Source organism: Actinocatenispora comari (genome assembly GCF_017312725.1).
Lineage (GTDB): Bacteria > Actinomycetota > Actinomycetes > Mycobacteriales > Micromonosporaceae > Actinocatenispora > Actinocatenispora comari.
Genome location: NZ_BOPO01000133.1, coordinates 1 through 55,668, shown reverse-complemented (window position 1 = coordinate 55,668; position 55,668 = coordinate 1). Strand labels below are relative to the sequence as shown.

Below are 55,668 nucleotides of genomic sequence, written 5' to 3'. Positions count from 1 at the left end.
CGACGCCGAGCACCGGCTCGCCGGACTGCGCGGCGACGATCCGGACAACGTCCTGTTCAAGCTGCACGACGATCCGCGCGTCACCCGGGCCGGCCGGGTGCTGCGGGCGCTGTCCGTCGACGAGCTGCCGCAGCTGTTCAACGTGCTGGCCGGGCACATGTCGCTGGTCGGCCCCCGCCCACCGCTGCCGGACGAGGTCGCCCGCTACCCCGCCGACATGGGCCGGCGGCTGGTCGTACGGCCCGGCATCACCGGGCTGTGGCAGGTCTCCGGCCGGGCCGACCTGTCGTTCGACGACGCGGTGCGGCTCGACCTGCGGTACGTGGACAACTGGTCGCTGTCGCTGGACCTGGTGATCCTGCTGCGCACGGTGACCGCGGTGCTCCGCCGTTCCGGCGCCTACTGATGGATCGTCGGCGCCGGCCGGGTTCGGGCTCAGGATCCCTGGCGTGCCATCGGGCGCTCGGCGGCCGGGACGGCCAGCGGGCGGGAGCCACGCCGTACCACGTGGTAGAGGAAGCGCGGGTTGCCCAGCACGTAGCGGGCGAACAGCCGGCGCGGCTCCTGCGCCAGCCGGTACGCCCACTCCAGGCCGAACCGGTACACCAGCGGCGGGCACGGGCGGCGCTCGCCGGCGGTCCAGTCCAGCCAGCCGCCGCAGGTCAGCGCGACCGGCGGTACGAGCGCGTCGCGGTGCTCGGCGAGCCACAGTTCCTGGCGCGGGTTGCCCAACCCCACCAGCAGGATCCGGGCGCCGCTGGCGTTGATCTCGGCGAGCAGACCCGGCTCGTCGGCCGGGCCGAAGTAGCCGTGCCGGGCGCCGGCGATCCGCACGCCGTGCTCGGCGCGCAGCCGCTGCCCGGCGCGTTCGGCGACGCCCGGCTTGCCGCCGAGCAGGAACACCGGCAGCCCGGCCGCGGCCCAGGCGCCGCACAGCGGCGCCGTCACGTGCGTGAGCGGTACCCGGCCCTTCGGCCGGTTGCCGAGCAGCCGGGCCGCCCACACGATGGACTGGCCGTCCGGGAAGTTCAGGTCCGCGGCGGCGATCGCGGTCGCGAACGCCGGCTGCCGGGCGCAGAGGTTGACGACGTGGGCGTTGACCCCGACGACCGTCGCCCGGCGTCCGGTCGCGGCCCACTGGGTGGTCAGGCCGACGAGATCGTCGGTGTCGCACAGGTCGACCGGGGTACCGCCGACGTGGACGCGCTGCGGTGCGTACATGGCGTGCTCCGAGGGGCGAAAGGGATGGGTGGATGAGCGATCCGCGCGCTGGGACGGGCGGGCTGGGGTGGGTGTGCCGGGCGCTGTTCGCCGGCGAAGACGTGCGGGTGTCGGTACCGGGTGAGCCACCCGCCGACGGCTGGCGCACGGTGGGCCGGTTCGCGGTGGTGCCGGACGCGGCGCGGGCCCGGTTCCTGTTGCCGGTGACCTCGGCCCGGGTGACCGCGGCGTCGCTGCTGTGCTTCAACGCGCTGCGCGAGCCGCGCACCCGGGCGCTGCGCTGGGCGCTGGGCACCGCGGCCCGCACCGGCGCCGCCCGCGTGCTGCCGTCGCTGACCGTGTCCATTCCGTCCGATGTGGACGGTCGGGACCGGTACGTGGTGCACCATCTCGCCGAGCGTCTCGGCGGTGGCGAGCTGCACGCGGCGATCGGGGTACGGCCGCCGGACCCGCACCACAAGCCGACGGTGCAGCTGTTCGACCCGACCGGCGCACCCCGCGGGTACGCGAAGATCGGCTGGAACGGTGCCACCCGCGCGCTGGTCCGGGCCGAGGCGGCGACCCTGGCCGGGCTGCCGTCCGGCGCCGGGTTCCCGTTCGTACCGCGGCTGCGGTACGCCGGGGAGTGGCGGGACCGCAGCATCGCGGTGATCGAGCCGCTGCCGGCCGACGTGCGGGCGGTGCCGCGGCCCGACGACCCGTACCCGACCGAGTTGCTCGCGGTGGCCCGCAACGGCGGTGCGGCAACGCGGCCCCGACCGCTGCGCGGTTCGGAGTTCTTCATCGGACTCGCCGACGGCGCCACCGGCGCGGTGGCGGCCGGTGGCGACGGGGCCGGTCGGGCGGTCCGGACCGCCGCGGCGCTGCGGGAACGGTACGGCGAGGTGGCGGTGGAGTTCGGGCACTGGCACGGCGACTGGGTGCCGTGGAACCTCGGCACCCACGGCGGCCGGCTGGTCGCCTGGGACTGGGAGCACCACGCCGCCGACGTACCGGTCGGGTTCGACCTGGCGCACCACGGTTTCCAGCGCGCGCTGACCCTCGACGGGGTACCGGCGGCCGCCGCCACCGAGGCCGCCGCGGCGGCGCTGGCCCGGTACGGGCCGATGCTCGGCCTGGACGCCGGGGCGCAGCGCGCGGTGCTGGACTGCTACCTGCTGGAGCTGTGGCTGCGGACCTGGCGCATCGCCGACGCCGGCGCCGGCTGGAACACCCTGCTGCATCCCCACCTCCTCGACGTGCTGGCGAACCGCCTGGCCCAGCCGTGACACCCGCGGCCCGGTTCCGGGCCGGCCGAAGCCGTGCCGGTTCCGGGGTCGGTGCCGGCGCGGTGCTCAGTCCGCCCAGTCGAACCGCATGCCGAGCCGTTCGGACAGCGCCCGGTTGTACGGCCGGAAGTAGTCGGTGAGCTCGGCGCGCACCGCCGGGTCCATCGGCGCCGAGCGGCGGTCGTTGTACACCCGGAACTCGCCCGGGTCGTAGGGCGGCAGCCCGACGAACTCCAGCACCCGGCGGTAGGTCGCGGCGGGATCCCGGTACAGCGACTCGCTGGGCAGGAACAGCAGCTGGCCCCGGTCGAACCGGTCCAGCCACGGCTCAAGGTGCTCCAGGTACCGGCCGCGGGCCCGGTAGGTGTGCCAGTCGTACGGCTCGCTGAAGTGGTTCTCCTCGGCGATCAGCCGGTCCCGCTCCCCGGTGGTACGGGCCGGCTCGGCGGCGAGTGCGGCGGCGAAGTCGAGCGGTTCGTGGCCCTCGGTGCGGCGCTCCTTCCAGTGCGAGTACGCCCGCTCCACCGGATCGCGCAGCAGCACGATCAGCCGCACCTGCGGCATCAGCTCGTGCACCCGTTGCGGCGCAAGGGGATGGAACATGTACAGCGGGGCCGCCTCGCCAGCACGGACCGGCCCGCCGTAGCGGGCCGACTGCGCCGCGCGCTGCCGTTCGGTCGGGAAGTGCGACCGGTACCAGTCGACGCCGCGGTGCCAGTTCTCCTCGAAGTAGTGCGAGGTCTTGGTGTTCCAGGCCGGGAACAGGTGCGGCACACCGGGATGGCGCAGCAGGTAGTTCCACAGCGAGGTGGTGCCGCCGCGCTTGGTACCGATGATCAGGAAGTCCGGCAGTGGCCGGCGCGACGCGGTGGCCTGGCCGTACCGCACCAGGGCCCGCTTGACTCCGCCGGTCACCGGCGCCGGGGTGAGCTCCTTGACCCGGTCCTTGATCGTCGCCACCTGGCTACCGCCCTTCCCTGTTCTCCGACACCGCACCGGGCCGGGGCCGCAACGTCGCGACGACCCCCGTGACCCGGCGGCGCACTCCCGGTACGGCCAGCGCCCCGCCGGCGCCCAGCGCCAGCACCCCGACCGCGACCAGCAGCGGCAGGACGCCGCGACCGGCCGGTACCGCGACGGCCGCGCCGACCGCGCAGACCGCGGCGCCGACGCCGAGCGCGGTACGGACCAGCGCCGCGGACAGCAACGGCTCGCCGATCACGCGGCGGGCGGCCAGCGCCGCGGACACGTTCTCCACCACGATCCCGCCGGCCCAGGCGAGCGCCGCGCCGAGCGCCCCGTACCGCGGGATCAGCGCGATGCCGCCGCCGAGGGTGACGGCGAGGCCGGCCGCCGCCGCGGCCAGATGGATCCGGCTCGCGCCGCTCATCAGCAGCAGCGTCTGCACGTTGCCGAGCCCGACGTTGACCAGCATCGCCACCGCCAGCACGGTCAGCGCGCCGGTGCCCGCGGTGAACCCGGAGCCGAACAGCCGCAGGAAACCCGGCGCGAAGAACGCCAGGAGCAGGTAGACCGGCCAGGACAGCACGATCACCCAGGTCGTCGTCTGCCGGTGCACCGCCGCGGCGTCGGCCCGGCGGCCGGCGCCCAGCAGCGCGGAAAGCTGCGGCGCCACCGCCACCCGCAGCCCCTGCATCGCGAGCTGACCGGCCAGCACGTACCGGCCGACCGCGCCGAACACGCCGGCCTCGGACTGCCCGGCGAGGGCCGCGGTGAGCAGCACACCCACCCACATGCTCGCCGCGTCGATCGCCGCCGACGCCGCCCGTGCGGACGCGAAGCCCCAGAACCGGCGCCAGTCGGTACCGTCCGGTCGAGCGCCGCCGGCCCCGCGCAGCGCCGGCACCAGCATCGCGGCGCAGACCAGCACCGCGACCGCGACCGGTACCAGCCAACCGATCGCGGCGGCGACCAGTCCGGCGCCGGCCAGCGCGACGGCACCGACCAGCACCGGCCGGCTGATCGGCAGCAGCAGGAACTGGACCGCGACGTAGTGCCGGATCGGCCGTACCGCCCGGACCGCGGCCAGCAGCAGGGTCATGGCCACCGCCACCGGCAGCGCCGCGGCGACCAGCCGCAGCAGCACCACGCCGTCGCCGCCCGCGTCCGGCAGAAGCCGCGGCGCGAGCGCACCCGCCGCGGCGGCGACCGCGCCGGCGAGCAGCACCGATGCCAGCAACGGCGGGACCAGCGCCACCATCAGGATCCGCACCCCGCGGTCGCGCCAGCGGGGCAGCGCCCAGATCAGCCCGGTGTCGGCGCCGAGGCAGCACAGCGCGCCGGCGACGGTGATCACGCCGACCAGGGCGAAGAACGCGCCGGACCCGGCGGTACCGAAGCCGCGGGTGACCACGACGGTCAGCAGGAACCCGAACAGCCCGCTCACCGCGGCACCGGCGAGACCGAGCGCGCCGCTGCGCGCGCTGCGCCGGACGCTCTCCCCGCCGTCCGTACCGCCGCCACCCGCCGGGGTCGCGCCGCTGCCGCCCGCCGGCCGCGTACCGTTGCGGCCCCGGGGATCCGGGACGAGGCGGGCCGCGGTGGCGCGGTGCCGGCCGGCCGGCGCGGTCACCGGGACCCCACCGGTACCGGCGGGCGCACCGCGGCGCGCTCGATCGCGGCGCGGCGCACCCGGGGCGTGGCCGCGGCGGCGATCGCGCCGGCGACCAGGAACAGCACGGACAGGTTCTGGTAGTTCAGGCCGTAGAACGGCAGCTGCACCAGCGCGATCAGCGGCACCGCGGACAGCCACAGCCCGGCCGGGCGCCTCAGCCGCAACCCGGCGCGTACCGTCACCAGGAACCAGCCCAGGAACACCGCGAGCGCCGGGATCCCGTTGCTGTACAACACCATCCACAACTGCCCCTGGGTACCCACCGGGGCCGGCGCGCTGGTGGTGTCGACGGTGGTGGGGGCGCCGAACCCGAGCAGCGGCGAGTCGACGATGCGGTGCAGCACCTCGCCGTACAGGCTGAGCCGGTCGGCGGTGCTGTCGCTGGTCTCGGTGCGCGCGGCGATCAGCGTGTCGATCGGGATGAACCAGGTCAGCGCGACCGCGACGACGCCCAGCACGGCGATGGTGGCGAGCAGCCGCGGCCGGCCCCGCCGGACCGCCCGCAGCGCGACGAACACCAGCCCGATGCCGAGGCTGACGAGCATGCCCCGGTTGAGGGTCAGGAACGCCGGCGGCAGCGCCAGCGGTACCGACAGGATCAGCAGCCGCCGCGGCCAGCCGGCCCGGAGCGACGCCACGCACGCCAGCACCGCGGGCAGCAGGATCGCGAAGCAGCTGCCCCACAGGTTCGTGTACGGGAACGGCGCGGACGGGCGCAGCGTCGACACCCCGTCGGCGCGCAGCTCCGCGCCGCTCGCGTGCACCATGTCGTGCACGTACGGGGCGGCGGCCAGCCCGTGCGGCAGCAGCCGCTCGACCGGCGTGGCCAACGACAGGCCGGGTGCGAGCACGCCGACCCAGCCGAGTGCCGCGAGCGACGCCCAGAACAGCATCAGCGGCAGCCACAACACCCGCACCCCGCGCTCGCGGGCCAGCGTGTACCCGTAGACGCCGACCGCGAGCGCGGTCAGGTAGAACGCCAGTCGCAGCAGCGCCGTGGCCACCTCGGTGACCCGCTCGACCTCCACCAGGCTCAGCGCCGCGATCGCGCAGAACAGCAGCCAGACCGGCGCCCCGGTGGGCAGCCGGACCCCGCCCCGGGCCGCGAGCAGCCCGGCCAGCAGCAGCCCGAACACCGGCCATACCAGGTAGAACGCGCCGGCCAGCCACCACACCGGTACCAGCCCGAACATCAGCACCAGCGGCCAGGCCGGCAGCGGTGCGGTGCGGGCCAGCGCGGCGTACTCAGACACCCCGGCCCCGCGACTGCGCCAGCGCCAGCACCCGCTCCCCCGACACCAGCCCGGCCAGTACCGGCATGGTCGCCGCGATCCGCTTCTCCGCCGGGTTGAGCCGGGCCACGGTCCGCAGCTCGCGCAGCGCCTCCCGGCGCCGACCCGAGGCGGCCAGCGCGAACGCGATCTGACCCCGGATCCGGGCCGTGCCGTGCTTGCTGCGGGCGAACTCCGGATGCCGCTCCAGCAGGTAGCGCAGCGCGTCGACGATCGTGGCCCAGCGGCCGAAGAAGAACGACCCGCCGTGCCACTCGACCACCACCAGCGGCGCCGGCACCACGGCGATCGGCCCCAGCGCGGCGATGCGCAACAGCCACTCGTAGTCCTCGGCGTACCCGCCGGGAATGTCCTCGTCGACCGGCCCGGCCGCCGCCACCGTCGAGCGCGGCACCAGCAGGGTGGACGGGTGCACCTCCATGATCCGGTCGGCGAGCAGGTCGTCCAGGGTGACCGGGCGGGTCGGGCCGGGGCGGTCCCGGTCGATCCCGGGGCCCGCCAACCGCACCCCGCAGGTCACCGCGACACCGGCCGGGTCGGCGAGCAGCGCCTCGACCTGGCGGCGCAGCTTGTCCGGCTGCCAGCAGTCGTCGTCGTCGCAGAACGCCAGCAGCTCGCCGGACGCCGCGTCGCAGCCGGTGTTGCGGCCACCGGGCAGCCCCTTCGTGCGGGCGTTGGCCAGGTGCACCAGCTCCCGGCCCGGCGGCACGTCGACGGCGAGCGGTCGCACCTCGACCCCGTCGTACACGACGAGGCACTGCACGCTGCCGGCGTAGTCCTGGTCGAGCACGGCGCGCACCGCACGTTCCAGCTTGCCGGGCCGGTCGCAGGTGGCGATGACCACGCTGACCGGCGGCTGCGCCGTCACGGTCGGCCCCGGACCAGGACCACGCCGGACACCGGGCAGCCGGCGGTGGCGAGCCGGTCGGCGGCGCGCCGCAGCTCGGCCAGCTTGGTCCGGTGTGGCACGGCCACCAGCACCGCGGCCGCGGCGTGCACCAGCTGGACGCCCTGCGCGTCGGCGAGCATCCGGACGCCGCGGGCGTCGTCGTCCAGCGGCGGCGCGTCGAGCAGCACCAACCCGGCGTCGTGCGGCGCGGCGCCGGCCGGGCCGACCGCCACGGTGCCCTTGCCGACCGGTACCACCGGGATCGGCCGGGCGCTCAACGCATCGTCGGAATCGGGCCGGATGCTGACGATCCGCCGCGGGGTGCCGTTGACCGGCGCCCGTACCGTGCCGCGGTCGGCGCTGCCCTCGGCCAGCCGCATCGCCGGCAACTGCACCGTGTCGGTCAGGTCCGCGGCCGCCTCGAGCGTGCCGCGGTCGGTACCGGTGCGCTGGCCGGCGATCCGGTCGGCAGTGGCGCGCTGGGCCGCGATCCGTTCCGGCGTCGGGGTGTTCGCGTCGGCGGACGGATCCACCCGCACCGAGTCGCGCGGCCGGCCGGTCGACGCGCCGCGGACCCGGGCGCACAGCTCGCTGCCGGTGCCGACCACGTCGCCCAGGAAGACGTCCCGGCCGAACCCGGCCAGCGCCACCGCCACGTCGGCGGACAGGTCGGCGCGGCCCTCGTCGTCGCGGGCCGACAGCAGCATCACCGGCCGGCCGTCGGCGCCGAGCCGGGCCACCGCGAGCGCCACGTGGTCCACGTCGGCGTGCCGGGCCCGCGCCGGCGTCCGGTTGCCCCGCCGTACCACCCCGAGCAGCGGTGCGGCCACGGCGATCGTGACGTCCGCGGCGCCGCGTACCCGGCGGTCGGTGGACTCCCGGACGAAGCTCGCCGCCGCACCCAGCAGCGCGCCGCCGAGCAGCCCGGCCAGCCCGAACAGCAGCGGCCGGTCGTGGTTGGACGGCACCGGTGCCGCCGCCGGGCTGGTCAGCGTGCCCGGCGTCAGGTCGATCGCGGCCACGTCCGCGCGCCGCTCGGTGACGGTACTGATCTGGTCGTTGAGCGCGCGGGTCGTGTCGTTGCCGGTACCGCCGTTCTGACCCACCTGGCCGTTCTTGCTGGCGTCCTTCTCGGCGGCGTCCAGCTTGCTGTTCAGCTTCTTCAGCGTGGCGTCGTACCCGGCCAGCCGGCGCTGCTGCTGGTCCCGGTAGTCGTCCCGGCGTACCTGCAGGTAGGCACGGGCGGCGGCGTTGCTGCCGCGGATCGCGTCGGCGGAGCTGCGCGCCGCGTACTCGAACCGCAGCACCTGGCCACCGACCGGCACCTCGACCTTCAGCGCGTCGTCGACCGCGGCCCGGCTGCTGCCGGTCGCCTTCGCGACCGCGTCGGCGACCCGGCTGCCGGTGGCGATGCCGGTCTCCACGTTCATGTTGACCGCCCGGTCGGCGCCCGGCCCCGGGTAGCTGAACGGGTCGGTGACCACCGCGCGGACCGTGACCACCGCGGTCGCCGTGTACGTGGCGGGCAGCAGCGTCAGGTAGCCGGCGACCGCGGCGACGCCGAGCAGCGCGCAGGCCAGCACCCAGCGCCACCGCCGCCGCGGTACGGCCAGCAGCTGGGTCAGTGTCATCGTCGGTGTGGCGGCGGGATCGGCGTCGCCGTAAGGGATGTCGCGGGTGCCCAGTCGATCAGACATCGAACCTCTTGACCACCTGTTGCGGGTTTCCGATGACCACGCAGCGCGCCGGTACGTCGGAACGGACCACGCACGCCGCACCGACGACGCTGTCGGCTGCAATGGACACGCCCTTGAGCACCATCGCGTTGCTGCCGATCCACACGTTGTCGCCGATCGAGATCGGCGCCTTCGTCGACGCGTCCGGCGGATCGTGCCGGCGGGCCGGGTCGACGTGGTGGAAGTCGTTGTCCACGATCTGGCAGTCGGACAGCAGGCAGCGGGCGCCGACCGTCACGGTGCTCCAGCAGCCGATCCAGCTGTCGTTGAGCAGCGTGTCGGGCCCGACCGTGATCCGCCCGGTACCGGCGAACCGGACGTGCTTGTTGATCCGGCACCGGTCGCCGATGGTCACCGTCACCCCACGGCGCAGCCGGATCCGGCCGCGGATCTGCACCCCGTCGCCGAGCGTCAGCCGCCGGTACCGCAGCCGGTACCAGGCGCGGCGGGCCGCGTACAGCGCGCGCACCGCACCCGGTGCCTTCGCGGCCAGGGCGTACCGCTCCGGCGGGTTGACGGTGACCGGCGCCGCGCCGGTGTCGGATCTCATCGGGTCGCGAAGAACAGCGTCTGGTTCGACCAGGTCAGCCCGCCGCCGGCGGTGGCCACGGTGGTCGCGGCGCTCCCGTCCACCGCGGTCGCGGCGGCCGGGTCGAACGGCACCGAGCGCAGCGTCCCGTCGGTGTAGCCGTAGACGATGGTGCCGTTCACGTAGGTCATCCCGCGCACCTTGCTCCAGGCGACCCCGGTGGTCGGCACGCTCAGGTAGGTGCAGCCGACCACGTAGCTGTCCGGCTCCAGGTACCGGTAGTAGAGCGTGTCGGCGTTGCCGACGGTGTAGTACATCCGGCCGTCGAGCAGGAACGCGCCGTTCATGTTGGCGGCCTGGAACCAATCGTCGTACCCGTTGGTCCAGGGCGCGCCGACGGTGCCGGTGAAGGTGGAGAACTGCAGCTGGTTGGTCACGCCGGAGCGGGCCCAGTAGAGCTTGTTGCCGACCGGGAACGCGGCCCGCGCGTCGACCAGGTTCGGCTGGCTGGTGCTCGCCGGGGTGCCGAGCGTGCCCGCGTCGTACGGCACCTTGGTCAGCGCGCCGTTGCCCGCGCCGAGGTACAGGTAGCCGGTGTCGCCGGTCGCCCCGTTGTCGGTGCTGATCGCGCGACCGCCGGCGGTGGGGAACATGCCGAGCCGGCCGTGGTACTCGTTGCCCATCCCGTCGGAGTTCTGGCCGAAGTAGACGCCGTCCGGACCGCGCCACAGCACCGGCACGTTGGAACCCCAGGCGGTGGCGCCGGACGGCAGGTTGCTGCCAGCGCTGCGCCGCGGGTTCCAGTTCAGCGGCAGGCCGTTGACCGGGTCCAGCGCGGCGATGCCGAGCCGGTCGACCGCACCGTCGCCGGCGGCGTCGTTGCCGTTGGCGTTGTTGAGCCAGCGGAAGTGGCCGGCCGCGTAGATGACGCCGTCGACGGCGAGGATCGAGGTGACCGAGTCGGTACCGGTGCGATCCACCCAGGTGTGCTCGATGTCGCTGCCCCGGGTCGCGGTCTCCCACCGGCTGACCGCGTCGCAGTCACCGGTGGTACCCCGGCCGCCGTTGGCGCTGACCACGAAGTAGCTGCCGTCGTCGGAGAAGTCGATGCCGGTCACGTAGCTGTCGAACGAGCCGCTGTAGCACGGATCGACGAACCGCTGGGTGGACCAGTCGGCGAGCTGCGGGGTGCCGGTCAGGTCGACCATCGCGAGCTGGTTGCGGGCCTGCCCGTTCACCTGGGTGAAGTTGCCGCCCACTACCAGCGTGGCGCCGTCCGGCGACACCGCCATCGTCCACACGTACTCGGAGCCGGACCGCGGCACGCTCGCGTCGACCTGGAACGACGGGTCGATCTGCCCGGTGGTGGCGTCCATCCGGCCCAGCAGCGAGTGCTGGGTGCCGTTGAGCCAGTGGAACGCGCCGCCCACGTAGAGCTGGTTGTCGTGCAGTGCCAGGGTGCGCACCACGCCGCCGTCGGAGTGCGCGTCCCAGGCCGTCACCGTGGCGCCGGTCGACGGGTCGAGCTCGACCAGCTGCTTGCGGCTGACACCGTTGACCGTGTTGAACGCGCCACCGACGATCAGCTTCCCGTCCGGGCTCGCGACCAGCGCGTTGACCGCGCCGTTGAGCTGCGGCAGGAAGGTGGTCGAGATCGCGCCGGTGTCCGCGTCGTAGCCGAACAGGTAGGACCGGGAGGTCCACGCGGACGCGCCCGCGGCGCGGATCTGGCTGAACGTGCCGCCCACGTAGACGGTCGAGCCGATCCGGGCGAACGCGCGGGTCTCGCCGTCGCGCGCGTTCGGCGTGCGGTCGTCCGGGTTCGTCGAGACCAGCGTGCCGGGCGCGGAATGCGGCACCGGCGCCGCCTGGGCCGCGCCGGTCGGTACCAGCACCGAGCCGAGCAGGGCCGCGGCACCGAGCGCGGCGGCCGAGACCCAGACGCGGGCACGACGATGGATCGAGGGCAGGTTCACGGGACGCGCCTCCAGCGTCTGGTGTGACGGCGCGCGTGACGCCGATGACCCGGCCGGCGCGCACCACGAGAGGTCCTGTCGGGCCGCTCAGCGCACCTTCGCAAACCTCGGTACGTTCCCGGAATCCACCATTCGGTCAGTAAGAACGCACTGTCGGTGATGCGACACGACCGCTCCGGTCCTGTCGATGCACCACCGCCACCGGTAGGGCCCGGTCAGCGGGCACCACCGGGGTAGGGCGGGCGAAAGTACGGATCGGTGGCGATCGACCGGAAACCGGACCAGTTGTCGTCGGTGCTGGTGACCCGGGTGTCACAGCCGGCGACCGACGAGTCGAACGAGATCAGGCCGCGGATCCGGGTGGTCTTGCGCACCAGCTCGCCGAGCCCGCGGTACCAGTCGCCGCGGGCCGACCCGTTCGAGCCGAACTCCGACAGCATGACCGGCTTGCCGTCGCCCAGGCCGCTGTGCGCCAGCCAGTGCAGGAACGGCAGTACCGACTGTGCCGGCGTCTCGGGGTCGGTGCGGTGGCAGGTGTTGAAGTCGTACGGGTCGTAGCTGACCCAGTCGACGTACCCGTCGCCCGGGTACAGGTCCGGGTACCAGGCGGTGTGGCCCATCGAGCCCATCACCCACCACACGAAGCGCACGTTGTGCGCGCCGGCGGCGACCACCACGTCGTGCACGTGCCGGTACGCGGCGGCGAAGTCCTTCGCGCTGCCCGCGACCGAGCTGCCCCGCTCCAGCTCCTGCTCCGGCTCCTGGTTGAACGAGAACAGCACCGGCGCGCCGTAGTCGGCCAGCCGCCGGCCCACCTTCCGCAGGTACGCATCGTGGTCGCCGGCGGCGATCGACGCCCACGAGGTGTACCGGTCGGTGCCGAAGTCACGGGCCCGCAGATCCATCAGCACCAGGTGATCGGAGTCGCGCCACGCCTGGTCGGTGGCGTCCGCGGGCAGCTGGTTCCACCCGTAGTACCGGCTGACCAGCGTGATCGGCTGCCCCAGCCGGCGCTCGATGCCGGCCAGGTTGCCGCGCAGGTCGGTGCTCTTCGCGCCGGACGCGGTGGTACGCGGCCAGATCCCCAACCAGGCGCCGCAGCTCGGGACGAGGTTCGCGTCGACACCGCAGGACGCGCTCGGCGCCACCGACGCGCCCTCCGGCTGGCGCTTGTCCGGCGAGCCGGGGTGGCCGCCGGACCGCGACGCGCCCGGCGCGGCACCGGGCCGGGCACCGTCCGCCGGCTCGCCGCCGCAACCGGCCGCCAGCACCAGGAGCGTCAGCGCGCCCGCCGCCGAGACCGCCACCCGCCGCACCGGAACCGGCCGACGCCGGTTGCCCCCACCCGTACGCACTCCGCCGAGGCCGAACACCGCCACCCCCGTACCGTCGCGGCACCACCGGTCGCGACCGGCTCACGGTAACCCGTTGCCGGCCCCGGCGGCGCGGCGATGGTCAGGCTCGGGGCGGGCGGAGCGCGTCGACGAGCAGGTCGAGCATCGGGTCGATGCGGTCCGCGTTGTCGCCGGAGGCGGTCGCGAGGAAGCTGCCCAGCAGCATCGTGGTCACGTCGTACGGGTCGGCGTCGGCGCGCAGCACGCCGGCGGCGGCGCCGGCGTCGAGGATGCGTCCCATGGCGACGCTGAGCCGTTCCCGGGTGTTCGGCGTGGCGATCCGGCCGCTGGCCCAGCCGGCACGCAGGGTGTCGGCCATCCCCCGCTTCGCGGCGAAGAACCGCGCGTACCCGCCCATCCAGGCCCGCAGCGCCACGTCCGGCGGATGCCTTTCCAGCAGCTCGTCGGCGCTGTCGGTGAGCGCCGCCAGCTCGCTCGCGTACACCGCCTCGACCAGCGCCTCCCGGGTCGGGAAGTTGCGGTACAGGGTGCCGACGCCGACGCCGGCGTCGCGGGCGATGTCCTCCAGCGGTACCGGACCGTCGGCGTCGGCGAACGCCGCCCGGGCGGCGCGGACCAGCTTGTCCCGGTTGCGCTGCGCGTCGGCGCGCGGCGCCCGGGCGGTCTTCTCCCCGGATTTCTCCCCAGCCAAAGCGGAGGCACCTCCAGAACAGTGCTACCGTCGATGAAGCGGAGGTAATTCCGCTTAGGTCCATCGTCGCACACCGGAGGTCGCCATGCCCACGAACCGTCCGTACCCAGCCGGCACGAGCCACCAGGCCGCCGCCGACCGGACCCGACTCGGCGCGCCGCACGCCGGCGGGGCCGGGACGCTCGGCCGGCACACCGTCTCCCGCATCGGGTACGGCGCGATGCAGCTGGACCGGCTGCCCGACGACCGTGCCGGTGCCCTCGCCGTACTGCGCCGAGCGGCCGAGCTCGGCGCCGACCACGTCGACACCGCGCAGTTCTACGGCGACGGGTACGTCAACGAGCTGATCCGCGACGCGTACCGGCCGGCGGACGGCATCGTGGTCGTCACCAAGGTCGGCGCCGACCCCGATCCGGGCGCCCGCATCCCGATCCGTCCCGCCCAGCGGCCCGAGCAACTGCGCGCCAGCGTCGAGGACAACCTGCGCAGCCTCGGCCTGGACCAGATCCCGGTGGTCAACCTGCGCCGGCTCGGCGACAACGGCCCCCGGATCCGCGCCACCGGCGACCAGGTGGTCGCGCTGGACGACCAGCTCGCCGCGATGACCGCGCTGCGCGACGAGGGCAAGATCGGCGCCATCGGGCTCAGCGGGGTGACCGAGGACGAGCTGCGCCGGGCGCTGCCGGCGGGCATCGTCTGCGTGCAGAACGCGTACAGCCTGGTCGCCCGGGACGACGAGGCGACGCTGCGGCTGTGCCAGGCCGAGCAGATCGCCTGGGTACCGTTCTTCCCGCTCGGCGGCGCGTTCCCGGGCATGACCCACGTCGCGGACGTACCGGCCGTCGTCGCCGTCGCCGAGTCGCTCGGCGTCACCGCCGCCCAGGTCGGCCTGGCCTGGCTGCTCCGGCACTCCGCCAACACCCTGCTCATCCCCGGTACGGCGAGCATCGAGCACCTGGCGGCCAACATCGCCGCCGGCAGCGTCGAGCTCCCCGACGACGCCCTCGCCGCCCTCGATGCGGCACCCACCCACTCCACCGATCTGCCGATCGACGAACCGACCCGCCCCTGACCCACCGGCCGCGGGACGATGGGGCGGGAGGTGCGCGATGGGACGGGTACTGGTGGTGGGGTTAGATCCGGCCCGGCTGCACGGTTGGGATCCGGAGCCGGTGCTGGCGGCGATCGCCCGGGGGAAGGAGCGCGCCCGGGCACTCGACGTGGACGCCGACTGGTGCCTGGTCGACCTCGACGACTCCCCGGAGGCCACGATCACCGCGGCACTGCGCGGCGGCGACTACGAGTGCGTGGTGATCGGGGCCGGGATCCGCACCTACGAACCGCTGCTGGAGCTGTTCGAGCGGGTGATCAACCTGGTCCGGCGGCACGCGCCGGCCGCGGCGATCGCGTTCGACAGCACGCCGGACGACTGCGCCGACGCCGCGCTGCGCTGGCTGTCCTGACCGGGAGTCACCCCGGCGCCGGCGGGATCAGTGGGCTCCCAGCGGGATCCGGCGCGACCTGAACGCGTCCCGCAGGATCGTCAGCCCCTTCATCCCGGGCAGGTTGCCGATGTGCCCGTCGATCCGGTCGATCTGCTCACCACCGGCGGCTCCGGCGAACAGGTGGCCCATCACGTGGGTGACCTCCGCGTCGGGCATCACGCCGGAGCCGACCGGGCCCCAGAACTTGCGCAGCGCGTACCGGGTGAGCAGTTGCGCCTTGCGGCTGCGTTCCAGCCGGCGACGTGCCTGCGAGGCGTAGAACGCCACGTGCCGGGTCTCCTGCTTGGCGATCCGGCGCAGCAACGGGCTCAGCGCCGGGTGCGACTCCATCGCCGCGAGCCGCTGGTACGCGGCCGCCGCCGACCACTCGTTCGCCGCACCCCAGCTCATGTGTACGGCGATGAAGTCGGCGCCGACGAGCATCCCGGCCAGCGCCTGCCGGACCGGGGCCAGCTTGTCCTTCCAGCCGGCGCGCAACCGGGTGGCCTTCAGCGCGTCGTAGTCGACGGTGATGCCGTGCTCGCCGAGTACCGCGGCGAGCGCCTCGCCGTGCCAGTACTCCTCCCGGTTCCAGATCGTCATGAACGTGTTGACCTCGCCGTCGACCTGGGACGGGGTCATCAGCATGTCGCGCATGTAGCAGACGGTGTGGAACTCGATGTCGCACATGTACCGCAGGCAGCGCAGCGTCTCCGGGGGCAGCGGATCGGTGCGGAAGCTGGCGAAGTCGAGATCCTGCCAGTCCATCCGTCTGGAGTCGCGGGCAAACTTCGTGGTGTCGAACGCCATGGTCACTTCACCCTTCGGATGCGCAGGACGGTGCTGCGCCTCGGTGCCAGCAGCGCGACCCGGTACCCGCCGAGGCCGAGCGCGTTGATCCGTTCCGTGATGCGGGAGAGGCTCCCGGGGTCGCCGCGTACCAGCCGGCGCAGCGCGCGCAGGTGCGCGGCGCCGAGCCCGGCGTCGGCCGGCCAGCCGATCCGGCGCAGTGCCAGGGCGACCAGCCGCCGTCCGTTCCCCCGCTCCGGCAGTCGCAGCGCGAACGCCAGCCGCAGGATCTCGGCGTGCTCGGCCTTCACCCGCCGGATGTCCGCGACCACCTCGGCCGACCGGTCGTCCGGCACCTCGGCGGTCAACGCCGCGTACACCTCGTCGAGCACCCACTCGTCGACCAGGCACTGCAGGACGTGCACGGCGACCATCGGCGGGCCGACCAGGTTGGTGGCGATCGCCGTACCGAGCAGCCACACCCGCTCGCGCCGGTCCCGGCGCAGTGCGGCCCGATCGACGGGCGGCTCCGCACCGTCGGCCGGGATACCGGCGGTGCCGTCGCCCGCGTGGGCGGCGCCGAGCTGGTCGAGCCGGTCGGCGATCCAGTACCGCTCGTAGGCCCAGGTGGAGAAGAACGCGGTCAGTCGCGCGTCCAGGTGAGTCGGCGAGACGAGCATCCGGCGCAGCCGCGGGATCGTGGACCGCTCCAGCCGGGCCACGGCCCGTACCGCGGCGGCGAACTGCGGGTTCGCCACCGGCGCGGTCGGGTACTCGATGGGGTCGTGCACCTCGTCGGCCGCGGAGGCGTGCGCGCGCAGCCGGGCGTCGAGCGCCCGCACCGCGTCGTCGGAACCGATCGCACCAGTCACCGGCCACCCCCGGCGGCCACCACCGCACTTGAACCTTCAGGAAAGGCTAACCTAACCAGCCGATCTGCTCTTTGCAACAGATCGACGGCCGTCGCTGCGGATATGGTGACAGACGTCGCGGCGTCCCGGCTAGCGACGAACCTCTGTGAGTTCGGCGACGACGCACCGGCCGGTCCGACCGGCGCACCCGGCGTCCGCGCGAACCGCCGGCACGGTGCGGCCCGCGGCAGCCGCCGGCCGCTCTGAGACCCTTCCGTTGACGCCCCGTCGCTCGGAGGTGACCGTCATGCCCATCGTGCCGGCAACCGCGGCCGGAATCCGGTCCGCGAACAGCGAGCTGGCGGCGGGCCGGCCCGTGGTGGTGCCGTTCGCGCCGCCCCGCGCGTACGGCGTGGTCGGCCGCGACGGTGCGGCGGTCAACCTCGCGAAGGGCAGACCGGCCGACCAACCCGTCGGTACGGCGGTCGCCGACTTCGCGACGGTGACACCGTTCCTGCTGCTCGACGAGGACACCCGGGACCTCGCCCGGTGGCTCGCCGCCGAGCACTCCCTCAACCTGCTGCTTCCGGTCGGCGACGACGCACCGGCCTGGTTGCGACCGTCCACGTCGAAGGGCTGGCTCGGCCTGATGCTCGGGTTCCCCGCCCGGATCCGCGGGCTTCTCGACCGGCACGGTCACCTCTATGCCAGCAGCGCCAACCGCACCGGCGGCCCGGTGGCGGTCACGGCCGGCGCGGCGAACGCGGCGTTCGACGACCGGCTGCTGGTCGTCGACGGCGATCCGGACCGCGACCCGGCGATCCCGTCCGGCTCGGCGACGATGCTGCGGGTCGGCCCGGACCGCGCCCTCGAACTGGTCCGCCGGGGCAGCAACGACGCGACCTTCGCCGGCACCGCCGAGCAGTACCTCGCCGAGCTGTTGCGCCGCTGGGAGTCGGCGCACCCGACCGGCGCCCCGTCGTGAGCCCGGACGCCCCACCGGCGCTAGTCGTCGATGCCGTACCGGTCACCGCGCCCCGTCGTGAAACCGGGGACGCCCGCTGTCACTTGTCGTCGACGGCGTACCGGTCACCGGCCCCGCGCCGCAGCGCCGCCCACCCGTCCTGGTCGAGCCCGAACACGGCACGCAGGTACGCGGTGACCGCGGACGCCACCAGGGCGACCCGGTCCGGGTCCTCGTCGGTGGTCTCCGCGACGCTCTCGCCGGCGACGCCGCCCAGGGAGTGCTCACCGGCGGCGACGGTGAGCAGGCTCTTCGGCGCCGGGGCGAGGTGGTACGCGTCGGTGAACCAGTCCGGCCCGCGGGTGGACAGCGCGGAGCGGTCCCGGCCGCCGGCGACGACCAGCGCCGGCGCGCGCAGGGTGGTGTAGTCGGGCCGCATGAACGGCAGGTGCTCGGCCGCGAACGGGGTGAGCGTGTCACCGGTGCCCGTCGCCGCGATCAGCACGCCGGCCCGCGCCGCCGGGTGGCGGAAGTCCTCCCCCGGCACGCCGGCCGCGTCGAACACCCGCGCGCCGAGGACGGTACCGACGGTCTGCGCGCCCCAGGAGTGCCCGACGACGGCGACCCGATCGAGGTCGGTCCGGGCGTCCAGCCCGTCCGCCTCGGCGAGGATCGTGCCGAGCCGGTCGAGGATCGCGTGCAGATCGGCGATCCGGGCCCGCCAGATGGTGCCGTACCGCGGATCGTCGAGCCCGATGCCGTTGCGGCGGGAGTCGAGGTGGGTGGGCTGGACGACGACGAAGCCGGCCGCGGCCCAGCGGTCGACGAGCGGCTCGTAGCCGTCCATCGACCAGGCGTTGCCGTGCGAGAACACGATCACCGGCAGCCGCCGGCCGGTCCTGGGTGCGGTCACCTTGACCTGCAGGTCGAGGCCGCGGTCGAGGCGCGGAACGGTGATCGGCTTGATCGCGATCAGTTGCTGTTCGAGCTGGGGTGTGGGCATGGCTGCCGCTGCTTTCCGGTGCACGGCTCCGCCGATTTAGCGGAACGCTGTTCCGATTACTTTATCGGAACAGCGTTCCGATAACCACCGTGGCACCGGCCCGGTGGCGCGGATCACGGCCGCCCGGCGACGCCACGACTCCGGCGTGCCCGACGACCACGCGTACCGGCGGCATGGGGCCGAGCTGGCTGCCGCGCTCACCGCCGGGCACCGCATCCGGCACCCCGACGACGATGGCGGCGACCGGTGATCCACCGGCGAGCCGGAGGTGCTCAGGGCCGCAGGTTCTCCAGGTCGGCGAGCAGGCCGGGATGGCGCGGCAGCCAACCGAGCACCTCGCGGGTGTGCACGCTGGTGGCCGGCTGGTCCAGGGCGAAGAGCGGACCGAACGGCCCGAAGCTCTCCGCCGGTACCGTCCCGACCGGCAGGCCGAGCCGGCGGCCGACGACCGCCGCGATGTCGCGCACCGCGTCGCCCTCGTCGGCGACCGCGTGCCACGCACTGCCCGCCGGCGCCGACTCCAGCACGAGCCGGAACAGCACCGCCGCGTCGCGCGCGTGCACCGCGGGCCAGCGCTGAGTGCCGTCACCCGGGTAGCCGACGATCCCGGTGGCGCGCGCCCGCTCGGTCAGCAGCCCGGCGAACCCGCCCCGGCCGTCGGCGTGCACCGTGCGGGGCAGCCGGACGGCGGCGCTGCGCACCCCGCGGGACGCCCGCTCCAGCAGTGCGGTGACGGCCCGGCCGCGACCGCCCACCGGCCCCTCCGTGGGTAGCGGGTCGGCCTCGGTGGCGGCTCGCCCGGGCACCCAGGGGGTACCTGACACGGTGACCAGCGGGCGGTCGCTGCCGGCCAGCTCCTCGCTGAACACGGTGAGCGCGGCGGTCTCCTCGGCGATCGACCGGGCGAGTGCCTCCTCGGTGCTGTAGTCGGTGCCGAACGCGAGGCTGATCACGCCGTCGGACCGGGCCGCGCCGGCGCGCAGCACGTCGCGGTCGCTCAGCTGCCCGCGCAGCACCGCGGCGCCGGCGTCGGCGAGCGCCCGGGCGGACGTGTCCGAGCGAGCCAGCGCGAGCACGGTGTGCCCGGCGGCGAGCAGTTCGGGGACGACGGCGGAGCCGATGGTGCCGGTACCGCCGGTGACGAAGACCTGCATGAGCACTCCCGAAGTGACGAGACCTTTGTCCCGTCACTCTACACAGTGATGGGACCATTGTCCCGTCGCCTATGATGTGGGCCATGGCGCGATGGCAACCGGAGACCACCCAGCGGCTGATCGTCGCGGCCGTCGACCTGTTCGGCGAGCAGGGCTACGACGCCACCACCGTCGCGCAGATCGCCGAGCGGGCCGGCGTCACCAAGAGCACCTTCTTCCGGCACTTCACCGACAAACGGGAGCTGCTGGTCGCCGGCCAGGAGACGCTCAGCCGGCTGCTCGCCGAGGGCATCGCCGAGGCCCCCGCGGACGCCACCCCGCTGGCCGCGGTCGGCGCCGGCCTGGAACGCGTCTCCGGCGCGATGGGCCCGGCGAACCGCGAGCTCGGCCCGCGGCTGAAGGCCGCGGTGGCGGCCAGCACCGAACTGCAGGAACGGGACGCGCTCAAGAGCATCGGGCTCGCCGCCGCGATGACCACCGCGCTGCTCGCCCGCGGCGTACCGGAGGCGACCGCGCAGCTGGCGGCGGAGCTCGGCCTGCTCGCCTTCAAGCGCGGGTACGCGCAGTGGATCGAGGGCGATCGCGCGGACGACCAGGGGCTGGCCCACCACGCGCTCGCCGCGCTGCGCGAGCTGCACGCCGCGGCGACCTCGCTCGGCTGACCCGGCCGCGAACGAGCCGGCCCGCCGGCCGAGCCGGCACGCGCGCGGGACGATTCCGGCGGAGACCGTCGGAGTTTCGGCTCCCGCGACGACGATGAGGGTGTGGACGGAACGCAGGCTCCGGCCGACGACGCGGGCAGCGCACTGCTGGCCCTCTACGACCCGGCACTGCCGCAGGTGTACGGCTACCTGCTGCGCCGCTGCGGGCGCCGGGAGGTGGCCGAGGAGCTGACCTCCGAGACGTTCCTCGCCGCGGTCGACTCGGTGCGCCGCGGCATGCCACCGCGCATCGACGTCGGCTGGTTGATCGGCGTGGCCCGGCACAAGCTCGCCGACCATTGGCGCCGGCAGCAGCGCGAGCAGCGCAACCTGCGGGCCGTCGCGCTCGAACGCACCGCCGACGAGGACGACCCGTGGGACGGCCGGCTGGACGCGCTGCGCGCCCGCGCCACGCTGGACCGGCTCGCGCCGCAGCACCGCGCCGCGCTGACCCTGCGCTACGTCGACGACCTGCCGGTACCGCGGGTCGCGGCGCTGCTGGACCGTACCGTCCGGGCCACCGAGGCGCTGCTCGTCCGGGCCCGGCGGGAGTTCCGGACCGTCTACGCCGAGGGAGAGGGGGAGATCGATGACTGACCCGTTCGAGCAGCTGCGCGAGCCGGTGACACCGGTGGACCCCGATCCGGCCTTCGCCCGTACGCTGCGCGCCCGCGTCGAGCGGGCGCTGGCCCTGCCGTCAGGAGTGATCCCGATGACCACGATTGCCCCGGCCGAGACCGCGACCACGCCGCGGCCGGCCGCCGTGCCCTACCTCGCCGTCACGGACGCCCGAGCCGCGATCGACTGGTACGCCGAGGTTTTCGGTGCGGTGGTCGACGGCGAACCGGTCGTCATGCCGGACGGCCGGATCGGCCACGCCGAACTGACCCTCGGCGACGGCGTGCTCTACCTCGCCGACGAGCACCCGGAGATCGGCGTCGCCGCGCCGCGGCCGAACGCCGCCGCGGTGAGCCTGATGCTGCCGGTCCACGACGCCGACGCGGTCCGCGCCGCGGCGATCGACGCCGGCGCCACCGGGGACCGCCCGCCGTACGACGGGTACGGGGAGCGGATGGCGTGGATCGTCGACCCGTTCGGGCACCGCTGGGGGCTGCACTCGCCGCTCCCGGCGGCCGAACCGGCGTACCGGACCGGCGACGTCGGGTACGTGTCGCTGTGGGTACCCGACCGGGACCGGGCCGCCCGGTTCTACCGCGCGGTGCTCGGCTGGGACGTGCCGGCCGGGCACCGGCGGCACGTGTCCGGGCAGCTGCCGGCGATCGGGCTGTGGTCGACCGCCGAGGGCCCGACGCTGTTCTGCTGCTACGCGGTGGCCGACGCGCGCGCGGCGGCCGACGCGGTACGCGCCGCGGGCGGCAGCGCCGGCGAGCCGGTCGCCGAACCGTTCGGCACGGTCGTCGAGTGCGTCGACGACCAGGACACCGCGTTCGCGGTGTACCAGCCGCCGGCCGGCCCGGTGGGCACCCGCCCGCCCGCGAACGGCCGCCGGCGCGGCGATCTGGGCTACCTCACGCTGGAGGTGGTCGACTCGGTGAAGGCCCGCGCCTTCTACGGATCGGTGCTGGGCTGGCGGTTCGCGCCCGGCACCGTCGCCGACGGCTGGCAGGTCGAGGGACCGGTACCGATGACCGGGCTGTCCGGCGGGCACGAGCGGGCGACCGCGGTACCGCTGTGGCGGGTCGACGACGTCGCGGCGGCGGTGGCGGCGGTCCGGGCGCACGGCGGTACGGCGAGCGACCCGCAGCGTCAGCCGTACGGGTTGACCGCCGACTGCGCCGATGACCAGGGCCTGCGCTTCCACCTCGGCCAGCTCTGACCCGCCGCCCGCACGCGCCACCCGTGCCCCCGCTGGTTCCTCGACGCGGCGGATGGTCGGGGCGCCGCCGTTAGGCCCGTCGAGACCGCGGACGGGCCGGCCGTTCGGCCGGGCGGAAGGGGCGGCGCGCGGCGGTACGGTGTGCGGATGGACTCGCACCGGGTCGTGGTGATCGGGTACGACGACGCGGAGCTGGTCGACATCGCCTGCGTCACCTCCGCGTTCGCCCTCGCGAACCGGCTCGGCGCCGATCCCCGGTACCAGCTGGTGTTCGCGAACGTGTCGGGCGGCCCGGTCCGCTGCGAGACCGGGCTGTCCCTGGCGGCCCAGGCACGGCTCGACGAGGTCCGGCGCGCCGACACGGTGATCGTGTCCGGGGGCGGTGGTCATCGGGCCGCCGCGCGCGACGCCGAGCTGGTACGCCAGGTCCGACGGCTGGCCGCCGACGCGCACCGGGTCGCTTCGGTCTGCACCGGCGCCACCGTGCTCGCCGCGGCGCGGCTGCTGGACGGCAAGCGGGCGACCACGCACTGGCTGTACGCGGCCGAGCTCGAACGATCCTTCCCGCGGGTACGGGTCGATCCGGCACCGATCTTCGTGCGCGACGGCGCGGTCGCGACCTCCGGCGGGGTGACCGCCTCGCTGGATCTGACCCTGGCGTTCATCGAGGAGGACCACGGCGCCGAGCTCGCCCGGTGGGTGGCCATGGGCATGGTCACCTACCTGCAGCGGCCCGGCAACCAGGCGCAGATGAGCATGTTCACGTCCGCGCGGCGCCCCGACCACGCCACCGTACGGCTGGTGACCGATCACGTGGTCGCGCACCCGGACGCCGACCTGAGCGTCCCGGCCCTCGCCGCGCGTGCCGGCGTCAGCGCGCGCCAGCTGACCAGGCTGTTCCGCGAGCACGCCGGCGAGACCCCGGCCAGTGCGGTACGCCGGATGCGGCTGGAGATCGCGGCACGGCTCGCCGCGACCACCGACCTGCCGCTGTCCCAGATCGCGCACCGCTGCGGCTTCCGGTCGGCCGAGACGCTGCGCCAGGCGTTCGCCGACCGGTTCGGGGTGAGTCCCCGACGCTTCCGGCAGACCCAGGTGCGGTCCCCGTCGTAGGCCGGCTCAGGCCCGGCCGCTCGCGGTGACCGGCGCGCGGCGTACCAGTGCGACGGCGAAGGCGGCGGCGAACGCCAGGTGCACGACCACGAAGATCCGCGCGAGGTCGCGCGCGTCGCCGGTGACCACGCCCACGACGTCGTTCGCGGCGACGACGCCGAACCCGACCAGGTTCGCCAGCAGGACCGTCCGGCGCAGCCCCGACGGCGGTGCCTTGCGGGACATCCAGTTCAACACCGCGATGCCCAGGAGCGGACCACCGAGCAGCCGGAGCAGCGCGAGCAGTTCGGGTGAGGCGTCCGGCGGCACCGCGCCGACGCCGAACCGCGCCGGTACGAACAGCAGCGCGAGCCCGATGGCCCCCAGGTAGACGGCGGCTGCGGTGAGCAGGTACTTGACCATGACGACGACCTCTCGTCTCGACGTGCTCACATGGTGCGGGCCGAGACCGGCCGTCGGGGCCCGCGGACGCTCCCAGTCCGAATTCCTGGGTTTCCTGTCCCCAACCCTCCGCTTGCCGGGCCCCGCGCCCACCGTGAGGTTCGCAGACTCGAGACCCGACAAAAGCGACACAGTCCACCCACGCACCAGGAACCAACCGTGGGGTTCAGACCCACCGAGAAGCGAAAAGGCAAGCGGTCTGCCAGCGGCCCACACACGATGACCACCGCCGTGGGGTACGCGGGCCCCGCGGAGAAACAACGAGGGCGACGCGGCTCGCGCCTTCCGCGAACACCCCCAAAGAGCCCGCCCCAACCACCCACACACGGTGACCACCGCCGTGGGGTACGCGGGGCTCGGCCCCGCGGAGAAATAACGAGGGCGACGCGGTTCGCGCTTTCCGCGAACACACGCCGCCCAGAGAACTCGTGGAGCTGAGGGGACTCGAACCCCTGACCCCCACACTGCCAGTGTGGTGCGCTACCAGCTGCGCCACAGCCCCATGCCCGCCGCCTGAGCGACGTGCGGTGGCAAGTGTACACAGCCGGCGCGGACCGCCCAGGCGGGTACCCCCGGGGTCAGTTCAGCGACGGATCGGACGGGAACAGGGCGATGGCGGCGAGCAGCCCGCCCTGCCGGCGCAGCACCATCGACCACAGGTCGTCCGGGCGGGGGAAGAACGCGTCGCCGGGCAGCCCGTCGAACACCAGCCAGGAGCCGGTGTCGATCTCCGACTCGAGCTGGCCGGCCTCCCAGCCGGCGTAGCCGGAGAACACGCGCACCCCTTCGATGCCCTCGTCGACGTCGTCCGGCCCGGCCGGCAGGTTGACCGAGCAGACCGGGCCGGCGACGCGGGTGACGCCGCGAACGTCGCGCTCCGGCCGGACCCGGGCGAGGCAGATCGCCGCCTCGGGCTGGACCGGGCCGCCCTCGAACACCACGCCCGGGTCGCTGGCGCGGTCGGCCCACCCGCCGAGCGCCTCGATGTCGCTGACCGGCATCTCGGTCGCCCGGTTGAGGACGACGCCGAGCGCGCCGCCGCGCTCGTGGGCGAGCAGCAGCACGACGGTGCGCTCGAAGTTCGGATCACGCAGGGCCGGGGTGGCGACGAGGAGTCGCCCGGTGAGCGACTCGACCGCCATGTCCCCGATCCTTCCTGGCTCGTGCCGCACGCCCGCCTCCCCTGCCGTACCGGTGACCCGCCGGCCACCGCTGTCCCGAACGCTATCGACGTGCACCCCTCGCGCGGAAGTCGAAGTGCGTAACGCCAGCTAACAAGATTGTTGAGATTGCGGTCACGAACAGTGTCGGAAACCCGTCCTTCGGCGGACGCCCGCCACGTCCGACCGGTACCAGCCGCAGGTGAGCGGCGATGGCGACGCCACGACGATCGGTGACGATCGGGCCGTCACCGATCGGTAATCGGGTGCCGGCGGTACGGCCGACAGAATGGTGGGGCGACCCGTGACCGACCGGTGCGGGCAGGAGCGAGAGGTGGTCCGGTGACCGAGGCGAGCGCGGAACCGGTGGCCGACGTCGGGGTGATCGGCGGGTCCGGCTTGTACGAGTTGCTGCCCGACGTGGTCGAGCACGTCGTCGACACGCCGTACGGGCCGCCGAGCGACCCGGTGATGGTCGGTGCCGTACCGGGCGGGCGGCGGGTGGCGTTCGTGCCGCGGCACGGTCGTGACCACCGCTTCCCGCCGCACCGCATCCCGTACCGGGCGAACCTGTGGGCGCTGCGCTCGCTCGGGGTACGGCAGGTGCTGGCGCCGTGTGCGGTGGGCTCGCTGCGGCCGGAGTTCGGGGCGGGCACGTTCGTCCTACCGGACCAGCTGGTCGACCGGACCAGCGGACGGGTGCAGACCTACTACGACCAGGGTGCGGTGCACGTCTCGTTCGCCGACCCGTACTGCCCGGTCGGGCGCGAGCGGGTGGCGGGCGTCGCGGCGGCCGCCGGTACCGACGTGGTCGACGGCGGCACCATGGTCGTGGTGGAGGGGCCGCGGTTCTCCACCCGGGCGGAGTCCCGGTGGTTCGCCGCGCAGGGCTGGTCGGTGGTGAACATGACCGGCCACCCGGAGGCGGTGCTGGCCCGCGAACTCGGGCTGTGCTACACGCCGATCGCGCTGGTCACCGACCTGGACGCGGGGATCGAGGTGGGCGCCGGGGTGAACCAGGACGAGGTGTTCGCGGTGTTCGCGGCCAACACCGAACGGATGCGCACGCTGTTGCTGAGCGCCGCCGCGGCACTGCCGGCCGAGCCCTCGTGCGGTTGCGCCGAGTCGTACCAGGAGGCCGGGGTGACGCTGCCGTGATCCTGGTGACCGGCGGCGCCGGGTTCATCGGCTCGCACGTGGTGGACGCGCTGCGCGCGGCCGGCGAGCCGGTGCGGGTGCTCGACTGCCTGCACCCCGCCGCACACCGCTCCGTACCGTCCTATGTGGACGGCGAGCTGGTGCGCGCGGACGTCCGGGACGCCGCCGCGGTGCGGGCCGCACTGTCCGATGTGGACGTCGTGGTGCACCAGGCGGCGATGGTCGGGCTCGGTGTCGACACCGCCGACCTGCCCGAGTACGTGGGTTGCAACGACCTGGGTACCGCCGTGCTGCTGGCCGAGATGGCCGCGGCCGGGGTGCACCGGCTGGTGCTCGCCTCGTCCATGGTGGTGTACGGCGAGGGCGGCTACGCGTGCGCCGAGCACGGGACGGTGCGGCCCGGGCCGCGGCGCGAGGCCGACCTCGCCGCCGGCCGGTACGAGCCGCCCTGCCCGCACTGCGGCGCCTGGCTGCGGCCGCGCAACGTCGCCGAGTCCGCCCCGCTGGATCCTCGGAACACCTACGCGGCGACGAAACTGGCGCAGGAGCACCTGGCCGCGGCGTGGGCCCGGGACACCGGCGGATCGGTGGTCGCCTTGCGGTACCACAACGTGTACGGGCCGCGGATGCCGCGCGACACCCCGTACGCGGGGGTGGCGGCGCTGTTCCGCTCGGCGCTGGAGCGAGGCGAGGCACCCCAGGTGTACGAGGACGGCGCGCAGCGGCGCGACTTCGTGCACGTGCGCGACGTCGCCGCCGCGAACCTGGCAGCGGTGAGCGCGACCGCCGGCCCGCCCGCCCGGGCAGAGACGACGGAGCCCGCGACCGGGTTCCGGGCGTACAACGTGGCGTCGGGGCAGCCGCACACCGTCGGTGAGATGGCCGCCGCGCTGGCCGAGGCGTTCGGTGGGCCGGCGCCGGTGGTGACCGGCCGGTACCGGCTGGGCGACGTGCGGCACGTCGTCGCCGCGCCGGACCTGGCCCGCAGCGAGCTCGGCTTCCGTGCCTCGATCGCGTTCGGCGACGGGATCGCCGAGTTCGCCGGTGCGCCGCTGCGCAGGTGAGACGCCCGCGGGTTGTCCACAGGGGTGGCGGTTGTGCACAGGCCGAGCTGTTGGGCGGGCGGCTCCCGAGGGTCGGCGGATAGAGTCGTTGCGGGGTCGCCCCCCGGGTGGGTGGGGTGTCTACTGTTACACCACCACGATCAACCCGAACCGACACGGCCCGGCCGAGCTCGCATGGTCACGCCTTGGGACGCCGGGCTCAGGCCTCCCGACGCCGGGCTCAGGCCTCCCGACGCCGGGCTCAGGCCTCCCGACGCCGGGCTCAGGGCTCCGGACGCGGTGATCTGGCCTTCGGACGCCGGGATCAGGCCGGCAGCCGGACCAGGAAGCGGCACCCGGTGTCCACGTTGGACACCGCCACTTCCCCGGCATGCGCCTCGACCAAGCCGCGCACGATGGCGAGGCCGAGCCCGCCGCCACCGCCGGCCGGCCGCGGGGTGCGGGCGGTCTCGCCGCGGAACGCCACGTCGAACACCCGGGGCAGGTCGGCCTCCGGGATGCCGCCGCAGGCGTCGGTGACCGCGAACCAGCCGTTCGCCCCGTCGTGCCCGCCGTCGACCGAGACCGTACCGTCCGGTGGGGTGTGCCGGATCGCGTTGCGCAGCAGGTTCGCCAGCACCCGGGACAGTTCCGGTTCGCTGGCCCGGACCACCGGCCAGTCGCCGGTCGCCGCGATCAGCCGGACCCGCTTGGCGGTAGCCAGCGGTTCGGCCGAGGCGACCGCGTCGGACACCAGGTCGCCGAGCGGCACCGCGGACAGCGACAGGCGCAGCGCGCCGGCGTTGATCCGGGACAGCTCGAACAGGTCGTCGACCAGCCCGGCCATCCGGTCGGTCTCGGTGCGGATCCGCCGGTGGTACTCGTCGACGGTGCCGCGGTCGGCGACCACGCCGTCCTCCAGCGCCTCGGCCATCGCGCGCAGCCCCGCCAGCGGGCTGCGCAGGTCGTGGCTGACCCAGGCGACCAGCTCGCGCCGGCTCGCCTCCAGCTGGCGTTCCCGGCGCCGCGCCTCGGCCGACCACATGCTCGCCGCGGCCAGCCGCCGGCCCTGCCACAGCGCGACCGCGAGGCTGACCGCACCGGCCACTGCGACGACGGTCAGCAGCACGGACAGGTCGTGCGGGGAGATGAACATCGCCAGCGCGGTACCGACGACGCCGGCGGCCATCGCCAGCACCGTCACCGCGATCAGGACGCACACGTGCACGGTCACCGACCAACCACGGCGCAGCCGCAGCAGCACCGCGCCCGGCACGGCGATCGCCAGCGAGCAGCCCAGCGCGATCAGCACCACCAGGATCCGGTCGGTCATCGCGCGTCTCCCCCGTCCGGCTGGTACCGGTAGCCGACACCCCACACCGTGACGATCCGGTGCGGTTGGGCCGGATCGCGCTCCACCTTCTCCCGCAGCCGGCGCACGTGCACGGTCACCGTCGAGTGGTCGCCGAACGTCCAGCCCCACACCTGCGCGAGCAGCTCCTCCCGCCGGTACGCGGTGCCCGGGTTGCGTACCAGGAACGCCAGCAGGTCGAACTCGCGTACGGTCAGGTTGAGCCGCTGCCCGTCCAGGGTGGCGATCCGCGCCGCGGTGTCGACCACCAGCGCGCCGTCGCGCACCACCTCCGGCTGCGCCGGCTCGACCGGCCGGTACGAGCGGCGCAGCACCGACTGCACCCGCAGCGCCAGCTCCCGCGGGCTGAACGGCTTCGTCACGTAGTCGTCCGCGCCGGTGGCGAGGCCGAGTACCCGGTCGGACTCCTCGCCGAGTGCGGTGAGCATGATGACCGCGACGTCGGCACCGGCGCGCATCCGCCGGCACACCTCGATGCCGTCCAGGCCGGGCAGCATCAGGTCGAGTACCACCAGATCGGGCCGGTAGTCGGCGAACTCGCGCAGCGCGTCCGGCCCGTCGGCGGCGAGCCGGACATCCAGGCCGTCCCGGTGCAGGTAGCGGGCAACCACGTCGGAGACGGTCGGATCGTCGTCGACCACCAGGACCCGGGCCGGCCGCTCGCTCACCGCACTCACCACCACGTCTCGATCGTCAGGGCGATCAGCACCGCCCAGCCCAGTTGTACCGCGAGCAGCAGCCGGCCGTAGCGGCGGATCGGCAGCATCGCCGTCAACGGCAGCATCAGCATCGCGAACGGAAGGTAGATGCGTTCCACCTCACCCTTGGACAGGTCGGACAGCAACGCACCGAGCACGGCGAGCGCGGCGGCCACCGGCAACACCAGCAACCGGAACCGCCGGAGCGATCCGGAACGGCGGGCGTCGGATCGCGCCCGGCCGCGCAGGAAGCCCAGCGCGGCGATCGTCGCCGGGCCGAGCACCACCGCCAGCGCGGCCGGGTTCGCGAGCAGGAAGTACCAGGTGGGCCGGTCCTGCCAGACGGTCGGCGGGTGTACGAACCGGGCACCGGTACGGGTGCGTTCGGCGGCCAGGGACAGCCCGTGCCACCAGTCGAAGCCGGCGAGCCGGGCCGCGAGCAACAGCGCCAGCACCGTCGCCGCCCCGATCAGCAACGGCCGGATCCGGTGCGGTGCAAGCAGCTCCCGCAGCGCCGTCGGCCACCTCGGGCGATCTCGCCCGAGGCCGTCCCCGCGGTCGATGCCGGCCGAACGCCCCCGTGCGGGGGCGAACAGCACCACCGCGACCGCCGGGAGCACGAGCAGGCTGAGGCCGTACGAGAGGAACAGGCAGCCGCCCAACGCGAGCCCGCCGACGACCGCCAGCAGCGCCGCACGCGCCCGCCGATCCGGAACGGCCGTGGCCCGGGCGGAGCCGCCGGTACGGGCGGAGCCGCCGGCACGGGCGGAGCCGCCGGCACGGGCGGAGCCGCCGGTACGAGCGGAGCCGCCGGTACGAGCGGAGCCGGCCGCACGCGAACGGCTCGTCGGAGCGAGGTCGAGGCCGCCCACACCGGCCGCAGGCGAACCGCTCGTCATGGTGCGCACGCCGGCCGCAGGCGAACCGCTCGTCGTGGCGCCCACGCCGGCCGCAGGCGAACCGCTTGTCGTGGCGAAGGCCAGGGCGCAGAGGCCGGCCGCGGCGACGCCGGCGAACAGGGCGTCGGCGCTGGTCGCGATCCACAGCGCGGCCGGCGCCAGCGGTACGAACAGCGCGGCGCGGCGGCCGGCACCGGGGCCGCCGTACAACCGGGTCAGCGCGAGCACGCTGGGCACCGCGAGGGCGCCGCCGGCGATGCACAGCGCGGCGGCCCAGCCGAGACCACCGAGTCCGATCCGGTCCAGCAGCACGAACACGCCGAGCGCGCCGGGCGGGTGACCGCCGACGTGCACCGCCCACACCGGGCCGTTGGCGGGATCGACCACGTGCCGGGCGAACGTGGCGAGGTAGTCGCCGAGGTCGGTCACCCGGGACACGTCGTGCGGGTACTGCTGGTACGGGGCGAGCGGCGCGGTCAGCCCGGCCGGCCCGTCCACCAGCGCCAGCGCCACCGACCAGCCGGCGGCGACCACAGTGGACAGTGCCAGCAGCGGCCGCCAGCGCAGCCGGAGCACGAGCCGCGGCCAACCCCAGTACGCCAGCGCCGCGGCCGCGACCGGTACCGCGAGCCAGCCGGTCACCGAGGATCGCCAGGACCCGGCGATCGGGTACGTCTGGCCGAGGTGCAGCGACCCCGCGATCCGCACCCCGGCCAGGTGGCAGCCCAGCACCAGCGCGCCGGCCACCGCGAGCGGAACCAGCGCCCGCGGCCATCGACCGGTACGCCGCGCCGGTGCGGCATCGACGCGGTCCGGGGCGGGGGCCAGGACCCCGACGCGGGTTCCCGACTCCCGGCCCGGTTTCGGTGCGGCACTGCTCACGCACCGACGCTAACCGACCGGGCGGGCGATCCTCATGTGCCGGCCGGCGACGTTCGCGGTTCGTAAGAACCGGGCCATCGCGTCACAAAGCCGTAAGGGTCACCGAACCGCCGGTGTGCCTAGGTTCTCGGCATGACCGACGTCATCCTGCCCTGCCTGAACGAGGCGGCGGCGCTGCCCTGGGTGCTGTCCCGGATCCCACCCGGCTGTACCGCGATCGTGGCGGACAACGGCTCGACCGACTCCTCGGCGGAGGTGGCCCGCGAGCACGGCGCCGTCGTGGTGCCGGTACCGCGTCGCGGGTTCGGCGCCGCCGCGCACGCCGGGCTGTGCGCGTCCACCGCCGAGATCGTCTGCTTCGCCGACGCGGACGGCTCCTGCGATCCGGCACAGCTGCCCGAGTTGCTCGCCCCGCTGCTGGACCACACCGCCGATCTCGTCCTCGGCCGCCGGGTACCCACCGACCGGTCCGCCTGGCCGACCCATGCCCGGTTCGCCAACGCCGTGCTGGCACGGCGGCTGCGCCGGCGGTACCGGGTGCCGCTGCGCGATCTCGGCCCGATGCGCGCCGGCTGGCGGCGGCCACTGCTGTCGCTCGGCCTGACCGACCGCCGCTTCGGGTACCCGCTGGAGATGGTGCTGCGCGCGGCAGCCGCCGGGTGGCAGCTGCGCGAGATCGAGGTGGACTACCGACCTCGCGCCGCCGGTACCCGGTCGAAGGTGACCGGTACCGTGCTCGGCACCGCCCGAGCGGCCCGCGACATGCGCCGGATCATGCGCGCCCTGCCGGCCGGGGGTGTCCGATGAGGACACAGCTGCTGGTGATCGCGAAGTGGCCGGCGCCGGGACGGGTGAAGACCCGGCTGTGCCCGCCCGCGACGCCGACGCAGGCGGCCCGGATCGCCGCCGCGGCACTGGACGACACGCTCGCCACCGTGTCGGCGACGCCCGCCGACCGGCGCACCCTGGTCGCCGCCGGCGAACCGCACCCGGACCATCCGGTACCGCACGCGGCCCGGTTCCCGGTCGTACCGCAGCGCGGGGACGGGCTTGCCGAGCGGCTGGTGCACGCGTTCACCGACACCGCGAGGCCGGACACCGCCGCGGTACTGGTCGGCATGGACACCCCGCAGGTGCGGGTGGCGCAGCTGACCGCGGCGCGCGACGCGCTGCGCACCGCCGACGCGGTACTGGGGCCCGCCGCGGACGGCGGCTGGTGGCTGCTGGGGCTGCGCCGGCCGGCGGACGCGGTGGCGCTGCGGGGAGTACCGATGTCCACGTCGGACACCGGTGCCGCGACGCTCGCCGCGTTGCACCGCCGCGGTCTTCGGGTGGCATCGCTGGAGACGCTGCGCGACGTGGACACCGCCGCCGACGCCCGCGCGGTCGCACCGTCCTGCCCGGCCGGCCGGTTCGCCGCCACCGTCGCCGCGGAGCTGGACACCACCGCCCCCGTGGGCTCGGGGCGGTCCGCGACGGAGGTGCCGGCATGACCGCGGTCTCGTTGGACACCGCCGGGGCCGGCCACAGCCCGGTCGCGATGTACGACGCCGCACTGGCCCGGCACGTGGCCGGCGCACCGGCGACGCTGACCGCGCACCCGGCCGCCGACTCGGTGTCGACCGCCGCTCCCCCGGGCACGACCGGTCCGACACCATCCACAGTGGACCTCGCCACCTGGTGCGCGGCGCCGAGCGAGACGGACCGGGCGCTCGTCGACCGGTGCACCGGAGCCACCCTGGACGTCGGGTGTGGCCCGGGCCGGTTCACCCTCGCCGTGGCCGCCACCGGCGTACCCGCGCTCGGCGTCGACATCGCCCCGGCCGCGGTCGCGCTGGTCCGCGCCCGCGGCGGGATCGCCCTGCGCCGGTCGGTGTTCGGCCGGCTGCCCGGCCGCGGCCGCTGGCAGCACGTGCTGCTGGCCGACGGCAACATCGGCATCGGCGCCGACCCGGTACGGCTGCTGCGACGCTGCCGGGAACTGCTCGCACCCGGCGGGACGGTACTGGTCGAGGTCGGGGCGCCCGGGTCGGGCAGCGGGACCGCGGCGCTCCGGCTGCGCGACGGGGAACGCTGCAGCGCCCCGTTCCGCTGGGCGTACCTGGCGGTGGACGCGCTGGCCGGCACCGCCGCCACGGCCGGGCTGCACGTCCGTACACAGTGGACGGAGGGTGGGCGATGGTTCGCCGAGCTGACCGGCTGAGGCGGCTCTGGACGGCCGACCCGGTCGCGCTGCTGCCCCGCCCGGTCCGACGGCGGGCGGCCACGATCGGGGCGCTGGTGCGCGACCGGTTGCCGGTGTTCGGTTCGTCGCTGCGGTCGACCCGGGTCACCTCGTGGCTGGGCATCGCGCTCGCGGTCACGTTCCCGGTCTGCTTCGCCACCGGGCTGGTCTCGCACCTGATCCAGCACCCGCCGGGCTGGTTCGACTGGCCGTCGACACCGACCCAGCTGTACCGCGTCACCCAGGGCGTGCACGTCGCGACCGGCATCGCCACCGTACCGATCCTGCTGGCGAAGCTGTGGTCGGTCTACCCGAAGCTGTTCGAGTGGCCGCCGGTGCGCAACCTGGCCCACCTGCTGTCCCGGCTGTCGGTGTTCGTGCTGATCGGCGCGGCGCTGGCACAGGTCACCACCGGCATCCTGAACATCGCCCGGTGGTACCCGCCGATGCCGTTCTTCTTCACCGTGGCGCACCACTGGCTGGCGTGGATCGCGATCGGCGCGTTGCTGGTGCACATCGCGGTCCAGCTCCCGACCGTACGCACCGCGCTCGCCCGCCACCCGGCCGATCCTGGTGGCGGGCACGCGGTGCGGCGGCGCGGGGTGCTCAGCGCGGTCGGTGCGGCGGTCGGCGTGGTCACGCTCGTCTCCGTCGGCCAGACCGTACGGCCGCTGTCCCGGCTGGACCTGCTCGCGCCGCGCCGGCCGGACATCGGCCCGCAGCACCTGCCGGTGAACAAGTCGGCCGTGGAGGCGGGCGTCAGCCGGGCCGACGACCGGTACCGGCTGCGCATCGACGGGCCGCGCCCGCGCACCCTGACGCTCGCCGAGCTGACCGCCCTGCCGCAGCGCACCGTCGCGCTGCCGATCGCCTGCGTCGAGGGCTGGAGCGCCACCGGGCACTGGACCGGCGTACCGATCCGGCACCTGCTCGCGCTCGTCGGCGCGCCGCCGGGCAGCCGGCTGCGGGTGTCCTCGGCGCAGCGCGGCGGCCTGTACCGGGCGGCGACGCTGCCGGCCGCGCACTGTCGCGATCCGCGCAGCCTGCTCGCGCTGCGGCTCAACGGCGCCGAACTCGACCTCGACCACGGCTACCCGTGCCGGGTGATCGCGCCCAACCTGCCCGGCGTGCTGCAGACCAAGTGGGTCGAGCACCTGGTGGTACTGCCATGAGAGCGGTCCGCGCCGCCCTCGTGGCGCTCGGCCTCGCCGGCGTCGGCTACGGCGCGCTGGGGCTCGCGACCGAGTCCCGGCCGGTCTCGGTCGGGCTGTTCGCCGTGGTCGCGATCCTCGGCCACGACCTGCTGCTGGCCCCGCTGGCGCTGCTGGTCGCGGTGCTGGCCCGCCGCGTGGTTCCCGCCGACCTGTACCCGGTGGTCCGCGGCGGCCTGATCGTCACCGGTGCCGTGGTCCTCGCGTTCCTGCCGACCGTGCTCGGGTTCGGCCACCGGACGACCAACCCGTCCGCGCTGCCGCTGGACTACCCGCTCGGCCTCGCCGTCACCCTCGCCGCGGTCTGGTTGGTCACCGCCGCCCTCGCCGTCCTGCGCCGGCGCCACCGGCGCACCGACGCGTCCGCGCCCTCCCGCCCTCGGGCGAAACCCTGAGCCGCCGCGGCCGCGACTCATTCGAAGGATGGAGAACCGGGTCGGCCGGGACCTTCCAAGGTGGGATGACACCGCTGGCGACCGCCGCCTAGGGTTTTCCCAGCGGTGGTCGCCGGCCCGCTCGGTCGAGCGGAGGCAGCGGCGGCGCACCGAGGGGGACGACCTGGAGGTGCGGCGGTGCACGGTGTGGAAGCGTGGCTCGGCACGATTCCCCCGATCGCCGTGTACCTGCTGCTGCTCGCGGTCATCGGCATCGAGTCGATGGGCATTCCGCTGCCCGGCGAGGTGGCGCTGGTCAGCGCGTCGCTGCTGGCCGCCACCGGGGCCGTCTCACCCTGGGGGGTCGGGATCTCCGCCGCGGCCGGGGCGATCATCGGCGACTCGATCGGGTACTGGATCGGCCGGCGCGGCGGACAGGCGGTGTTCGATCGGCTCGGCCTGCGGTTCCCGAGGCACCTCGGTCCGGACAAGATCGACCGGGCCCGGCGGACGTTCCACCGGCACGGCGTCTGGGCGGTGTTCTTCGGCCGGTTCGTCGCGCTGCTGCGCATCCTGGCCGGCCCGATCGCCGGCTCGCTGCGCATGCCGTACTGGAAGTTCCTGCTGGCCAACGCCGGTGGCGGGGTGTTCTGGGCGGGCGGCACGACGGCGGTCATCTACTTCCTCGGCCGGGCCGCGGAGCGCTGGCTGAAGGACTTCTCCTGGGCGCTGCTGGCCGTCGTGGTGCTCGGCGGGGTGGTGACCGCGCTGGTGGTCCGGCACCGGGCCCGGGCGATCCCCGCCGCCGAGCCGGAGCACGAGCCCACCGAGCCCCTCGCTCCCGCCAAGCGCGACTGAGGCGGTACGGCGACAGGCTCGTCGCCGTACCGTGCCGTGCCCGGGCGGTTCAGCCGGCCAGGGTGAGGGCGCCACCGACCACCAGCGCGAGCACCTTCGCCGACTCCAGCGCGACGTACGCGTAGTGCGCGTGCGAGCGCGGCGCGTCCTCGCCGGCCAGGACGGCGTTCGAGCGCCGGGTCAGCCGTGGACGGACCAGCGCCAGCTGCCCCACCAGCAGTACCGCCGCCGCCACGAGCAGCGCGACCGCCGGCGCCGGCAGACCGCCGAAACCGGCCGCGACCAGTACCAGCACCGCGAACGCGGCCTCGGCGACGTTCAGCGCGCGGAACACGATCCGGCCGATGCCCAGGCCGACCCGCAGCGTCACGTCCGGTGCCCGGAACTTCAGCGGCGCCTCCAGGAACGAGATCGCCAGCACCATGCCCAGCCAGGTGAACGTCACCGCGACGCCGAGCGCCGCCAGCCCGCTCACGATCGGCCGCCGATCGGCGCGCCGTCCCTCGATGTCCATCCCATGCGACCGAGTTTACACAAGTGATGTTTGTAAAAATCAGTCGGGAGTCGGGGGTCCCCGGCCGGCCCGGTTCCGCCCGTACGGACCCGGACGACACGCTCTAGCCAGCGGCGATGCGATCCGCTACCGTTTGGTGCAAATATTCCGAAGCACCAACTCTGGGCGGAGGAAAGTGCCATGAAGCGACGGACCGTGCTGGCCGGTGGTGCCGCACTCGCGCTCGGCGTCGTCGGCGCCGACCCGGCGTACGCGACCGGCGGCAAGCCCCGCTCGGACACCCGCAACATCGCCTACCACGCCTGGTCCGGTACCGAACTGGGCACGGGTACCGCGGCCGGCACCACGGTCGAGAGCGGCGCGATCGTGCTCGGCACGCCGATCGGCACCGTCGACTACACCGACCCGTACGGCGGGACCGCGACCTACGAGTACGGACAGTGGACGTCGCCGTCGGTCGACCCCGGCTTCGGCCTCACCCAACTGATCGGCTCCTGGAACGCCGACACCCCGGGCGGCAGCTGGCTGCAGGTCGAGATGCGCGGCCCCAACACCGGCTGGTACGTGCTGGGCCGGTGGTGCGCCGACGACACGTCGCTGCACCGCACCTCGGTCGGCGGCCAGTCCGACGCCACCGGTGACGTCGACGTCGACACGTTCGTCGCCGCCTCGGGCGTGACGCTGACCAGCTGGCAGCTGCGCCTCACCCTGTACCGGCCGGCCGGCGGCACCGACGCCCCGGCGGTACGGTCGATCGGCGCGGTGGCGTCCGCGCTGCCGAGCAGCAAACCCACCGCGAGCGAGCCCGGCGCCGCGGCCGGCACCGTCCTGGACGTGCCGCCGTACTCGCAGGAGATCCACTCCGGGCAGTACCCGCAGTGGGACGGCGGCGGCGAGGCCTGGTGCAGCCCGACCTCGACGTCGATGGTCGTCGCGTACTGGGGCACCGGGCCGACGGCCGACGACTACGCCTGGGTGGACCCGAGCTACGCCGACCCGTGGGTGGACCACGCGGCCCGCAACGTCTACGACTACCGGTACACCGGGTGCGGGAACTGGCCGTTCAACACCGCGTACGCGGCCCGGTTCGGTGGGCTGTCGACGTTCGTGACCCGGCTACGGTCGCTGGCCGAGGCGGAGCTGTTCATCCAGGCGGGGATCCCGCTGGTGCTGTCGGCGTCGTTCAAGAAGGGGGAGATCCCCGGGCTCGACTACGGCACGAACGGCCATCTGATGGTGCTCGCCGGCTTCGCCGCCGACGGCAGCCCGGTCCTCAACGACCCGTACTCCGCCTCCGACTCCGCCGTCCGCAAGACCGTCGGTCGCGCCGAGTTCGAATCCGCCTGGCTCACCACCTCCGGCGGCACCACCTACGTCATCCACACCCCCCAAACCCCCCTCCCGCCCACCCCCACCCAACCCAACTGGTAACCCCCGCCCAAACAGGGGTTCAAGCGGAGCGAAGCACTCCCACCCAACGCCAAGACCAGCGAGCGAAGCAAAGCGCCCGCACCCAACGACGGCGAGCACCTCAGCGAGTGAAGGGGGGTGCCGGGGGGCGAAGCCCCTCCGGCGCGGGGTGCGGGGGCCGCGCCCCCGCACAACATGACGAGGCGGACCGGCAAGCGCACAAGCGCGAGCACAGTCCGCCCATCCGACGAGTGGAGGTGCCGGGAATTGAACCCGGGTCCTTCGCTGTGTTGCCAGGGCTTCTCCGGGCGCAGCTCGCTATGCCTCTACTTGGCCCCATCGATCACGCGAGCGAGACGATGTGACAGGCCCAGCCGCTGTGAAAGTCCCGTCCGAGTTCCGCGGCCGAACTCGGACAGCAAGCCCTCTAGCTGATGCCGGCTACCGGACCGAAGGCACTTCCGGACCGACAGACTTGCTGTCGCCTCAGGCGGCGAGAGCGAAGTCAGCGCGCTTAGAGTTGGCGCTTTTTGGTTTCCGACGACCGATTAATGAGACGACGTCGGCTTCCTCAGCCCGCTTCCCCTGGCTCGACGTACGAAGTCGAAACCAGTCACCCCCCTGTTGAGTTGTACATCGATCTTAACGCCCGCCCGCCCCGGTTGTCTTCCCGGTATCGAGGCGGAGGGTGGCCGCCGCGCGGCGGGCCGGATCAGCTGGTGATGCCCTTGCGGCGGCGGCCCATCACGCGGGCGATCTCGCGGTCGGCGTCGCGCTTGGCGAGGTCCTGCCGCTTGTCCCAGGTCTTCTTGCCGCGGGCGAGGCCGAGCTCGACCTTGGCGTACCCGTTGTTGAAGTAGACCGACAGCGGGACGAGGGTGACGCCGGACTCGTTCAGCTTGCCGGCGATCTTCTCGATCTCGCGCCGGTTCAGCAACAGCTTGCGGGTGCGCCGCGGTGCGTGGTTGGTCCAGGTGCCGTTGACGTACTCCGGCACGTGCATGCCGTAGAGCCAGACCTCACCGCGGTCGAGGTGCGCGAAGGCGTCGGTCAGGGAGGCGCGGCCGGCCCGCAGCGACTTGACCTCGGTACCGGTCAGCACCATGCCCGCCTCGTACGTGTCGAGGATGGCGTAGTCGTGCCGGGCCCGCTTGTTCGACGCGACGAGCTTGCGCCCCTGTTCCCGTGGCACCGTTCCTCCACTCACCGAGAGGTTCCGCCGGGACGTCCCGCCGGCGCCTCTGTTGCCCGACCGAGCGCCCATGGTACGGGACCGGCCACCCACCGCGTCCAAGGAGTTTTCGCCGGACACGAACCGGCCGGGCGGCCCGCGGTGGGTCGCCCGGCCGGTACCGGTCGAACGTGCGTGTTCGGCGCCCGGCCGGTGGCGCGGGAGGCCCGAACAGACCCTGAGGTCAGGTACGCAGTCGGAACCGCAGCGTGACCCAGCCGGTGACGGCACTGATCACCGCGGCGACCAGCAGCAGCAACGGCAACGTCAGCAGGATGTCGTTCCAGCTGATCGGCGGGATGATGCCGGCGGTGAAGATCCCCGACAACGTCTTGTCCAGCAGGAACGCCTTGGCCACGGCGAGCACCACGAACGAGATGATGGCGCCGATCAGACCGGCGAACACCGCCTCCAGCACGAACGGTAGCTGGATGAACCAGTTCGATGCGCCGACCAGTTTCATGATGCCGACCTCGCGGCGTCTCGAGTACGCGGCGACCTGGATGGTGTTCGCCACCAGCAGGAGCGCCGCCAACCCTTGCACGATGGCCACCACCAGGGCCAGGTTCTGGATGCCGTTGAGGACGGAGAAGATCTTGTCCAGCGTCTGTTGCTGGTTCACGATCGACTCGACGCCGGGCTTGCCCTTGTAGTCGGCCTGGACCTCGGCGTACTGGTGCGGGTCCTTCAGCTTGACCCGGAACGACGCCGGCAGCGCCTCGGGCTTGGTGGAGTCGACGAGGTCCTTGGCGTCCTTGAACTCGGTCCGGAACCGCTGGTAGGCCTGGTTCTGGCTCTCGAACTGAAGCTTCGCGACCCGGTTGTCGTTGTTCAGCTCGGTCGCCAGCTGCTGCTTCTGGTCCTGCGTGAAGCCGGTCTTCAGGAAGACCGACATCTCCACCTTCGTATTGAAGTAGTCCTGCATGTCCTGGACCTTCCAGTACAGCAGGAGGCTGGCGCCCAGCATCGACAGCGACACCGCCATCGTGATGATCATGGCGATCGTCATCGTGACGTTGCGCCACAGTCCGAGGAAGACCTCGGACAGGACGTACTTCGCGCGCATCTGCTTCCTTCCGGTGGTGAGCCGCGCTCTATCTCGGACGGAGTCTTGCGACCCGGGTCAGCCGTAGACGCCGCGCGGCTGGTCCCGCACGATCCGGCCGGTGTCGATCTCGATCACCCGACGACGCATCTGGTTCACGATGTTGGAGTCGTGGGTGACCATCACGATGGTGGTACCGGTGCGGTTGATCCGGTCCAGCAGCCGCATGATCTCGATGCTGGTGTCCGGGTCGAGGTTTCCCGTCGGCTCGTCGGCCAGCAGCACCAGCGGACGGTTCACGAACGCCCGGGCGATCGCCACACGCTGCTGCTCACCGCCGGACAGCTGATGGGGGTACCGGTTCTCCTTGCCGCCGAGGCCGACCAACTCCAGGACCTCGGGCACCACGCGCCGCGCGACGGTCCGCGACTTGCCGATGACCTCCAACGCGAACGCGACGTTCTCCGCCGCGGTGCGGTTCGGCAGCAGCCGGAAGTCCTGGAACACGCACCCGATGGACCGGCGGAACGCCGGCACCTTCCACGAGTGCATGTTGGCCACGTCGCGGCCGTTGACGACCACCCGACCAGAGGTGGGGGTCTCCTCCCGCAGCAACAGCCTGATGATCGTGGTCTTCCCGGAACCGGTCGGCCCGATGAAGAAGACGAACTCACCCTTCTCGATGAAGGCGCTGGCACCCTCCAACGAGGGTCGCGTCGCCCGCGGGTAGGTCTTGGTGACGTTCTCCAGCTGAATCACGGGTCGGAAGTTTACGCGGAGCGACAAGTGCCGGCGGGGGCAGGCAGGGTACTTCGTCCGGTACCTGTATCGATGGCCGCCGTTTCAGTGGCTCTTACCTCGAAATTCGCCGCTCGACGTGCCGCGAATCACGCCATTGTGGGCGATTGGTCCGGCACGGGCTGGGCCCGTCGCGACCGGAAACACGACGGGCCCGAGGGGTTTCGCCCGTACCGCCACCGACCGACAGCGTCCCGGGCCGTGGACGACTGGGGAGGTCGCCCACACAGAAAGTTACCTTCTTTGCGGTACGGCACGGCGTAGCAACGCCGGGTGCTCACTCCCCGGAGTGAGCGTCGACTCGCTGGATGACACGAAAGAGTCAGCCGACCGGCTGCTGCTCCCGCCGCCAGCGGATGCCGGCCTCGATGAACGCGTCGATGTCGCCGTCGAACACCGCCTGCGGGTTACCGGTCTCGTGCGTGGTGCGCAGGTCCTTGACCATCTGGTACGGATGCAGCACGTACGACCGCATCTGGTCGCCCCAGGAGCCGGCCACGTCGCCGCGCAGCTCGTCGATCTTGGCGCGCTCCTCCTCCTGCTTGAGCGCGAGCAGCTTCGCCGACAGGATCGCCATCGCCGAGGCCCGGTTCTGGATCTGGGAGCGCTCGTTCTGGCAGGTGACGACGATGCCCGTGGGCAGGTGCGTGATCCGCACCGCCGAGTCGGTGGTGTTGACGCCCTGACCGCCCGGACCGGACGAACGGTACACATCGACCCGGATGTCGTCCTCCGGAATCTCGATCTCGTCGGTCTTCTCCACCACCGGGACCACCTCGACCGCGGCGAAGCTGGTCTGCCGGCGGCCCTGGTTGTCGAACGGGCTGATCCGCACCAGCCGGTGGGTGCCCGCCTCCACCGACAGCGTCCCGTACGCATACGGCGTCTTGACCTGGAAGGTCGCCGACTTGAGGCCGGCCTCCTCGGCGTAGGACGTGTCGTACACCTCGGTGGCGTAGTGGTGCCGCTCGGCCCAGCGCAGGTACATCCGGAGCAGCATCTCGGCGAAGTCGGCCGCGTCCACCCCGCCCGCGCCGGCGCGGATGGTCACCAGCGCCTCGCGCTGGTCGTACTCACCGGAGAGCAGGGTGCGCACCTCGAGCTCGTCGACCGACTTGCGCAGCCGGGTCACCTCGGCCTCGACCTCGGCGACGCTGCCCGCGTCGTCCTCCGCCTCGGCCAGCTCCAGCAGCACGCCGGCGTCGTCCACTCGGGACCGGAGGCTCTCCAGCCGGGCCAGCTCACCCTGCACGTAGGACAGGCGGGAGGTGACCTGCTGCGCGGCCTCCTGGTCGTCCCACAGGTCCGGCGCCGCGGCCTGCGTCTCCAGCTCCGCCTTCTCCCGGCGCAGCCGGTCGATGTCGAGCACCTTCTCGATGCCGGACAGGGTCTGGTCGAGGCGGCGCAGCTCGTCGGCGAGGTCCTGGATCGTCACGTCTGCCAAGGGTACGCGGCGGGCCGACGCTTCGTCTGCTCGCCCGCCGCGCCCCCGGTTCGCACGGGCCGGGCGGAGTCAGCCGCGGGGGGCGTTCTTCAGCCAGGTCAGCGCGGCACGGTGGTACGAGACGGCGAAGTTGAGCGCCGCCGCGCCGTACTCGTCGCCGTCGGCGGCGGCCTGCTTGGCCTGCTCCCGCGTCGCGGACAGCGCCTCGGTGTGCTGCGCCTCGGCCTGCGAGTACAGCTCGGCGAGCTGCTGGCCACTGTGCAACTTGCCGAACGCCACCCGCAGGATGACCGGGTTGCGCAGCTGGTCGCGCCCGACCGGCTCGGACAGCCAGCGGGCGAACGCCCGCTTGCCGGCCGCGGAGATCGTGTAGGGCTGGCTGGCCCGCGGGCCCGGCTTGCCCATCCGCACCAGGCCGGCGTCGGCCAGCGCGGGCAACTCCCGGTAGACCTGGCTGCGGGTCATCGACCAGAACGGGCCGAGCTTGCGCTCCGCCTCCGCCATCAACTGCCCACCCGTCATCGGGCCCTCGTGCAGCAGCCCCAGCAGGGCCGCCGCCGTCGCGTTGAGACCAGAATCCGCCATAGCCATTACGCTGCCACCTCGTCGCAGTGAAATCCAGACTTTTCGTCGATCCATTGTGTACTGTCCGGGCCGGACGGTCGCAACTGGACAGTCGGGTCGACCGGCAGCCAGCCACACCGGGCCCGGACGGGCGAACCAGTCAGCCGGGCAGCGCAGACATGAACGGCGCCGGTCGGTGTCCCGACCGGCGCCGCCTTACCGCGCAACGGTTCCGTGCCCGCGACCGCCGTCGCACTCAGTTGCCGAAGGCACCCATCGTCGGCATCGGCCCACCGATACCGGGCGGATTTCCCGCGGTGCCACCGGATCCGGTGCCGTCGCCCCCGTCGGTACCGGCACCGCCGTCGGCCCCGCCGCCCTGCTCACCGCCCGGCGCCGCGCCGTCCCCGCCGTCGGCCTCGGTACCGCCGTCGCCCGGCGTCGCGCTGGGTGACGACGGCGGCGGGCTCGCCGACCGGTGGTGCTGCCGGGCAGGCGTCGAGGCGGACGGGTGCTTCGGGTCCGCCGCCGGCGGCGTCTGCTGCTGGCCCCCACCGCCCACCAGCAGCCAGCCGCCGATCGCGAGCAGCGCCACCAGCACTACCCCGGCCGCCACGCCGAGCAGCAGCCTGGCCCGGTTGCCGCCGGTCGCCGACTCGCGGTCGGCGTGCCACGGCGCGGGCTCGGCCGGTGCGGCGACCGGCACCGGGCCGGACCGGGCCGGCTCGATCGGCGTCGGCTCGACCAGCGCCGGGCCGACCGGGATCGGGCCGGCCGGGATCGAGTCGGCCGCGGTCGGCTCGGCCACCGAACTCGCCGCCGGAGCCGCCCCGAGCAGGCTGTCCAGGCTGACGAAACCGCCGTCCGTCGGCTCCTGGTCGCCCCGGGGCTGCAGCGTCGGGCTGTCCGGCGCCAGCGCGACCGGCGGCAGGCCGACCAGCTCCGGCCCCAGCTCGGCCAGCCGCACGTTCAGTTCGCCCGCGGTCGGGCGCCCCGCCGGATCGAGCTCCAGGCAGCGGTTGATCAAGTCCCACAACGGCTTCGGCACCCCGGGCAGCTGCACGACCGTCCAGCCGTGGTGCCGGCGCAGCACCTCGTCGACGCTGCCGCCGCGGAACGGGCTGCGGCCGGACAGTGCCTCGTACGCCACGATGCCGATGCCGTAGACGTCGCTGGCCGGCATCGGCGGATGACCCGCCACCACCTCCGGCGCGACGTACTCCGGGGTGGCGTGCGTCGCCCCGACCGGCCGCTGCATCCGTTGCGCCACACCGAAGTCCACCAGCCGGACCCCGTCGGTACCGGGCGGCTCGGGGACCAGGATGTTGCCCGGCTTGACGTCACCGTGCACCACGCCGGCCGCGTGCACGGCGGAGATCGCCGCGGCCACCTGCGCCAGTACCGAGGCGGCGGCGGCCGGTGCGAGCGGCCCGTCGGCGATCAGCAGCCGGCGCAGGTCACGACCGGCCACCAGGTCCATCACCAGCGCGTACGTCCCGTCGGAGGTGTGCAGGAACTCGTGCGCGCGGACCACGCCGGGGTGCCGCAGCTCGCCGAGGACCCGGGCCTCCTCGCGGAACGCCTCGACCACGTCGGGCTGCGCCGCCGCCGAGGGGTGCAACAGCTTGACCGCCACCGGCGTACCGGTGGTGAGGTCCCGCGCGCGCCACACGGTGCCGGCGGCGCCGGACGCGATCTCCGCCTCCAGCTCGTACCGCTGCTCCAGAATCCTCGTCATGGCCCCTCCCCTTGACTCGGACCCTCACGCTAGGGGCTTGTCCGGCGCGGTGGCGGGGTCGAGCCGAGGGGTGGCACAAACCCGGGAGCACGCGCCGCCGGATCCGCTCCGGCGGCCGTCGAGGGGTCGGCCGCGCGCGTCGTGGGGCCCGGTCAGAGGCGGCTGCGCAGCTCCCACAGCTCGGGGTAGAAGCGCAGCTCCACCCGGGAGCGCAGGTAGTGCGAGCCGGAGCTGCCGCCGGTACCGGTCTTGGTGCCGATCTGGCGCTCCACCATCAGCACGTGCCGGGCCCGCCACAGCGCCCAGACCTGGTCGTGCTCGACCAGCGCCTCGGCCAGGTCCCACAGCGGGCCGAACCGGGCCCGGTCCCGGGCGATCGTCTCGTACGCGGTGAACCGCTGCTCGGCGGTGTCCACCGAGAACCCGGCCGCCGCCAGTACCCGCAGGAAGCCGTCCCACAGGCTCGGCTCCTCCAGCCGGCGCAGCAGGTCGCTGCGCTGCTGCTCGGTCAGGCCGCGGAACCGCTCGATGTAGCCCGGATCCTTGAGCCCGGACAGGAACTCGATCTCCCGGAACTGGACCGACTGGAACCCCGACGCCGGCGCGAGCACCGTGCGGAACTCCAGGAAGTCCTGCGGGGTCATGGTGTCGATCACGTCGACCTGCTGCACCGCGAGCCGGCCGATCGCGCGACAGCGCTCCAGCCGTACCCGGGGCAGGTACGTCTCGCCGGCGAGCAGCCGGTCGCGGGCGTCGGTGAGCTCGTGCAGCGCCAGCTTGAACCACAGCTCGTACGCCTGGTGCACGGTGATGAACAGCAGCTCGTCGTGCGCCGCCGGGTCGGTCTGCGGTCGCTGCTGGTCGAGCAGCTCGGGCAGGCGGAGGTAGCTGCCGTAGGTCAGCAGGCCACCCTGTTCGCCGAAGTGGGTGTCGTGGGTGTGCGTCACATCCGCGCACGCTACCGCGTGGCGAGGTGGTGTTGGTGATCGTGTCTGCTGCGGCGTCGGTTGCTGTTCGTGGGGTGAAGAGCACCTCTGCTCGCTCTTCGACCCCTTGTGAGGAACGGTGATCGGATCCGGACGGCGGCTGGCCGTTTCGGGGTTGTTTCGGGATGGCGGGGCGGGAGCGTCATCGGGGTGTTGTGTGGTGTTCGGCGTGGGATTTGAGGGTGCGTAGTTGTTTGCGCATCATGATCAGGTCGCCGCAGGCGAGGGCGATCGAGAGGGCGCGGGCGGGGCCGCGGCGGCGGGCGAAGACCAGCCGGCAGACGAGCCGGCAGCGGTGCGCGTCGATCGGCTCGACGGCGTAGGTGCCGGCCAGCGGGCCGAACAGCCGTTCCGCGGCGGGATACCCGCGACCGGAGAAGCTGTGCCCGGGTTCGATCTCGCGCAGCTCGAAGACCAGCAGCCGCTGGCCGACGTGCAGGTCGTCGGCGCCCGGCGTCAGCTCCGCCGGGCTGCGCCGGCTCCGGTTGTCCAGCCAGTCGTACGAGTAGGGCGCGACGGCGAGCTGGCACAGCCAGCGGTAGGTCACCGGTGCCGGCGCCTCCACCGTCACCGCCCTGGTCAGCCGCTCGGCCGGCCCGGTCAGGTAGTCCTCGCCCGGGTAGTGCCGGGCCACCTCCGCGGCGTTCCCGCCCCAGTTGCGGATCCGGTCGAGCATCGCCACACCTCCGTACGCCACCGTATGGTCTGACCATACGCTAGCGTATGGAGGCGATGAGACGGAACCTGACGCGTACCGACTGGGCCGACGCGGCACTGGCCGCCCTCGCCGACGGTGGGCTCGCCGCGGTCGCGGTCGAGCCGATCGCGGCCCGGCTGGGTACCACCAAGGGCAGCTTCTACTGGCACTTCGCCAACCGGGACGCGCTGATCGACGCGGCCCTGGCGTACTGGGCGGACCGGCACACCGAGGCGGTGATCCGGGACCTCGAACCGATCACCGACCCGCAGCGCCGGCTCGACGCGCTGCTCGCCGCCACCATCGGCCGGACCACCGCGAACCGGGCCGAACTGGCGCTGCTCGCGCACGCCGACCACCCGGCCGTCGCACCGGTACTCGCGGCCGTGACCGCGCGGCGGGTCGACTTCATCGCCGCCGCGTACCGGCAGTCCGGCTGCCCGGAGCCGGAGGCGCGGTTCCGGGCGGTGCTCGGGTACACCGCCTACATCGGGCTCCTCCAAGCCCAGCGGGCCACCGCCGGCGCCCTGCTCCCCGACGCCGACCGCCCCGCCTACCTGGCGTTCCTGCACCAGGCGCTGCACCGCGATCAGTGAACCTGCGGCGTACCCGACGCGCCGGCGCGGGCCTGCCGCCGGTAGCGCAGCGGCGAGACCCCGACCTCGCGCTTGAACGCCGTGCTGAACGCGCTCTCCGACCCGTACCCGAGCTCGATCGCCAACGCTCGCACGCCGCTGTCGCCGTCCCGCAACGCCCGCTGCGCGAGCATCATGCGCCACCGGCCCAGATAGGTCAGCGGCGGCATCGCCGCGACCGCGCGGAAACGCTCGGCGAACGAGGTGCGCGACATCGCCGCGAGCCGGGACAGTTCCGGCAGGCTCCACGAGCGGGCCGGCTCCGCGTGCATCCGGTGAGCGCCGGGCGGAGCCGGTCGTCGGTGAGCAGCCGCAGCCAGCCCGGCGGCAGCTCGACCTGGTCGACGTAGGCACGCAGCACGTCGAGCAGCAGCAGTTGGCCGTACTGCCGGACGGCGAACGCCGAGCCGATCCGGCCGCCGGTGGCCTCGTCGAACAGCCTTTTCAGGCTCGCCCGCAGGTTCGTCGCCCCGGCCGCCGCCGCTCGCACGTGCGCGACCGGGGGCAGTGCCTGCAACAACAGCGCCCGGCCGGTCTGGTTCAGCTCGATCCGGCCGCCGAGAACGACGTCGGCGTCGGGCCCGGCGCCCACGATGCGATCCAGCTCCACCTCGTCGGGCACGACCTCGCGGGGCGGGCCGTCGCCGGAGCCGCCGGACAGTTCCAGCCGCGACCGGTTGCTCAGGATCGCCACGTCGCCCGGCGCCAGCTCGATCGGCTCGGACACACCGTCGGCGGTCAGCGTGGCCCGGCCGCGCACCAACGCGACGAACTTGAGCGGGATCTCCACGGCCACCCGCGACACCCACGGGCCGCGCACCGCGACGGCACCGGAGACCACCCCGCGCACCTCGACGAGGTCGAACACCTCGGACAGCTGATCGTCGGCCATGCCCGTACTCTCGCGCAAGAAATCCGAACCGACAACTATTCAGAGTACCGGCGACTCGGCGCACCGTGGAGGCATGACCAACAAGCAGCAGCCCATCGGAACTGGCTTCACCCCGGCCTCGACCGCCGCCGAGGTCGCCGCCGGCATCGACCTGTCCGGCCGGTACGCCATCGTCACCGGCGGCCACCGCGGCATCGGCCTCGCCACCACCACGGCGCTGGCGGCGGCCGGCGCGACGGTCGTCGTCGCGGTCCGCAACCCGGCGCGCGCCGCCGCCGCGCTCGCCGACCTCGACCGCGTCGAGGCGGACCGGCTCGACCTGCTCGATCCGACCTCGATCGACGCCTTCGTCGCCCGTTATCTCGACTCCGGCCGACCGCTGCACATCCTGGTCAACAACGCCGGGATCATGGGTGGCCCGCTGGTCCGGGACGCCCGGGGGTACGAGTCGCAGTTCGCGACCAACCATCTCGGCCACTTCCAGCTGACGCTCGGCCTGCTCCCGGCGCTGCGCGCCGCGCACGGCGCCCGGGTGGTCAACGTGACCTCCGGCGGCCACCGGGTGTCCGACATCCGGTGGGACGACCCGCACTTCGCGCACGGGTACGACGAGATGGGACTGCTCGGGTACGGCCAGTCGAAGACCGCGAACGTGCTGTTCGCCGTCGAGCTGGACCGGCGGTGGGCCGACGCGGGCATCCACGGGTACGCGGTGCATCCGGGGGTCGTGGCCACCACGAGCCTCGGACCGGTACGGGCGGAGGGCGAGCCGAGGCCGCCCTGGCTCAGCACCGAGCAGCAGCAGGCGATGGGCATCCTCGACGACGCGGGTGCACCGGTCATCGACCCGGAGTACGAGCTCAAGACGGTCGAGCAGGGCGCCAGTACGAGCGTGTTCGCCGCCACCAGCCCGCTGCTCGCCGACCTCGGCGGCGTCTACCTGATGGACAACGACGTCTCACCGCTCGGCACCCGACAGCCGATCGACTTCCATGGCCCGCAGCAGGACATCTCGTCCACCGTCGTCCCGCACGCCATCGACCCGGACTCGGCGCGCCGGCTCTGGGACCTCAGCGAACGCCTGATCGCCCGATGACACCGCCCGGGTGCCGCCCGCACGGACGGCACCCGGCCGCGGTCAGCCCATGTGCGGGTAGCGCCAGTCGTGCACCGGGACGAAGGTCTCCTTGATCGCCCGCGGCGACACCCAGCGGACCAGGTTCTGCCAGGAACCGGCCTTGTCGTTGGTACCGGAGGCGCGGGAGCCGCCGAACGGCTGCCGGGAGACGATCGAGCCGGTCGGCTTGTCGTTCACGTAGAAGTTGCCGGCGGAGAACCGCAGCACGTCGCTCGCCCAGGTGATGACCGTGCGGTCGGTGGCGAAGACCGCGCCGGTCAGCGCGTACGGCGAGGCGTCCGCGGCCTGCCGGGTGACCTGCTCGAAGTCGGCGTCGTCGTACACGTGGATCGCGATGAACGGCCCGAAGTACTCGGTGGTGAACACCTCGTCGGTCGGGTCGGTGCACTCCACCACGGTCGGCTCGACGAAGAAGCCCTCGCTGTCGTCGTACCCGCCGCCGGCCACGATGGTGCACGAGTCGGTCGCCTTGGCCCGCTCGATCGCCGCGACGAGCTTGTCGTACGCCCGGCGGTCGATCACCGCGCCGCCGAAGTTGGACAGGTCCGTCACGTCGCCGTACTTGATCTCGGCGGTGGTCGCGACCACCTTGTCGCGCAGCCCGCCCTGCCAGATCGACCGCGGTACGTAGGCGCGCGATGCCGCCGAGCACTTCTGCCCCTGGTACTCGAAGGCGCCGCGGACCAGCGCGACCGTCAACGCCTCCTGGTCGTCCCAGCTCGGGTGCACGATCACGAAGTCCTTGCCGCCGGTCTCGCCGACCAGCCGCGGGTACGCCCGGTACCGCTCGATGTTGCCGGCGACGGTGCGCCACAGGTGCTGGAAGGTACGGGTGGAGCCGGTGAAGTGCACGCCACCCAGCTCCGGGTCGGTCAGCGCCACCTCGCTGACCGCCTGGCCGTCACCGGTGACCAGGTTGATCACCCCGGCCGGCAGCCCGGCCTGCTCGAAGATCCGCATCGTGTAGTGCGCGGCGAGCTGCTGGGTCGGCGTCGGCTTCCACACCACCGTGTTGCCCATCAGCGCCGGCGCGGTCGGCAGGTTGCCGGCGATCGCGGTGAAGTTGAACGGGGTGATCGCGGTGACGAACCCGTCCAGCGGCCGGTGGTCGAACCGGTTCCACTCGCCCGGCACGCTGCGCGGCTGCTCGCCCAGGATGGACGCGCCGAAGTGCGCGTTGAACCGGAGGAAGTCGATCAGCTCGCAGGCCGCGTCGATCTCGGCCTGCTGGATGCTCTTGGACTGGCCGAGCATGGTCGCCGCGTTGATCGTCTCCCGCCACGGGCCGGCGAGCAGGTCGGCGGCGCGCAGGAACACCGCGGCGCGCTCGTCGTACGGCAGGGCCTGCCAGGCCGGCGCCGCCGCCTTGGCCGCCGCCACCGCAGCCGCCACGTCGTCGTTGCTGGCCTGGGCGCTCTCTCCCAGTACGTGCGCGTGCCGGTGCGGCTGCACCACCGAGAACCGGTCGCCGGCGGCCATCCGCTGCTCGCCGCCGATGGTCATGGTCAGCTCGACCTTGTCGGCGGCCAGCTCGGCCAGCCGGCGGGTCAGCCGGTCGCGCTCGGCGCTACCCGGCGCGTACGGGTGCACCGGCTCGTTGCTCGGCTCGGGTACCTGAAAGAGCGAGTCCATCTCCCACACCTTCACTCGGCGACGCTGGCGAGTGCGTGCCCGGCCGGCACGCTGCGAGGCCCGTGCGGACCTCGTCGTTCCACCTGATCGGATCCCGGTCGGCCGGGACCCGCGGAACGTCGGTTCAATACTGTCACGGCACCTGGGATACGTCGGCGGCGCAGCCCGGTGACCTCCGGTTCTTCTGATCTCGCCCGGTCGCACCGGGCGATTCGACCCCTACCGTACGTCCCGGCTGTGCCGCCGGTCACCCGGTCGCCGCTGTCGCGGGGCCGCCCGGCGGCCGGCGTAGGCTGGGCACCCGTCGGGCGTACCGGGCGGAGGGACCAGGACAGCATGACCAAGCGCGCCTCCGGGCCCGGTTCGAGGCCCGCCTCCGGGTCTGGTTCGAGGCCCGCCTCCGGGTCTGGTTCGAGGCCCGCCTCTGGGTCTGGTTCGAGGCCCGCCTCCGGGTCTGGTTCGAGGCCCGCCTCTGGGTCTGGTTCGAGGCCCGCCTCGAGACCTGGTTCGGCCGGCTCACGGCCGGCGTCGAGGGCCGCCGAGCTCCCCGAGCCGGGCCTGCGTTCCACCCTGGTTCTGCTGGTCGTCGCGATCCTGCTGTTCGCGATGATGCTGCGTGGCGAGCACATCCTGGTCCGCGCCGCCGGCGATCCGGCGGTCGCCGCGATCCAGGTCGCCACCTTCCTGTCCTCGATCTTGTTCGCCGGGCTGATGCTCGGCAACGCCGCCGGCCTCGCCGCGGTCCGCGCGTTCGCCGGCCACGACGGCACCGCGCTGCTCGGCCGGGCCGCCCGCCGGACCGTGCTGGCCGTGCTCGGCGGCCTGGTCGCCGGCGTGGTGTCCGGCGGCGCCGCGTACCTGCTGGAGGCCGACCTGCACAGCGGCGACCGGCTCCTGGTCGGCACCAGCATCGCGATCAGCGCGCTGCTCGGCGGCGCCGCGGCCGCGCTCCGCCCGGGACTGATGGTCGCGGCCGGCGTGCTCGGCACCCTGGTCGTGCTCGCCGTGCTGGCCCTGCGCAGCGTCTTCATCACGCCGCTGACCAGGCTGTTCGGCGGCGAGGGCACGATCCAGAAGTACGCCAGCGCGCAGTCCACGCTGGCCCTGGTCAGCTTCGTCGTCGCCGGGGTCGTCGCCGGCGTGGCGATCCACCTGTACGCGCGGCGCACCGGCAACCGGCTGCGCATCGCCAGCACCATCGGCGCCGGCGCCACCGCCGGCGTGTTCACGCTCGTCGGGCTGGCGCTGACCTGGGTGTTCGACCGCCAGCTGATCAGCAGCGCCGGCGGCCTCGACCTCGGCGACCAGCTCGCCTTCCACATCGCCGGCATGTACCAGCTCAACGGCGGCCTCGCGCTGCTGTTCGCCGGCGCGATCGTCGCCCTGCTGCTGTACGGGCGCACCCGCGGCCCACGCCGCCCGCGCCGGCCGAAGCGCCCCACCGGCAAGCCGGAGTGGGCGGTCCGGGAGGAGCGACGCGCCGCCGAGCTCGACCGCACCGCGCGCGCCGACTCGGCCACCGGCAAGACGTCGACCGGCAACAAGAGCTCCGCCGGCAGGTCAGCCACCGGAAGGACCGGCACCGGCAAGGCGGCGACGGGCAAGTCGGCCACCGCCGGCAAGACCACCACCACCGACAAGACCTCCGCCAGCGGCAAGGGCAGCGCGGGCGACAAGAACCCCGCCAGCGACAAGACCGCCACCAGCGGTAAGGGCAGCGCGGGCGGCAAGAACCCCACCAGCGGCAAGGCCGCCACCAGCGACAAGAGCTCCGCCGGCGGCAAGGCCGGTGCGGGCGCCAACAGTTCCGCTGGCGGCAACGGCGCCGGCGGCAACGGCGCGGGCGGCAAGGGCGCAGCCGGACGCAAGCCTGGCGGGAACAAGTCATCCGGTGCCAAGACGGCTGGCGCCACGGCGCCCGGCGGCAAGACGGCCGGGGGCACGGAGTCCGGGGGCACGGAGTCCGGGGGCACCGCGTCCGGGGGCACCGCGGGTACCGCCGAGGCCGAGGGCGCTGCCGGCGCCGAGGCGACCGACACCGGGAACGCGTCGACCGGGAGCACCGCCCAGCCGGCCGGCAACCGCAGACGCGCCCGAACCTGAGCCGGCCGTCCGGGCACGCCGCACCTGAGCCGGCGGTCCGGGGCGCCGCGCCTCGGCCGCGGTCCGGGCGCCGGATCGATCAGCCGGCGAGGAGGTCGGCGAGCTCCGACACGTCGTACCACTCCAGCTCGTGGTCCTCGGCGCCGTCCACGGTGAACTGGGCGTCCGCGTCGCCGTTCGCCGCGGCGAGGATCGCGTCCGCCGCGGCGGCCACCGCCGGCTCGGCGTCCGCGCCGTCGACGTGCAGCGCCGCGACCGCCGCCAGCGGCACCGCACCGGTCACCGACACCTCGCTGTCGCCGAGCTCGGTGCTCGCCGGACGCGCCTGCGATGCCGGCAGGTCGACCGAGACCACCACCCGGCGGCGCGGCGCGGACGGATCGGCCGCGAGCAGCGCCAGCGCGGCCTGCGCCGCCCGGGTGAACGCGACGTACTCCAGTTCCTCGTCGTCGCCCTCCGCGTACCACTCGCGCAGCGGGCCGGTGACCGCCTGGCCGGCGACCACGTGCACCGCGCCGTCCGCGTGCAGCCGGCCGAGCAGCGGCAACGTCGCCGGCAGATAGACCCGTACCGATGCCTCGGACACCTGGGTTGCACATCCTTCCTCGCCGACCGGCCGCCCGCCTGGCAGCCCGTGCGGCTACGGTACAAGCAAACGGCGGCAAACGAACGCAACGCCGCCGGCCGCCCGCCCACGACGGGAGTCGACGAATGTCGTCTCGTTTCCTGCCGCTCGCCGACGTCGCCGACGAGCTGAACGTCACCGAGTCACAGGTCTACCACCTGGTGCGCAGCGGGGATCTGGCGGCCATCAAGATCGGCGGGCGCGGCCAGTGGCGGGTCGAGCGGGCCAAGCTCGAGGAGTTCATCGAGCGCAAGTACGCCGAGACCGCGGCCTGGGTGGCCGACAACCCGCTGCTCGCCCGCGACACCGCGGAGTAGCGCCGCCGACCGCCGGCTGTCACATACTCGTCAGCTCCGGAGCCGGGCGAGTCCACCTTCGAGCGTGTATAGCTATCTCAAGAGAACGGAAGCAATCGAACGCAAACGAAGGCATTCGCCCCTCTGGCATCGGAGACATCCCCATGGCGACTCCGCTCCCCGCCGATCCCCTCCCGGCGCCGATCCCCGCCGGCCCGTACCCGCGGCTGGTCGAGGACGACGACCGCGGCGCGCTGCGCGTACTGCCACCACCGGACACCGAGCCGGACCCCGACCCCGATCCGTACTGGGAGCGTCCCCGGCTGTCCGCGGTCGGCACCGAACTGCCGCTGGCCTGGTCGCCGGCCGCCGACGACAGCGACGACGCCGATCCGGCCGAGCACCCGCCCGGTGCGCAGCGGGCCGCCTGGGTGCTGATCAACGGGTACCTCGAGGTGCTGGCCGGCCGGCGTCCCGCCAGCCAGCTCGCCGGCCCGGCCACCCCGGCCGCGGCGCGCCAGCTCATCCAGGTCACGCCGGACCCGAAGCGGCGGCTCCGGCTGTTCCGGCTGCACGTCATCGAACAACTGCCGGGCCGCGCCGAGGTGGTCGTGCTGCTCACCGATCTCGACCGGGAGCAGGTCTTCGCGGTCGCGCTGCGCCTGGTGCACCTCGACGGCGTCTGGCGCTGCGCCGACTTCCAGGACGTCTGGTGATCCGGCCGCCGACGGTGCGGCGGACCACCGCATCGCTGCGGGGCGTCGCCGCCGCACGAGGGCACCACGCGCCCACCGCACCGCCGCGGGGGTCGCCGCACGAGGGCACCACGCGCCCACCGCACCGACTGCGGGGGTCGCCGCGCGAGGGCACCATGCGCCCACCGTCACCGCCGACGATGCGCCGCGGCCGACCGACCCGGCACCGCGACACCGCACCGCTGTCGGGCGGCGCGGGCCGGTCAGGTGACCCGGGCGAAGCGCCAGGCCGCGAGCAGCACGAAGAACAACGTGCAGCCGCCGGTGAGGGCCAACTCGTCGGCCACGCTCATCCGGTGACCGAGCAGCACCAGGCCGGTCAGCGCACCCTGGTCGGCGCGGACGTTCGAACCGATCAGCAGCCGCCGGATCGCGTCGACCGGATAGCTGAACAGGTTGAACGTGGCGATCCGGCCGACCCACGACGGCAGCCCGGCCAGCGGCACCAGCGCACCGGAGAGCACCAGCATCGGGTACGTGAGTGCCTGCGTCACCGCGGTGAAGCTGTGCGGCTTGGCGATGAACGTCGCCAGCGCGACCCCGAGCGCGGTCACCTCCACCGCCATCAGCCCGGTACCGGCGAGCACCGCCAGGATCGTCCCCGGACCGGGATACAGGCCCATGATCGGCGCGCCGGCGAAGAGCAACACCGCCTGCACGGTGGAGATCAGCGCGCCGCCGAGGATCGCGCCGAGCACGATGGAGACCCGGCTCGCCGGCGACACCAGCATCTCGCGCAGGAACCCGAACTCGCGGTCCTGCACGATCGTCACCGCCGACAGCAGCGACCGGCCCAGCACGGTCATCGCGATCACGCCGGGAAACACGAACGCCTCGAAGCTCACGCCGCCGGTGGTGCGCACCAGCGTGCGCATCCCGTACCCGAAGATCAGCAGGAAGAAGAACGGCTGCACGAAGCTGGAGAGGATCTTCGCCTTGGAGCGCAGGTACTTCTTCAGCTCGCGGCGGACCACCATGCCGATCACCCGCAGCTCGGCGACCAGCCGCGGTTCCCGGCGATGCGCGCCCGGCTCGAAGTCGCCGACCGGCTCGTCGTCGGCCACCGGCGGCGCCACGGTACGCGGTGCCGCCGTCCGGACCGCGGTGCCGGCGCGCCCCACCGGTTCCCGCTGCGCCGCTCCCCGCGGTGCCGGTGACACCGGTACCGGCCCGCGTGGCGCCGGGTCGTGCCGTGCCGACCCACCCCGGTACGTGCCGGGCTCCGCCGCCGGTTCGGCGCCGTGCCGCGCCGGGTCGTGCCGTGCGGTCGGTGCCGCCGCGCCGTGACCGGCGGTCGACCCGTCCGCGTGCCGCAGCCCGTCGGACACCGCCCCGGCACCGTGCCGCGACGCCGGCG

Annotated in this window: 57 protein-coding genes, 1 tRNA gene and 1 other RNA gene (1 of these 59 only partly in view); 24 read left to right on the top strand and 35 right to left on the bottom strand. The window is 73.8% G+C overall.

What is annotated here, in order from left to right; translation table 11 throughout:
• Window positions 1-406, top strand: partial view of a sugar transferase gene (locus NUM_RS33340; protein ID WP_225919022.1) — the final stretch only. 1,112 nt of this gene lie to the left of the window's left edge; the window shows 406 of its 1,518 coding nt (coding positions 1,113-1,518); the start codon falls outside the window, past its left edge; its stop codon occupies window positions 404-406.
• A gap of 29 nt (window positions 407-435) precedes the next feature.
• Here NUM_RS33340 and NUM_RS33335 read toward each other — a convergent pair whose 3' ends face one another.
• Window positions 436-1,221 (bottom strand): WecB/TagA/CpsF family glycosyltransferase, encoded by a 786-nt coding sequence (locus tag NUM_RS33335; RefSeq protein WP_207128906.1) that lies wholly within the window; start codon window positions 1,219-1,221, stop codon window positions 436-438.
• 32 nt (window positions 1,222-1,253) lie between these two features.
• On the opposite strand from NUM_RS33335, the gene NUM_RS33330 reads away from it, so the two are divergent.
• Window positions 1,254-2,489 (top strand): hypothetical protein, encoded by a 1,236-nt coding sequence (locus NUM_RS33330; RefSeq protein WP_207128905.1) that lies wholly within the window; start codon window positions 1,254-1,256, stop codon window positions 2,487-2,489.
• A 66-nt stretch (window positions 2,490-2,555) separates the two neighbouring features.
• Here NUM_RS33330 and NUM_RS33325 read toward each other — a convergent pair whose 3' ends face one another.
• The 9 genes from NUM_RS33325 to NUM_RS33285 all read right to left on the bottom strand — a co-directional run bounded on the left by NUM_RS33325 (window position 2,556) and on the right by NUM_RS33285 (window position 13,592).
• Window positions 2,556-3,449 carry a sulfotransferase domain-containing protein gene (locus tag NUM_RS33325; RefSeq protein WP_207128904.1) on the bottom strand — a complete coding sequence of 298 codons (894 nt, stop codon included), beginning with the start codon at window positions 3,447-3,449 and terminating at the stop codon, window positions 2,556-2,558.
• A gap of 4 nt (window positions 3,450-3,453) precedes the next feature.
• Window positions 3,454-5,082, bottom strand: coding sequence for a lipopolysaccharide biosynthesis protein (locus NUM_RS33320; RefSeq protein WP_207128903.1), 1,629 nt, complete (start codon window positions 5,080-5,082; stop codon window positions 3,454-3,456).
• On the bottom strand, window positions 5,079-6,377 hold the full coding sequence (locus tag NUM_RS33315; RefSeq protein ID WP_225919021.1) for an O-antigen ligase family protein: 1,299 nt from the start codon (window positions 6,375-6,377) through the stop codon (window positions 5,079-5,081). Before NUM_RS33315 ends, NUM_RS33320 begins: the two co-directional genes overlap by 4 nt.
• Window positions 6,370-7,284 carry a glycosyltransferase family 2 protein gene (locus tag NUM_RS33310; RefSeq protein WP_207128902.1) on the bottom strand — a complete coding sequence of 305 codons (915 nt, stop codon included), beginning with the start codon at window positions 7,282-7,284 and terminating at the stop codon, window positions 6,370-6,372. The genes NUM_RS33315 and NUM_RS33310 overlap by 8 nt, the downstream gene beginning before the upstream one ends.
• Window positions 7,281-9,002: a Wzz/FepE/Etk N-terminal domain-containing protein gene (locus tag NUM_RS33305; protein ID WP_207128901.1), complete on the bottom strand. Its 1,722-nt coding sequence runs from the start codon at window positions 9,000-9,002 to the stop codon at window positions 7,281-7,283. Before NUM_RS33305 ends, NUM_RS33310 begins: the two co-directional genes overlap by 4 nt.
• On the bottom strand, window positions 8,995-9,591 hold the full coding sequence (locus tag NUM_RS33300; protein ID WP_370467106.1) for an acyltransferase: 597 nt from the start codon (window positions 9,589-9,591) through the stop codon (window positions 8,995-8,997). Before NUM_RS33300 ends, NUM_RS33305 begins: the two co-directional genes overlap by 8 nt.
• Window positions 9,588-11,546 carry a WD40 repeat domain-containing protein gene (locus NUM_RS33295; protein WP_225919020.1) on the bottom strand — a complete coding sequence of 653 codons (1,959 nt, stop codon included), beginning with the start codon at window positions 11,544-11,546 and terminating at the stop codon, window positions 9,588-9,590. Before NUM_RS33295 ends, NUM_RS33300 begins: the two co-directional genes overlap by 4 nt.
• A 215-nt stretch (window positions 11,547-11,761) precedes the next feature.
• A complete protein-coding gene (locus tag NUM_RS33290) occupies window positions 11,762-12,853 on the bottom strand; it encodes a glycoside hydrolase family 26 protein (RefSeq protein WP_207128900.1) in 1,092 nt (363 codons plus the stop codon).
• 148 nt (window positions 12,854-13,001) lie between these two features.
• Window positions 13,002-13,592, bottom strand: coding sequence for a TetR/AcrR family transcriptional regulator (locus NUM_RS33285; protein WP_207128899.1), 591 nt, complete (start codon window positions 13,590-13,592; stop codon window positions 13,002-13,004).
• 85 nt (window positions 13,593-13,677) lie between these two features.
• Here NUM_RS33285 and NUM_RS33280 point away from each other — a divergent pair, with 85 nt between their 5' ends.
• Window positions 13,678-14,664, top strand: coding sequence for an aldo/keto reductase (locus tag NUM_RS33280; RefSeq protein ID WP_207128898.1), 987 nt, complete (start codon window positions 13,678-13,680; stop codon window positions 14,662-14,664).
• A 37-nt stretch (window positions 14,665-14,701) separates the two neighbouring features.
• Window positions 14,702-15,055: a hypothetical protein gene (locus NUM_RS33275; RefSeq protein WP_207128897.1), complete on the top strand. Its 354-nt coding sequence runs from the start codon at window positions 14,702-14,704 to the stop codon at window positions 15,053-15,055.
• A gap of 27 nt (window positions 15,056-15,082) precedes the next feature.
• Here NUM_RS33275 and NUM_RS33270 read toward each other — a convergent pair whose 3' ends face one another.
• Together NUM_RS33270 and NUM_RS33265 are read right to left on the bottom strand one after the other, a co-directional pair.
• Window positions 15,083-15,886, bottom strand: coding sequence for a hypothetical protein (locus tag NUM_RS33270; protein ID WP_207128896.1), 804 nt, complete (start codon window positions 15,884-15,886; stop codon window positions 15,083-15,085).
• 2 nt (window positions 15,887-15,888) lie between these two features.
• Window positions 15,889-16,737: a hypothetical protein gene (locus NUM_RS33265; RefSeq protein ID WP_207128895.1), complete on the bottom strand. Its 849-nt coding sequence runs from the start codon at window positions 16,735-16,737 to the stop codon at window positions 15,889-15,891.
• 286 nt (window positions 16,738-17,023) lie between these two features.
• On the opposite strand from NUM_RS33265, the gene NUM_RS33260 reads away from it, so the two are divergent.
• Window positions 17,024-17,701: a Sua5/YciO/YrdC/YwlC family protein gene (locus tag NUM_RS33260; protein WP_207128894.1), complete on the top strand. Its 678-nt coding sequence runs from the start codon at window positions 17,024-17,026 to the stop codon at window positions 17,699-17,701.
• A 79-nt stretch (window positions 17,702-17,780) separates the two neighbouring features.
• Here the strand turns inward: NUM_RS33260 and NUM_RS33255 are convergent, their stop codons facing one another.
• Entirely contained in the window at window positions 17,781-18,683 is a 903-nt protein-coding gene (locus tag NUM_RS33255; RefSeq protein WP_207128893.1) for an alpha/beta hydrolase family protein, read from the bottom strand.
• A gap of 103 nt (window positions 18,684-18,786) precedes the next feature.
• Between NUM_RS33255 and NUM_RS33250 the strand changes: the two genes are divergently transcribed.
• Window positions 18,787-18,933 (top strand): hypothetical protein, encoded by a 147-nt coding sequence (locus NUM_RS33250; RefSeq protein WP_207128892.1) that lies wholly within the window; start codon window positions 18,787-18,789, stop codon window positions 18,931-18,933.
• A 22-nt stretch (window positions 18,934-18,955) separates the two neighbouring features.
• Here the strand turns inward: NUM_RS33250 and NUM_RS33245 are convergent, their stop codons facing one another.
• Window positions 18,956-19,837: an SDR family oxidoreductase gene (locus tag NUM_RS33245; RefSeq protein ID WP_207128891.1), complete on the bottom strand. Its 882-nt coding sequence runs from the start codon at window positions 19,835-19,837 to the stop codon at window positions 18,956-18,958.
• Window positions 19,838-19,920: 83 nt separating this feature from the next.
• On the opposite strand from NUM_RS33245, the gene NUM_RS33240 reads away from it, so the two are divergent.
• The 4 genes from NUM_RS33240 to NUM_RS33225 all read left to right on the top strand — a co-directional run bounded on the left by NUM_RS33240 (window position 19,921) and on the right by NUM_RS33225 (window position 23,488).
• On the top strand, window positions 19,921-20,499 hold the full coding sequence (locus NUM_RS33240; RefSeq protein ID WP_207128890.1) for a TetR/AcrR family transcriptional regulator: 579 nt from the start codon (window positions 19,921-19,923) through the stop codon (window positions 20,497-20,499).
• Window positions 20,500-20,601: 102 nt separating this feature from the next.
• Entirely contained in the window at window positions 20,602-21,135 is a 534-nt protein-coding gene (locus tag NUM_RS33235) for an RNA polymerase sigma factor (RefSeq protein ID WP_207128889.1), read from the top strand.
• Window positions 21,128-22,375, top strand: coding sequence for a VOC family protein (locus NUM_RS33230; RefSeq protein WP_207128888.1), 1,248 nt, complete (start codon window positions 21,128-21,130; stop codon window positions 22,373-22,375). Before NUM_RS33235 ends, NUM_RS33230 begins: the two co-directional genes overlap by 8 nt.
• 147 nt (window positions 22,376-22,522) lie before the next feature.
• Window positions 22,523-23,488 carry a GlxA family transcriptional regulator gene (locus tag NUM_RS33225; RefSeq protein WP_207128887.1) on the top strand — a complete coding sequence of 322 codons (966 nt, stop codon included), beginning with the start codon at window positions 22,523-22,525 and terminating at the stop codon, window positions 23,486-23,488.
• Window positions 23,489-23,494: 6 nt separating this feature from the next.
• Here the strand turns inward: NUM_RS33225 and NUM_RS33220 are convergent, their stop codons facing one another.
• The 3 genes from NUM_RS33220 to NUM_RS33210 form a co-directional block, all read right to left on the bottom strand.
• A complete protein-coding gene (locus NUM_RS33220) occupies window positions 23,495-23,890 on the bottom strand; it encodes a hypothetical protein (RefSeq protein WP_207128886.1) in 396 nt (131 codons plus the stop codon).
• Between the two features lie 468 nt (window positions 23,891-24,358).
• Window positions 24,359-24,431: transfer RNA gene (locus tag NUM_RS33215), tRNA-Ala, on the bottom strand.
• A gap of 76 nt (window positions 24,432-24,507) precedes the next feature.
• Window positions 24,508-25,071 carry a YqgE/AlgH family protein gene (locus tag NUM_RS33210; protein WP_207128885.1) on the bottom strand — a complete coding sequence of 188 codons (564 nt, stop codon included), beginning with the start codon at window positions 25,069-25,071 and terminating at the stop codon, window positions 24,508-24,510.
• A 360-nt stretch (window positions 25,072-25,431) separates the two neighbouring features.
• Here NUM_RS33210 and NUM_RS33205 point away from each other — a divergent pair, with 360 nt between their 5' ends.
• Together NUM_RS33205 and NUM_RS33200 are read left to right on the top strand one after the other, a co-directional pair.
• Entirely contained in the window at window positions 25,432-26,247 is an 816-nt protein-coding gene (locus tag NUM_RS33205) for an S-methyl-5'-thioadenosine phosphorylase (protein ID WP_263975159.1), read from the top strand.
• A complete protein-coding gene (locus tag NUM_RS33200) occupies window positions 26,244-27,311 on the top strand; it encodes an NAD-dependent epimerase/dehydratase family protein (protein ID WP_225919019.1) in 1,068 nt (355 codons plus the stop codon). The genes NUM_RS33205 and NUM_RS33200 overlap by 4 nt, the downstream gene beginning before the upstream one ends.
• 304 nt (window positions 27,312-27,615) lie before the next feature.
• Here the strand turns inward: NUM_RS33200 and NUM_RS33195 are convergent, their stop codons facing one another.
• Genes NUM_RS33195 through NUM_RS33185 form a run of 3 tightly spaced genes read right to left on the bottom strand, consistent with a single transcriptional unit; the run spans window position 27,616 to window position 31,141 of the window.
• Window positions 27,616-28,623: a sensor histidine kinase gene (locus tag NUM_RS33195; protein WP_207128884.1), complete on the bottom strand. Its 1,008-nt coding sequence runs from the start codon at window positions 28,621-28,623 to the stop codon at window positions 27,616-27,618.
• Window positions 28,620-29,339, bottom strand: a complete 720-nt coding sequence (locus NUM_RS33190) for a response regulator transcription factor (RefSeq protein ID WP_225919025.1) — start codon at window positions 29,337-29,339, stop codon at window positions 28,620-28,622. The genes NUM_RS33195 and NUM_RS33190 overlap by 4 nt, the downstream gene beginning before the upstream one ends.
• Window positions 29,336-31,141, bottom strand: coding sequence for a TrbL/VirB6 family protein (locus tag NUM_RS33185; protein ID WP_207128883.1), 1,806 nt, complete (start codon window positions 31,139-31,141; stop codon window positions 29,336-29,338). Before NUM_RS33185 ends, NUM_RS33190 begins: the two co-directional genes overlap by 4 nt.
• 132 nt (window positions 31,142-31,273) lie before the next feature.
• Between NUM_RS33185 and NUM_RS33180 the strand changes: the two genes are divergently transcribed.
• The 6 genes from NUM_RS33180 to NUM_RS33155 all read left to right on the top strand — a co-directional run bounded on the left by NUM_RS33180 (window position 31,274) and on the right by NUM_RS33155 (window position 35,808).
• Window positions 31,274-31,948, top strand: a complete 675-nt coding sequence (locus NUM_RS33180; protein WP_207128882.1) for a glycosyltransferase family 2 protein — start codon at window positions 31,274-31,276, stop codon at window positions 31,946-31,948.
• Window positions 31,945-32,634: a TIGR04282 family arsenosugar biosynthesis glycosyltransferase gene (locus NUM_RS33175; protein WP_207128881.1), complete on the top strand. Its 690-nt coding sequence runs from the start codon at window positions 31,945-31,947 to the stop codon at window positions 32,632-32,634. The genes NUM_RS33180 and NUM_RS33175 overlap by 4 nt, the downstream gene beginning before the upstream one ends.
• A complete protein-coding gene (locus tag NUM_RS33170; RefSeq protein WP_225919018.1) occupies window positions 32,631-33,344 on the top strand; it encodes a class I SAM-dependent methyltransferase in 714 nt (237 codons plus the stop codon). The genes NUM_RS33175 and NUM_RS33170 overlap by 4 nt, the downstream gene beginning before the upstream one ends.
• A complete protein-coding gene (locus tag NUM_RS33165; RefSeq protein ID WP_207128880.1) occupies window positions 33,320-34,537 on the top strand; it encodes a molybdopterin-dependent oxidoreductase in 1,218 nt (405 codons plus the stop codon). Before NUM_RS33170 ends, NUM_RS33165 begins: the two co-directional genes overlap by 25 nt.
• Window positions 34,534-34,971, top strand: a complete 438-nt coding sequence (locus NUM_RS33160; protein ID WP_207128879.1) for a hypothetical protein — start codon at window positions 34,534-34,536, stop codon at window positions 34,969-34,971. The genes NUM_RS33165 and NUM_RS33160 overlap by 4 nt, the downstream gene beginning before the upstream one ends.
• Window positions 34,972-35,148: 177 nt before the next feature.
• The gene (locus NUM_RS33155; protein ID WP_207128878.1) at window positions 35,149-35,808 is read left to right on the top strand and encodes a DedA family protein; all 660 of its coding nucleotides are present in this window, start codon (window positions 35,149-35,151) and stop codon (window positions 35,806-35,808) included.
• Window positions 35,809-35,857: 49 nt separating this feature from the next.
• On the opposite strand, the gene NUM_RS33150 is transcribed toward NUM_RS33155, so the two are convergent.
• Complete coding sequence (locus tag NUM_RS33150; RefSeq protein WP_225919017.1) at window positions 35,858-36,322, bottom strand: hypothetical protein; 465 nt, start codon at window positions 36,320-36,322, stop codon at window positions 35,858-35,860.
• A 180-nt stretch (window positions 36,323-36,502) separates the two neighbouring features.
• On the opposite strand from NUM_RS33150, the gene NUM_RS33145 reads away from it, so the two are divergent.
• A complete protein-coding gene (locus NUM_RS33145; protein ID WP_207128877.1) occupies window positions 36,503-37,753 on the top strand; it encodes a C39 family peptidase in 1,251 nt (416 codons plus the stop codon).
• A gap of 228 nt (window positions 37,754-37,981) precedes the next feature.
• Here the strand turns inward: NUM_RS33145 and ssrA are convergent.
• From ssrA to NUM_RS33100, 9 genes are all read right to left on the bottom strand, one after another.
• Window positions 37,982-38,353, bottom strand: a transfer-messenger RNA (tmRNA) gene (gene ssrA / locus NUM_RS33140).
• Between the two features lie 91 nt (window positions 38,354-38,444).
• The gene (gene smpB, locus NUM_RS33135) at window positions 38,445-38,924 is read right to left on the bottom strand and encodes an SsrA-binding protein SmpB (RefSeq protein WP_207128876.1); all 480 of its coding nucleotides are present in this window, start codon (window positions 38,922-38,924) and stop codon (window positions 38,445-38,447) included.
• Between the two features lie 223 nt (window positions 38,925-39,147).
• Window positions 39,148-40,029 carry a permease-like cell division protein FtsX gene (ftsX, locus tag NUM_RS33130; RefSeq protein WP_207128875.1) on the bottom strand — a complete coding sequence of 294 codons (882 nt, stop codon included), beginning with the start codon at window positions 40,027-40,029 and terminating at the stop codon, window positions 39,148-39,150.
• 57 nt (window positions 40,030-40,086) lie between these two features.
• Entirely contained in the window at window positions 40,087-40,767 is a 681-nt protein-coding gene (ftsE, locus tag NUM_RS33125) for a cell division ATP-binding protein FtsE (RefSeq protein ID WP_030449370.1), read from the bottom strand.
• A gap of 361 nt (window positions 40,768-41,128) precedes the next feature.
• Window positions 41,129-42,241, bottom strand: coding sequence for a peptide chain release factor 2 (gene prfB / locus NUM_RS33120; RefSeq protein ID WP_207128874.1), 1,113 nt, complete (start codon window positions 42,239-42,241; stop codon window positions 41,129-41,131).
• Between the two features lie 78 nt (window positions 42,242-42,319).
• Window positions 42,320-42,835, bottom strand: coding sequence for a PadR family transcriptional regulator (locus tag NUM_RS33115; protein ID WP_207128873.1), 516 nt, complete (start codon window positions 42,833-42,835; stop codon window positions 42,320-42,322).
• Window positions 42,836-43,070: 235 nt separating this feature from the next.
• A complete protein-coding gene (locus NUM_RS33110; protein WP_207128872.1) occupies window positions 43,071-44,552 on the bottom strand; it encodes a serine/threonine-protein kinase in 1,482 nt (493 codons plus the stop codon).
• Window positions 44,553-44,704: 152 nt separating this feature from the next.
• Window positions 44,705-45,499 carry a tryptophan 2,3-dioxygenase gene (locus tag NUM_RS33105; protein WP_207128871.1) on the bottom strand — a complete coding sequence of 265 codons (795 nt, stop codon included), beginning with the start codon at window positions 45,497-45,499 and terminating at the stop codon, window positions 44,705-44,707.
• A gap of 181 nt (window positions 45,500-45,680) precedes the next feature.
• The gene (locus NUM_RS33100; RefSeq protein ID WP_207128870.1) at window positions 45,681-46,214 is read right to left on the bottom strand and encodes a hypothetical protein; all 534 of its coding nucleotides are present in this window, start codon (window positions 46,212-46,214) and stop codon (window positions 45,681-45,683) included.
• A gap of 56 nt (window positions 46,215-46,270) precedes the next feature.
• On the opposite strand from NUM_RS33100, the gene NUM_RS33095 reads away from it, so the two are divergent.
• Window positions 46,271-46,831, top strand: coding sequence for a TetR/AcrR family transcriptional regulator (locus NUM_RS33095; protein WP_207128869.1), 561 nt, complete (start codon window positions 46,271-46,273; stop codon window positions 46,829-46,831).
• Here NUM_RS33095 and NUM_RS33090 read toward each other — a convergent pair.
• Window positions 46,825-47,085 carry a helix-turn-helix transcriptional regulator gene (locus NUM_RS33090; protein ID WP_207128868.1) on the bottom strand — a complete coding sequence of 87 codons (261 nt, stop codon included), beginning with the start codon at window positions 47,083-47,085 and terminating at the stop codon, window positions 46,825-46,827. The genes NUM_RS33095 and NUM_RS33090 overlap by 7 nt on opposite strands.
• Entirely contained in the window at window positions 47,028-47,762 is a 735-nt protein-coding gene (locus NUM_RS33085) for a cupin domain-containing protein (RefSeq protein ID WP_207128867.1), read from the bottom strand. Before NUM_RS33085 ends, NUM_RS33090 begins: the two co-directional genes overlap by 58 nt.
• 73 nt (window positions 47,763-47,835) lie before the next feature.
• Between NUM_RS33085 and NUM_RS33080 the strand changes: the two genes are divergently transcribed.
• Window positions 47,836-48,858 (top strand): SDR family NAD(P)-dependent oxidoreductase, encoded by a 1,023-nt coding sequence (locus tag NUM_RS33080; protein ID WP_207128866.1) that lies wholly within the window; start codon window positions 47,836-47,838, stop codon window positions 48,856-48,858.
• Window positions 48,859-48,900: 42 nt separating this feature from the next.
• Here NUM_RS33080 and pruA read toward each other — a convergent pair whose 3' ends face one another.
• Window positions 48,901-50,532, bottom strand: a complete 1,632-nt coding sequence (gene pruA, locus NUM_RS33075; protein ID WP_207128865.1) for an L-glutamate gamma-semialdehyde dehydrogenase — start codon at window positions 50,530-50,532, stop codon at window positions 48,901-48,903.
• Window positions 50,533-51,138: 606 nt separating this feature from the next.
• On the opposite strand from pruA, the gene NUM_RS33070 reads away from it, so the two are divergent.
• Window positions 51,139-52,635 (top strand): hypothetical protein, encoded by a 1,497-nt coding sequence (locus NUM_RS33070; protein WP_207128864.1) that lies wholly within the window; start codon window positions 51,139-51,141, stop codon window positions 52,633-52,635.
• 79 nt (window positions 52,636-52,714) lie between these two features.
• Here the strand turns inward: NUM_RS33070 and NUM_RS33065 are convergent, their stop codons facing one another.
• The gene (locus NUM_RS33065) at window positions 52,715-53,221 is read right to left on the bottom strand and encodes a DUF6912 family protein (protein WP_207128863.1); all 507 of its coding nucleotides are present in this window, start codon (window positions 53,219-53,221) and stop codon (window positions 52,715-52,717) included.
• Window positions 53,222-53,346: 125 nt separating this feature from the next.
• Between NUM_RS33065 and NUM_RS33060 the strand changes: the two genes are divergently transcribed.
• Window positions 53,347-53,577 carry a helix-turn-helix domain-containing protein gene (locus NUM_RS33060; RefSeq protein WP_207128862.1) on the top strand — a complete coding sequence of 77 codons (231 nt, stop codon included), beginning with the start codon at window positions 53,347-53,349 and terminating at the stop codon, window positions 53,575-53,577.
• A gap of 143 nt (window positions 53,578-53,720) precedes the next feature.
• The gene (locus NUM_RS33055; RefSeq protein ID WP_207128861.1) at window positions 53,721-54,272 is read left to right on the top strand and encodes an Rv3235 family protein; all 552 of its coding nucleotides are present in this window, start codon (window positions 53,721-53,723) and stop codon (window positions 54,270-54,272) included.
• A gap of 242 nt (window positions 54,273-54,514) precedes the next feature.
• Here the strand turns inward: NUM_RS33055 and NUM_RS33050 are convergent.
• Window positions 54,515-55,668 (bottom strand): ABC transporter permease (locus NUM_RS33050; RefSeq protein WP_207128860.1); only part of this gene is annotated, 1,154 nt, incomplete at its 5' end.

Coding starts and splice junctions, on each gene's coding strand:
- NUM_RS33225 (WP_207128887.1), top strand. CDS start 22,523: ATGGACTCGCACCGGGTCGTGGTGATCGGGTACGACGACGCGGAGCTG.
- NUM_RS33180 (WP_207128882.1), top strand. CDS start 31,274: ATGACCGACGTCATCCTGCCCTGCCTGAACGAGGCGGCGGCGCTGCCC.
- NUM_RS33090 (WP_207128868.1), bottom strand. CDS start 47,085: ATGTCGCGCACCTCGTTCGCCGAGCGTTTCCGCGCGGTCGCGGCGATG.
- ftsX (WP_207128875.1), bottom strand. CDS start 40,029: ATGCGCGCGAAGTACGTCCTGTCCGAGGTCTTCCTCGGACTGTGGCGC.
- NUM_RS33260 (WP_207128894.1), top strand. CDS start 17,024: ATGCCCATCGTGCCGGCAACCGCGGCCGGAATCCGGTCCGCGAACAGC.
- NUM_RS33055 (WP_207128861.1), top strand. CDS start 53,721: ATGGCGACTCCGCTCCCCGCCGATCCCCTCCCGGCGCCGATCCCCGCC.
- NUM_RS33220 (WP_207128886.1), bottom strand. CDS start 23,890: ATGGTCAAGTACCTGCTCACCGCAGCCGCCGTCTACCTGGGGGCCATC.
- NUM_RS33150 (WP_225919017.1), bottom strand. CDS start 36,322: ATGGACATCGAGGGACGGCGCGCCGATCGGCGGCCGATCGTGAGCGGG.
- pruA (WP_207128865.1), bottom strand. CDS start 50,532: ATGGACTCGCTCTTTCAGGTACCCGAGCCGAGCAACGAGCCGGTGCAC.
- NUM_RS33245 (WP_207128891.1), bottom strand. CDS start 19,837: ATGCAGGTCTTCGTCACCGGCGGTACCGGCACCATCGGCTCCGCCGTC.
- NUM_RS33280 (WP_207128898.1), top strand. CDS start 13,678: ATGCCCACGAACCGTCCGTACCCAGCCGGCACGAGCCACCAGGCCGCC.
- NUM_RS33110 (WP_207128872.1), bottom strand. CDS start 44,552: ATGACGAGGATTCTGGAGCAGCGGTACGAGCTGGAGGCGGAGATCGCG.
- NUM_RS33330 (WP_207128905.1), top strand. CDS start 1,254: ATGAGCGATCCGCGCGCTGGGACGGGCGGGCTGGGGTGGGTGTGCCGG.
- NUM_RS33175 (WP_207128881.1), top strand. CDS start 31,945: ATGAGGACACAGCTGCTGGTGATCGCGAAGTGGCCGGCGCCGGGACGG.
- NUM_RS33160 (WP_207128879.1), top strand. CDS start 34,534: ATGAGAGCGGTCCGCGCCGCCCTCGTGGCGCTCGGCCTCGCCGGCGTC.
- NUM_RS33070 (WP_207128864.1), top strand. CDS start 51,139: ATGATGCTGCGTGGCGAGCACATCCTGGTCCGCGCCGCCGGCGATCCG.
- NUM_RS33195 (WP_207128884.1), bottom strand. CDS start 28,623: ATGACCGACCGGATCCTGGTGGTGCTGATCGCGCTGGGCTGCTCGCTG.
- NUM_RS33115 (WP_207128873.1), bottom strand. CDS start 42,835: ATGGCGGATTCTGGTCTCAACGCGACGGCGGCGGCCCTGCTGGGGCTG.
- NUM_RS33335 (WP_207128906.1), bottom strand. CDS start 1,221: ATGTACGCACCGCAGCGCGTCCACGTCGGCGGTACCCCGGTCGACCTG.
- NUM_RS33165 (WP_207128880.1), top strand. CDS start 33,320: ATGGTTCGCCGAGCTGACCGGCTGAGGCGGCTCTGGACGGCCGACCCG.
- NUM_RS33270 (WP_207128896.1), bottom strand. CDS start 15,886: ATGGCGTTCGACACCACGAAGTTTGCCCGCGACTCCAGACGGATGGAC.
- NUM_RS33305 (WP_207128901.1), bottom strand. CDS start 9,002: ATGTCTGATCGACTGGGCACCCGCGACATCCCTTACGGCGACGCCGAT.
- NUM_RS33240 (WP_207128890.1), top strand. CDS start 19,921: ATGGCGCGATGGCAACCGGAGACCACCCAGCGGCTGATCGTCGCGGCC.
- NUM_RS33080 (WP_207128866.1), top strand. CDS start 47,836: ATGACCAACAAGCAGCAGCCCATCGGAACTGGCTTCACCCCGGCCTCG.
- NUM_RS33255 (WP_207128893.1), bottom strand. CDS start 18,683: ATGCCCACACCCCAGCTCGAACAGCAACTGATCGCGATCAAGCCGATC.
- NUM_RS33230 (WP_207128888.1), top strand. CDS start 21,128: ATGACTGACCCGTTCGAGCAGCTGCGCGAGCCGGTGACACCGGTGGAC.
- NUM_RS33275 (WP_207128897.1), top strand. CDS start 14,702: ATGGGACGGGTACTGGTGGTGGGGTTAGATCCGGCCCGGCTGCACGGT.
- NUM_RS33085 (WP_207128867.1), bottom strand. CDS start 47,762: ATGGCCGACGATCAGCTGTCCGAGGTGTTCGACCTCGTCGAGGTGCGC.
- NUM_RS33145 (WP_207128877.1), top strand. CDS start 36,503: ATGAAGCGACGGACCGTGCTGGCCGGTGGTGCCGCACTCGCGCTCGGC.
- NUM_RS33210 (WP_207128885.1), bottom strand. CDS start 25,071: ATGGCGGTCGAGTCGCTCACCGGGCGACTCCTCGTCGCCACCCCGGCC.
- NUM_RS33060 (WP_207128862.1), top strand. CDS start 53,347: ATGTCGTCTCGTTTCCTGCCGCTCGCCGACGTCGCCGACGAGCTGAAC.
- NUM_RS33100 (WP_207128870.1), bottom strand. CDS start 46,214: ATGCTCGACCGGATCCGCAACTGGGGCGGGAACGCCGCGGAGGTGGCC.
- NUM_RS33300 (WP_370467106.1), bottom strand. CDS start 9,591: ATGAGATCCGACACCGGCGCGGCGCCGGTCACCGTCAACCCGCCGGAG.
- NUM_RS33095 (WP_207128869.1), top strand. CDS start 46,271: ATGAGACGGAACCTGACGCGTACCGACTGGGCCGACGCGGCACTGGCC.
- NUM_RS33170 (WP_225919018.1), top strand. CDS start 32,631: ATGACCGCGGTCTCGTTGGACACCGCCGGGGCCGGCCACAGCCCGGTC.